General features: G+C 44.1%; 59 protein-coding genes (1 of these 59 running past the window's edge). 19 read left to right on the top strand and 40 right to left on the bottom strand.

Going from position 1 to position 57,671, the window contains the following annotated elements; translation table 11 throughout:
• On the top strand, positions 1–757 hold the 3' portion of the coding sequence (gene hemB, locus Q0203_RS04470) for a porphobilinogen synthase (RefSeq protein WP_297929853.1). It extends 266 nt beyond the left edge of the window; 757 of the gene's 1,023 nt are visible here — the last part of the coding sequence; the start codon falls outside the window, past its left edge; it ends in the stop codon at positions 755–757.
• A 176-nt stretch (positions 758–933) separates the two neighbouring features.
• On the opposite strand, the gene mog is transcribed toward hemB, so the two are convergent.
• The 6 genes from mog to ppa form a co-directional block, all read right to left on the bottom strand.
• Complete coding sequence (gene mog, locus Q0203_RS04465; RefSeq protein WP_295974828.1) at positions 934–1,515, bottom strand: molybdopterin adenylyltransferase; 582 nt, start codon at positions 1,513–1,515, stop codon at positions 934–936.
• A 77-nt stretch (positions 1,516–1,592) separates the two neighbouring features.
• The gene (locus Q0203_RS04460) at positions 1,593–2,258 is read right to left on the bottom strand and encodes a hypothetical protein (protein WP_051264475.1); all 666 of its coding nucleotides are present in this window, start codon (positions 2,256–2,258) and stop codon (positions 1,593–1,595) included.
• 193 nt (positions 2,259–2,451) lie between these two features.
• The gene (tadA, locus tag Q0203_RS04455) at positions 2,452–2,988 is read right to left on the bottom strand and encodes a tRNA adenosine(34) deaminase TadA (protein WP_297929848.1); all 537 of its coding nucleotides are present in this window, start codon (positions 2,986–2,988) and stop codon (positions 2,452–2,454) included.
• Positions 2,989–3,051: 63 nt separating this feature from the next.
• Complete coding sequence (locus Q0203_RS04450) at positions 3,052–3,903, bottom strand: thymidylate synthase (RefSeq protein WP_297929846.1); 852 nt, start codon at positions 3,901–3,903, stop codon at positions 3,052–3,054.
• Positions 3,904–3,919: 16 nt separating this feature from the next.
• Positions 3,920–4,690: a M48 family metallopeptidase gene (locus Q0203_RS04445; RefSeq protein WP_297929845.1), complete on the bottom strand. Its 771-nt coding sequence runs from the start codon at positions 4,688–4,690 to the stop codon at positions 3,920–3,922.
• Between the two features lie 69 nt (positions 4,691–4,759).
• Positions 4,760–5,287 (bottom strand): inorganic diphosphatase, encoded by a 528-nt coding sequence (gene ppa, locus Q0203_RS04440; RefSeq protein WP_006716839.1) that lies wholly within the window; start codon positions 5,285–5,287, stop codon positions 4,760–4,762.
• 154 nt (positions 5,288–5,441) lie between these two features.
• On the opposite strand from ppa, the gene mtr reads away from it, so the two are divergent.
• Positions 5,442–6,686, top strand: a complete 1,245-nt coding sequence (gene mtr, locus Q0203_RS04435) for a tryptophan permease (RefSeq protein WP_297929843.1) — start codon at positions 5,442–5,444, stop codon at positions 6,684–6,686.
• A gap of 1 nt (position 6,687) precedes the next feature.
• Positions 6,688–7,440, top strand: coding sequence for a class I SAM-dependent methyltransferase (locus tag Q0203_RS04430; RefSeq protein WP_297929841.1), 753 nt, complete (start codon positions 6,688–6,690; stop codon positions 7,438–7,440).
• Between the two features lie 96 nt (positions 7,441–7,536).
• Here Q0203_RS04430 and leuD read toward each other — a convergent pair whose 3' ends face one another.
• From leuD to Q0203_RS04405, 5 genes are all read right to left on the bottom strand, one after another.
• Positions 7,537–8,139: a 3-isopropylmalate dehydratase small subunit gene (gene leuD, locus Q0203_RS04425; RefSeq protein ID WP_021615740.1), complete on the bottom strand. Its 603-nt coding sequence runs from the start codon at positions 8,137–8,139 to the stop codon at positions 7,537–7,539.
• A gap of 10 nt (positions 8,140–8,149) precedes the next feature.
• A complete protein-coding gene (gene leuC / locus Q0203_RS04420) occupies positions 8,150–9,559 on the bottom strand; it encodes a 3-isopropylmalate dehydratase large subunit (protein ID WP_297929839.1) in 1,410 nt (469 codons plus the stop codon).
• Positions 9,560–9,756: 197 nt separating this feature from the next.
• Positions 9,757–10,833: a 3-isopropylmalate dehydrogenase gene (gene leuB, locus Q0203_RS04415; RefSeq protein ID WP_297929837.1), complete on the bottom strand. Its 1,077-nt coding sequence runs from the start codon at positions 10,831–10,833 to the stop codon at positions 9,757–9,759.
• A 179-nt stretch (positions 10,834–11,012) separates the two neighbouring features.
• Positions 11,013–12,560 carry a 2-isopropylmalate synthase gene (gene leuA, locus Q0203_RS04410; RefSeq protein ID WP_297929836.1) on the bottom strand — a complete coding sequence of 516 codons (1,548 nt, stop codon included), beginning with the start codon at positions 12,558–12,560 and terminating at the stop codon, positions 11,013–11,015.
• 513 nt (positions 12,561–13,073) lie between these two features.
• The gene (locus Q0203_RS04405) at positions 13,074–14,858 is read right to left on the bottom strand and encodes an ABC transporter ATP-binding protein/permease (RefSeq protein ID WP_297929834.1); all 1,785 of its coding nucleotides are present in this window, start codon (positions 14,856–14,858) and stop codon (positions 13,074–13,076) included.
• Between the two features lie 225 nt (positions 14,859–15,083).
• Between Q0203_RS04405 and Q0203_RS04400 the strand changes: the two genes are divergently transcribed.
• From Q0203_RS04400 to mreD, 3 genes are all read left to right on the top strand, one after another.
• Positions 15,084–16,139: a rod shape-determining protein gene (locus tag Q0203_RS04400; RefSeq protein WP_021615733.1), complete on the top strand. Its 1,056-nt coding sequence runs from the start codon at positions 15,084–15,086 to the stop codon at positions 16,137–16,139.
• A gap of 176 nt (positions 16,140–16,315) precedes the next feature.
• Positions 16,316–17,371, top strand: coding sequence for a rod shape-determining protein MreC (gene mreC / locus Q0203_RS04395; protein WP_297929832.1), 1,056 nt, complete (start codon positions 16,316–16,318; stop codon positions 17,369–17,371).
• Positions 17,371–17,859: a rod shape-determining protein MreD gene (gene mreD, locus Q0203_RS04390; protein ID WP_296027535.1), complete on the top strand. Its 489-nt coding sequence runs from the start codon at positions 17,371–17,373 to the stop codon at positions 17,857–17,859. The genes mreC and mreD overlap by 1 nt, the downstream gene beginning before the upstream one ends.
• A gap of 88 nt (positions 17,860–17,947) precedes the next feature.
• Here mreD and ycfP read toward each other — a convergent pair whose 3' ends face one another.
• Positions 17,948–18,493, bottom strand: a complete 546-nt coding sequence (gene ycfP, locus Q0203_RS04385) for an alpha/beta hydrolase YcfP (protein WP_297929830.1) — start codon at positions 18,491–18,493, stop codon at positions 17,948–17,950.
• Positions 18,490–19,407 carry a RimK family alpha-L-glutamate ligase gene (locus tag Q0203_RS04380; protein ID WP_297929828.1) on the bottom strand — a complete coding sequence of 306 codons (918 nt, stop codon included), beginning with the start codon at positions 19,405–19,407 and terminating at the stop codon, positions 18,490–18,492. The genes ycfP and Q0203_RS04380 overlap by 4 nt, the downstream gene beginning before the upstream one ends.
• A 202-nt stretch (positions 19,408–19,609) precedes the next feature.
• On the opposite strand from Q0203_RS04380, the gene Q0203_RS04375 reads away from it, so the two are divergent.
• Positions 19,610–19,870, top strand: coding sequence for a GrxA family glutaredoxin (locus Q0203_RS04375; RefSeq protein ID WP_295975287.1), 261 nt, complete (start codon positions 19,610–19,612; stop codon positions 19,868–19,870).
• 81 nt (positions 19,871–19,951) lie between these two features.
• On the opposite strand, the gene ndk is transcribed toward Q0203_RS04375, so the two are convergent.
• The 4 genes from ndk to Q0203_RS04355 all read right to left on the bottom strand — a co-directional run bounded on the left by ndk (position 19,952) and on the right by Q0203_RS04355 (position 24,389).
• Positions 19,952–20,371, bottom strand: coding sequence for a nucleoside-diphosphate kinase (ndk, locus tag Q0203_RS04370; protein WP_297929826.1), 420 nt, complete (start codon positions 20,369–20,371; stop codon positions 19,952–19,954).
• An 11-nt stretch (positions 20,372–20,382) separates the two neighbouring features.
• Complete coding sequence (gene pepB, locus Q0203_RS04365) at positions 20,383–21,690, bottom strand: aminopeptidase PepB (protein ID WP_297929824.1); 1,308 nt, start codon at positions 21,688–21,690, stop codon at positions 20,383–20,385.
• A gap of 90 nt (positions 21,691–21,780) precedes the next feature.
• Positions 21,781–23,940, bottom strand: a complete 2,160-nt coding sequence (locus Q0203_RS04360) for a heavy metal translocating P-type ATPase (RefSeq protein ID WP_297929822.1) — start codon at positions 23,938–23,940, stop codon at positions 21,781–21,783.
• Positions 23,941–24,176: 236 nt separating this feature from the next.
• On the bottom strand, positions 24,177–24,389 hold the full coding sequence (locus Q0203_RS04355) for a heavy-metal-associated domain-containing protein (protein ID WP_297929820.1): 213 nt from the start codon (positions 24,387–24,389) through the stop codon (positions 24,177–24,179).
• Between the two features lie 90 nt (positions 24,390–24,479).
• Between Q0203_RS04355 and Q0203_RS04350 the strand changes: the two genes are divergently transcribed.
• On the top strand, positions 24,480–24,866 hold the full coding sequence (locus Q0203_RS04350; protein WP_297929818.1) for a Cu(I)-responsive transcriptional regulator: 387 nt from the start codon (positions 24,480–24,482) through the stop codon (positions 24,864–24,866).
• 71 nt (positions 24,867–24,937) lie between these two features.
• On the opposite strand, the gene tsaA is transcribed toward Q0203_RS04350, so the two are convergent.
• Positions 24,938–25,675 (bottom strand): tRNA (N6-threonylcarbamoyladenosine(37)-N6)-methyltransferase TrmO, encoded by a 738-nt coding sequence (tsaA, locus tag Q0203_RS04345; protein ID WP_297929817.1) that lies wholly within the window; start codon positions 25,673–25,675, stop codon positions 24,938–24,940.
• Between the two features lie 110 nt (positions 25,676–25,785).
• Between tsaA and Q0203_RS04340 the strand changes: the two genes are divergently transcribed.
• From Q0203_RS04340 to znuA, 6 genes are all read left to right on the top strand, one after another.
• Entirely contained in the window at positions 25,786–26,691 is a 906-nt protein-coding gene (locus tag Q0203_RS04340) for a 1,4-dihydroxy-2-naphthoate polyprenyltransferase (protein ID WP_297929815.1), read from the top strand.
• A 48-nt stretch (positions 26,692–26,739) separates the two neighbouring features.
• The gene (gene rraA / locus Q0203_RS04335) at positions 26,740–27,240 is read left to right on the top strand and encodes a ribonuclease E activity regulator RraA (RefSeq protein WP_297929813.1); all 501 of its coding nucleotides are present in this window, start codon (positions 26,740–26,742) and stop codon (positions 27,238–27,240) included.
• 188 nt (positions 27,241–27,428) lie between these two features.
• Positions 27,429–28,820, top strand: coding sequence for a DASS family sodium-coupled anion symporter (locus Q0203_RS04330; RefSeq protein ID WP_297929812.1), 1,392 nt, complete (start codon positions 27,429–27,431; stop codon positions 28,818–28,820).
• 145 nt (positions 28,821–28,965) lie between these two features.
• Positions 28,966–30,084, top strand: coding sequence for a murein transglycosylase A (mltA, locus tag Q0203_RS04325; RefSeq protein ID WP_297929811.1), 1,119 nt, complete (start codon positions 28,966–28,968; stop codon positions 30,082–30,084).
• Positions 30,084–30,854 (top strand): tRNA cyclic N6-threonylcarbamoyladenosine(37) synthase TcdA, encoded by a 771-nt coding sequence (gene tcdA / locus Q0203_RS04320; RefSeq protein ID WP_297929810.1) that lies wholly within the window; start codon positions 30,084–30,086, stop codon positions 30,852–30,854. Before mltA ends, tcdA begins: the two co-directional genes overlap by 1 nt.
• A 100-nt stretch (positions 30,855–30,954) precedes the next feature.
• Complete coding sequence (gene znuA / locus Q0203_RS04315) at positions 30,955–31,992, top strand: zinc ABC transporter substrate-binding protein ZnuA (RefSeq protein ID WP_290521804.1); 1,038 nt, start codon at positions 30,955–30,957, stop codon at positions 31,990–31,992.
• Between the two features lie 98 nt (positions 31,993–32,090).
• Here znuA and rsmD read toward each other — a convergent pair whose 3' ends face one another.
• Positions 32,091–32,687, bottom strand: coding sequence for a 16S rRNA (guanine(966)-N(2))-methyltransferase RsmD (gene rsmD, locus Q0203_RS04310; RefSeq protein ID WP_297929809.1), 597 nt, complete (start codon positions 32,685–32,687; stop codon positions 32,091–32,093).
• Positions 32,688–32,766: 79 nt separating this feature from the next.
• Here rsmD and ftsY point away from each other — a divergent pair, with 79 nt between their 5' ends.
• From ftsY to ftsX, 3 genes are read left to right on the top strand one after another with little or no spacing between them, the layout of a single operon-like run.
• Entirely contained in the window at positions 32,767–34,311 is a 1,545-nt protein-coding gene (gene ftsY, locus Q0203_RS04305) for a signal recognition particle-docking protein FtsY (protein WP_297929807.1), read from the top strand.
• A 39-nt stretch (positions 34,312–34,350) separates the two neighbouring features.
• Entirely contained in the window at positions 34,351–35,001 is a 651-nt protein-coding gene (gene ftsE, locus Q0203_RS04300; RefSeq protein ID WP_021615710.1) for a cell division ATP-binding protein FtsE, read from the top strand.
• An 8-nt stretch (positions 35,002–35,009) separates the two neighbouring features.
• A complete protein-coding gene (ftsX, locus tag Q0203_RS04295) occupies positions 35,010–35,945 on the top strand; it encodes a permease-like cell division protein FtsX (protein WP_297929806.1) in 936 nt (311 codons plus the stop codon).
• A 106-nt stretch (positions 35,946–36,051) separates the two neighbouring features.
• On the opposite strand, the gene Q0203_RS04290 is transcribed toward ftsX, so the two are convergent.
• Positions 36,052–36,807, bottom strand: a complete 756-nt coding sequence (locus Q0203_RS04290) for a DeoR/GlpR family transcriptional regulator (protein ID WP_297929805.1) — start codon at positions 36,805–36,807, stop codon at positions 36,052–36,054.
• 61 nt (positions 36,808–36,868) lie between these two features.
• Entirely contained in the window at positions 36,869–37,738 is an 870-nt protein-coding gene (locus tag Q0203_RS04285) for a rhomboid family intramembrane serine protease (RefSeq protein ID WP_297929803.1), read from the bottom strand.
• A 41-nt stretch (positions 37,739–37,779) separates the two neighbouring features.
• Here Q0203_RS04285 and Q0203_RS04280 point away from each other — a divergent pair, with 41 nt between their 5' ends.
• Positions 37,780–38,097, top strand: a complete 318-nt coding sequence (locus Q0203_RS04280; RefSeq protein ID WP_297929802.1) for a DUF5389 domain-containing protein — start codon at positions 37,780–37,782, stop codon at positions 38,095–38,097.
• On the opposite strand, the gene glpE is transcribed toward Q0203_RS04280, so the two are convergent.
• The 3 genes from glpE to tpiA form a co-directional block, all read right to left on the bottom strand.
• A complete protein-coding gene (gene glpE / locus Q0203_RS04275; protein ID WP_290521584.1) occupies positions 38,067–38,417 on the bottom strand; it encodes a thiosulfate sulfurtransferase GlpE in 351 nt (116 codons plus the stop codon). The two genes, Q0203_RS04280 and glpE, sit on opposite strands and share 31 nt — an antisense overlap.
• 24 nt (positions 38,418–38,441) lie before the next feature.
• Positions 38,442–39,002, bottom strand: coding sequence for a TIGR00645 family protein (locus tag Q0203_RS04270; protein ID WP_021615704.1), 561 nt, complete (start codon positions 39,000–39,002; stop codon positions 38,442–38,444).
• 162 nt (positions 39,003–39,164) lie between these two features.
• Entirely contained in the window at positions 39,165–39,956 is a 792-nt protein-coding gene (tpiA, locus tag Q0203_RS04265; RefSeq protein ID WP_290521583.1) for a triose-phosphate isomerase, read from the bottom strand.
• A 174-nt stretch (positions 39,957–40,130) separates the two neighbouring features.
• Between tpiA and Q0203_RS04260 the strand changes: the two genes are divergently transcribed.
• Positions 40,131–40,577: a GNAT family N-acetyltransferase gene (locus Q0203_RS04260; RefSeq protein ID WP_295975599.1), complete on the top strand. Its 447-nt coding sequence runs from the start codon at positions 40,131–40,133 to the stop codon at positions 40,575–40,577.
• 117 nt (positions 40,578–40,694) lie between these two features.
• On the opposite strand, the gene rfaD is transcribed toward Q0203_RS04260, so the two are convergent.
• The 16 genes from rfaD to ispC form a co-directional block, all read right to left on the bottom strand.
• The gene (gene rfaD, locus Q0203_RS04255; RefSeq protein WP_297929799.1) at positions 40,695–41,621 is read right to left on the bottom strand and encodes an ADP-glyceromanno-heptose 6-epimerase; all 927 of its coding nucleotides are present in this window, start codon (positions 41,619–41,621) and stop codon (positions 40,695–40,697) included.
• A 316-nt stretch (positions 41,622–41,937) separates the two neighbouring features.
• A complete protein-coding gene (locus Q0203_RS04250; protein WP_297929798.1) occupies positions 41,938–42,867 on the bottom strand; it encodes a phosphatidate cytidylyltransferase in 930 nt (309 codons plus the stop codon).
• Positions 42,867–43,499 carry a lysophospholipid acyltransferase family protein gene (locus Q0203_RS04245; RefSeq protein ID WP_297929796.1) on the bottom strand — a complete coding sequence of 211 codons (633 nt, stop codon included), beginning with the start codon at positions 43,497–43,499 and terminating at the stop codon, positions 42,867–42,869. The genes Q0203_RS04250 and Q0203_RS04245 overlap by 1 nt, the downstream gene beginning before the upstream one ends.
• Before the next feature lie 10 nt (positions 43,500–43,509).
• Positions 43,510–44,118 (bottom strand): CDP-alcohol phosphatidyltransferase family protein, encoded by a 609-nt coding sequence (locus Q0203_RS04240; protein WP_297929794.1) that lies wholly within the window; start codon positions 44,116–44,118, stop codon positions 43,510–43,512.
• A 17-nt stretch (positions 44,119–44,135) separates the two neighbouring features.
• Positions 44,136–45,998: an SLC13 family permease gene (locus Q0203_RS04235; protein ID WP_297929792.1), complete on the bottom strand. Its 1,863-nt coding sequence runs from the start codon at positions 45,996–45,998 to the stop codon at positions 44,136–44,138.
• A gap of 38 nt (positions 45,999–46,036) precedes the next feature.
• The gene (rnhB, locus tag Q0203_RS04230) at positions 46,037–46,636 is read right to left on the bottom strand and encodes a ribonuclease HII (protein WP_297929789.1); all 600 of its coding nucleotides are present in this window, start codon (positions 46,634–46,636) and stop codon (positions 46,037–46,039) included.
• A complete protein-coding gene (lpxB, locus tag Q0203_RS04225) occupies positions 46,629–47,813 on the bottom strand; it encodes a lipid-A-disaccharide synthase (protein WP_295975620.1) in 1,185 nt (394 codons plus the stop codon). Before lpxB ends, rnhB begins: the two co-directional genes overlap by 8 nt.
• Positions 47,814–47,892: 79 nt before the next feature.
• A complete protein-coding gene (gene lpxA / locus Q0203_RS04220; protein WP_290521576.1) occupies positions 47,893–48,681 on the bottom strand; it encodes an acyl-ACP--UDP-N-acetylglucosamine O-acyltransferase in 789 nt (262 codons plus the stop codon).
• A gap of 19 nt (positions 48,682–48,700) precedes the next feature.
• Positions 48,701–49,111: a 3-hydroxyacyl-ACP dehydratase FabZ gene (gene fabZ / locus Q0203_RS04215; protein WP_048750176.1), complete on the bottom strand. Its 411-nt coding sequence runs from the start codon at positions 49,109–49,111 to the stop codon at positions 48,701–48,703.
• 130 nt (positions 49,112–49,241) lie between these two features.
• Positions 49,242–50,273 (bottom strand): UDP-3-O-(3-hydroxymyristoyl)glucosamine N-acyltransferase, encoded by a 1,032-nt coding sequence (lpxD, locus tag Q0203_RS04210; RefSeq protein ID WP_297929787.1) that lies wholly within the window; start codon positions 50,271–50,273, stop codon positions 49,242–49,244.
• Positions 50,273–50,860: an OmpH family outer membrane protein gene (locus Q0203_RS04205; RefSeq protein ID WP_297929785.1), complete on the bottom strand. Its 588-nt coding sequence runs from the start codon at positions 50,858–50,860 to the stop codon at positions 50,273–50,275. Before Q0203_RS04205 ends, lpxD begins: the two co-directional genes overlap by 1 nt.
• Positions 50,861–50,964: 104 nt before the next feature.
• Positions 50,965–53,370, bottom strand: coding sequence for an outer membrane protein assembly factor BamA (bamA, locus tag Q0203_RS04200; protein WP_295975632.1), 2,406 nt, complete (start codon positions 53,368–53,370; stop codon positions 50,965–50,967).
• Between the two features lie 34 nt (positions 53,371–53,404).
• A complete protein-coding gene (rseP, locus tag Q0203_RS04195; RefSeq protein WP_297929783.1) occupies positions 53,405–54,736 on the bottom strand; it encodes a sigma E protease regulator RseP in 1,332 nt (443 codons plus the stop codon).
• A 10-nt stretch (positions 54,737–54,746) separates the two neighbouring features.
• Complete coding sequence (locus Q0203_RS04190) at positions 54,747–55,616, bottom strand: phosphatidate cytidylyltransferase (protein WP_297929781.1); 870 nt, start codon at positions 55,614–55,616, stop codon at positions 54,747–54,749.
• A gap of 14 nt (positions 55,617–55,630) precedes the next feature.
• Positions 55,631–56,350 carry a polyprenyl diphosphate synthase gene (gene uppS, locus Q0203_RS04185; RefSeq protein WP_209363109.1) on the bottom strand — a complete coding sequence of 240 codons (720 nt, stop codon included), beginning with the start codon at positions 56,348–56,350 and terminating at the stop codon, positions 55,631–55,633.
• Between the two features lie 22 nt (positions 56,351–56,372).
• Positions 56,373–57,578: a 1-deoxy-D-xylulose-5-phosphate reductoisomerase gene (gene ispC, locus Q0203_RS04180; protein ID WP_297929779.1), complete on the bottom strand. Its 1,206-nt coding sequence runs from the start codon at positions 57,576–57,578 to the stop codon at positions 56,373–56,375.
• Positions 57,579–57,671: the final 93 nt, after the last annotated feature.

The raw sequence follows: 57,671 nt of genomic DNA, 5'->3' as shown, positions 1-57,671 counted from the left end.
ACAGGCGAAAAAATCCTTAATGGCGGAAGAAGCTTATAATCCGAACGGCTTGGTGCAACGCGCAGTGAAGGCACTCAAAGCCGCCTATCCTGACCTTGGCGTATTAACCGATGTGGCGCTTGACCCTTACACCCTACATGGACAAGACGGTATTATCGATGAAGAAGGCTACGTACTGAACGACATCACTACCGACATATTAATCAAACAAGCGCTGTCCCACGCAGAAGCCGGTGCAGACGTGGTCGCACCAAGCGACATGATGGACGGTCGCATCGGCAGAATCCGCAACGCCTTGGAAGAAAAAGGCTTTATTAACACCCTCATCATGGCTTACTCCGCTAAATATGCCTCCAACTATTACGGCCCGTTCCGTGACGCTGTGGGCTCTTCCGGAAACTTAAAAGGCGGCGATAAAAAGACCTATCAATTAGATCCGGCTAACAGCGACGAAGGCTTGCAAGAAGTAGCATTAGACTTGGAAGAAGGCGCCGATATGGTGATGGTAAAACCGGGTATGCCATATTTAGATTTGGTCTATCGCGTAAAACAACAATTCGGCGTACCAACCTTTGCCTATCAAGTGTCCGGTGAATATGCCATGCACATGGCGGCGATTCAAAACGGCTGGTTGAAAGAAAAAGAATGTATTATGGAATCGCTACTTTGTTTTAAACGTGCCGGCGCTGACGGCATTTTGACTTACTTCGCCAAACAAGTGGCAGAATGGTTGTATTTAGAAGGGAAAAATAAATAACGCATTACTTTGCGTTTTCATCACCTATCCATTATTGCCATGCGAATCGGGTATGCACATGGCAATTTCTCATTAACAAGAAGCCATCTGAAAAGTGCGGTCGTTTTTTCGTGCATTTTCAGATGGCTTTTTTTATCACGAAGTCTGTATTTTAGCGCAATATCGCCGCCGTAGTATTATTCACGGCGTGCTGATTTGGGTCTAAAACTGGTGATAATCGCAGGGTTGGTGTCGATGTAGATGCCATTGATTAATTGCAAACAATAAGGCACCGCACTAAAAATACCTTGGACAATCACCTTGCCTTCGCTGTCTTTAACGCCTTCTAAGGTTTCTTTGATGGCTTTCGGTTGCCCCGGTAAATTAAGAATAAGGCTATCTTTACGAATCACACCCACTTGACGGGATAAAATGGCGGTTGGAACAAAATGCAAACTGACTTGCCGCATTTGTTCGCCAAAGCCGGGCATTTCTCGATCGGCAATGGCTAACGTCGCATCCGGTGTGACATCCCGTTTTGCCGGGCCGGTGCCGCCGGTAGTTAACACAAGGTGGCAATGCTGTTCATCCACCAATTCACATAATACACGTTCGATTTCTGCTTGCTCATCGGGGATAAGACGTTCAACAACACTAAAGGGGGTAGCCATGGCTTGTTCAAGCCATTGTTTTAATTCAGGGATACCTTGGTCAGCATAAACGCCTTGAGAGGCTCTATCTGAAACGGAGACTAAACCAATTTTTAACCGCGTGTCCATAATTACTCCTTGTTATAAAAAATAATGCCGTATCATCGTTTCAAGGCAATGACACGGCATAAGGGATCTGTATTGGATTATTTCATTTTTTCTTTTAGTTCTTCTAAAAGCTCTTGATGAATTTCTTCTTGGACTTCCTCTGGAATTGGCGTATTCGTACGGTTGAGTTTAATTCTAATGATTAGCGTGAGGACTAAACTGGCGACTAACACCCACGGTGCCCAATAAAGTGCTTCATTGAACGGTGCAAAGAGGGCGTATAATATCGCCACTTCGCCAAGTAAGATTGCACGATCGACTTTATCTAACGGTCCGCCATAGGGTTCATCGTTTTCTTCTTTTTGTTTAGGGAGCAGATTTAAATCCAGTAACGCTGAAAGTAGAATGACTAAACCGATTTGTAGCGGATCAAAAGGCGCAACAAACATAAAAGGAATATATGCCGCTGTCATGGCAACAACATAGATGATTTTGGTTAAATATCGACTGCAACGAGACGTATGCTCAAAATCATAGATAAGAATATCGGCAAGATTATTCAGTAAGACAAGGTTAATAAATAGCCCAATTGGAATTAACCAAAAGAGCGATTGCCCGCCTAAAAGCACCGTGATGCCAATGACAATAGAGAGGATGCTAGAGAATACCGTAATATAGCTGGCTTTAATGCCCAAACGATCACACTGTGCGGCAATCGGGTATAAAAAATGTTGGAATTTATATTTGAGGTTATTAATACTCATAATGTTTCCTTTAGAACGCATATAAATAGATATTGACTAAGACGGAAATCATGCCAACAAAATAATGAAGGCGATAACTTGCCCAGTGTATCAAAATAAAAGGAAAAATGCCGTAATTTTCTACGATAAAAAGTAATCTTGTGGTTTTATGCTCTTATCTCTCGTACAAAAATAAGAACGATTCTTCCGCACATTAATCTCTATTCATTGTTTCGACATTGGATTTATTCGGGATGCCTGCTAATTTCGCTTCTTTCTGTTGCGCACGGCGTTTTTGAAAAAACGCACTGAGTTTTTCACTGCATTCCTGTTGCAACACGCCAGCGGTGATTTCGATGGCATGGTTCATTTTGTAATCATCAAAAAAATGAAAACGGGAACCTACCGCACCGGTTTTATAGTCCGCCGCACCGAACACAAGGCGCTTAATACGGCTGTGTAAAATTGCCCCGGCGCACATGGTGCAAGGTTCCAGCGTGACGTATAAGGTCGCGTTCAACAAGCGGTAATTTTGTAAGCGTTGACCGCCTTGGCGTAAAGCCACAATTTCGGCATGCGCCGTGGGATCCGAATCAATGATCGATAAATTCCATCCCTCGCCAAGAATTTCCCCCTCCTCGCTCACTAACACCGCGCCCACAGGAATTTCACCCGAGGCTTCGGCTTTGTCTGCCAGCGTTAAAGCGTGGCGCATAAATTGTTCATCTAATTGATGTTGCAATTCAGTCATGAGGTTCTTCAGATGAAAAGTGCGGTGGATTTTAAAAACGTTTTTAAAACCGACCGCACTTTGTTAGACGGAAAACGGATATTTAATCGGTTCGTGGCATTGATAACCCGTGACCTTGAAATCATCCATGGTGACCCAGGTTTCTAGGTCTTCTAAAGATTTAATGTCCGGATTAATTTCCAACTGCGGTGAAGGGAAAGGCTCACGTTTTAATTGCACATCACGCATAAGTGCCAACTGGTCTTCATAAATGTGCGCATTCACAATGTGGTGAAATGCCTGCCCTGCTTTTTTACCGGTGATTTGTGCCATTAACGCCAAGAAGGTAAACACTTGGATTTGGTTAAAATTCAAGCCAAGCGGCACATCGCAAGAGCGTTGGTAACTGGTGAGATATAACGTGTCGCCAAGTAAAGAAAACGTATGCGTGTGCATGCAAGGGCGCAAACAACCCAAATCAAATTCACCTGGGTTATAGAACGTCAGAATCTCACCGCGGTCATCAATGCCGTTGCTGAGGTTATTGACGATTTTGCGCAACTGATCGAGATGTTCGCCATTCGGCTTGCGCCAGCTTCTGCCCTGCACACCATATACGCGCCCCATATCATCCGTGCCTTTGCGGTGCGGATTATTGAGCCAAGCCTGATTTTCATTGGCATTGGCATCCCAGGTTTTGGTACCTAGCTTGCGGAAGTCTGCAGCATTGTCATAACCGCGAATATAGCCTAGAAATTCTGCAATCGCGGCTTTCCAATAACTTTTACGGGTGGTAATCAGCGGAAATTGGTTGTTTGCCACATCGTAAGTCAAACCGGCGTTAATCACCGTTAAACAGCGTTTTCCGGTACGTTCGTTTTCTACCCAAACGCCTTCGTTAACAATGCGTTGGCACAAATCTAAATAAGCTTTCATAGAGATGCTATGTCGACTACCCTTTATTTTGTTTATACAGTGCTAATGCTTGCGGCATTAGACGTAATAAGTTTGCTTGGCGATCTTTATCACTTGGGTGTGTTGAACTTAATTTGTCTAAAATGCCTTGTGAGCCTGTTGAGGCTTTTTGCATTTTATCCCATAAACCCGGTGCTGCTTCCGGATTATAGCCGGATTTCGCCATTAAGAATAACCCCACTTCATCCGCTTCGGTTTCTGCACTGCGGGAATAAGGTTTGTCCAAGCCCCAGTCTTTTGCTAAGCCTACAACCATAGTACTACCGTCAGAACCAATTTGTGTCGCCAACGCAGCTTGAGCAACACCGGCAATCACATTGGTAAATTGGCTAAGGTTTGCTTTCTTTTTACCATGTTCTTTTAAGGCATGAGCCATTTCATGCCCCATCACAGTCGCAATTTCATCATCCGTGAGGTTTAAAGTTTCCACTAAGCCGGTATAAAACGCCATTTTGCCGCCCGGCATTGCCCAAGCATTAAGTTCTTTGGATTTAATTACTTCAATTTGCCAGTCAAAGGCTTGCCCGGTTTGGTTTTCGCGATTTGCATACGGCACCATTTTGTTGAAAATTTTGTGTACGCGTTTCGCTGTTTTGGAGTTACTGTCAATTTGATTTTGGGATTTGGCTTCGTTAATCATATCACGATAGCCCATCGCCGCTTGTTGGTTAATTGAGGCAGAATCCGCACAAGCTGTTAAAATACCGACGATAGAGACGAGTGTTAATGTTTTAGCAAATTTGAACATAAATTTTCCCTCATAGATTTGTGTGTAAAAAAGACCGCACCTTAAAAGCGCGGTCTGTTTAGAATTTTATTATTTTTTCGCACGTTCAAATGAATCAAGGATTTCTTTACGCGCTGCGTCAACGCCTTCCCATCCTTCAACTTTCACCCATTTACCTGCTTCTAACGCTTTATAGCTTTCGAAGAAGTGTTTAATTTGTGCTTTTAATAATTCCGGTAAATCGCCCACGTCTTTAATGTGGTCGTATTCTTTGCTTAATTTCGTGTGCGGTACCGCAACGACTTTCGCATCGCCACCGGCTTCATCGGTCATTTTTAACACGCCTACCGGACGGCAACGAATAACGGAGCCAGGTTGTAACGGATACGGTGTTGGCACTAATACGTCAACCGGGTCGCCGTCAGAAGATAAGGTGTTGTTCACATAACCGTAGTTTGCCGGATAAAACATCGCGGTTGCCATGAAACGGTCCACAAATAATGTGCCGGTTTCTTTATCTACTTCGTATTTGATTGGATCGGAGTTTGCAGGGATTTCAATAACAACATAGATGTCATCTGGTAATTCTTTACCTGCCGGTACGCTTTCTAAGCCCATTTGTTATTCCTTCTTGTGAGTTAAATAAACGTTGCAATTATAGCGGTAATCGGCTTCATTTGTCGAGTTGAGGGAAAACGACATGATAAAATCCGATTGTCTTTTGTTATTGCACTATTATAATAGTCCAAATTTTTTGCGAGAGGATTTTACAATGACAGCACAAAAACGCCCTTCCTTACTCGGTGGCGCGATGATTATCGCAGGTACGGCAATCGGCGCCGGTATGCTTGCTAACCCAACATCTACTGCCGGTGTTTGGTTTTTCGGTTCAATTTTGATTCTGATTTATACCTGGTTTTGTATGACCACGTCGGGCTTAATGATTTTGGAAGCCAATTTGCATTATCCGACCGGCGCCAGTTTCGATACGATCGTAACGGATTTATTGGGCAAAGGCTGGAACGTCATTAATGGTTTATCTGTCGCCTTTGTACTTTACATTCTCACTTATGCTTACATCACTTCCGGCGGTAGCATCACGGAAAGTTTCCTGAATCAGTTAGGTGAAAACGTGGAAGTGGGGCGCACTGCAGGCTCCTTAATTTTTTGTTTTGTGTTGGCGGCGTTTGTATGGTTCTCTACCAAAGCGGTTGACCGTTTTAGTACGGTGTTAATTGCCGGGATGATCATTTCTTTCTTCCTTTCTACCTCCGGTTTGTTGAGCTCGGTGAAAGCCGATGTGTTGCTTAACACCGTGGCACAGGGTGAACAATACTATTTACCTTATATTTTGACCGCACTTCCGGTGTGTTTGGTGTCTTTCGGTTTCCACGGCAACGTCCCGAGTTTGGTGAAATACTATGATCGTGACGGCAAGCGCGTGATGAAATCCATTTTCCTTGGCACCGGTTTGGCGTTGATTATTTATATTTTGTGGCAGCTTGCCGTTCAAGGTAACTTACCGCGTGCCGAATTTGCACCGGTGATTGCCAAAGGCGGTGATGTGGCGGCCTTGCTAGAAGCCTTGAACAAATACATTCAAACGGATTACATCGGGATTATTTTGAATTTCTTTGCCTACATGGCTATCGCCAGTTCTTTCCTTGGTGTCACCTTAGGCTTATTCGATTACATCGCTGACTTATGTAAATTTGATGACAGCCGCTTAGGACGTACGAAAACGACATTAGTCACTTTCTTACCGCCGTTATTACTGAGTTTGCAATTCCCGTTCGGCTTCGTTATTGCTATCGGTTACGCGGGTTTAGCCGCCACGATTTGGGCTGCCATCGTGCCGGCATTGTTGGCAAAAGCCAGCCGCAAAAAATTCCCGAATGCCACCTATCGTGTACACGGCGGCAACTTCATGGTGTATTTCGTGATTTTATTCGGGTTACTGAATATCTTCGCACAAGTGGCATTACAGTTCGGTTGGATTGCCGACTTCAAAGGATAATATGCAAGAAAAGCAAAGCGTGTATGACAAGGACGGTTTTTTCGACCTGTACCAGAAACTGCGCAGTAACCCGAACAGCCTAAATGAAATCGTCGAAAAGCCCACCATGTTGGGCTTAGTCGGCGGTGTGTCAGGCAAGCGTATTTTAGATTTAGGCTGTGGTTGCGGAGAACATCTCAAGCTCTATTTAGAACGGGGCGCCACATTTGTTGTCGGCATCGATTTATCCCAAGCCATGTTGCAGCAGGCGGCAAAAAATCTCGCAGAATTTCGACCGCACTTTTTACTGAAACAAGCCCCTATGGAACGTTTAGAACAGTTAAATGAGGGCGATTTTGATTTAATCACCAGTTCCTTTGCTTTTCATTATGTACAGGATTTTCCTGCCTTATTAGCAAAAATTTATGCCAAACTGAAACCAAACGGACAATTGGTTTTCTCTCAAGAGCATCCCATTGTGACCTGTTATCAAGGCGGTGAGCGTTGGGAAAAAGACGCGCAAAAACGCCAACTCGCCTATCGTCTGAATTTCTATCGGGATGAAGGCGAACGCCAACGCAACTGGTTTAAACAACCTTTCACTACCTATCACCGCACCACAGCGACCATCATCAACAATTTGATTTCCGCCGGTTTTCACATTGAGCAAATGGCGGAGCCCATGCTCGCTGACCAACCGCAATGGCAGGCTGAATTTAAAGATTTACAACATCGCCCGGTGTTGTTGTTTGTTAAGGCGAGAAAAAACACATAAAGTGCGGTCGGTTTTTGACGTGTTTTTGAGAAAAGAAGGCGGACAATTTGTCCGCCTTTTAGCGCAGAAAATATCTGCTTTCCGAGTGATAAAAAGTTAGCGCAAGAATGCCGGAATTTTGCTTTCGTATTCGGCGATTTTGTCTTCGTGTTGAAGGGTTAAACCGATATTATCCAAGCCGTTTAACAAACAATGACGGCGGAATTCATCCAGTTCAAAGGTATACACTTTGTCACCTACGGTCACGGTCATGGCTTCCAAATCTACATGGATTTGTTTGCCTTCATTTGCCCACACCCATTGGAAGATTTCTTCCACTTCCTCTTCGCTTAAGCGAATCGGTAACATATGATTATTCAAGCTATTGTTATAGAAAATATCCGCAAAACTGGGTGCGATCATCACTTTGAAACCGTAATCGGCTAATGCCCAAGGGGCGTGTTCACGCGAAGAACCACAGCCGAGGTTTTTACGTGCTAATAAAATAGTCGCGCCTTGATATTGTGGGTAATTCAGCACAAATTCCGGATTTGGCTTGGTGCCTTCTACATCCAAATAACGCCATTCATGGAATAAATGTTTGCCGAAGCCCACGCGGGTAATGGCTTGTAAAAATTGTTTTGGAATAATCGCATCCGTATCCACGTTTGCCGCATCCAATGGCACTACTAAGCCTGAAAGTTGTTTAAATCCTGCCATTTTCTGCTCCTTAATTTAATGTCACGTCACGAATATCAACGAATTTACCGAACATCGCTGCTGCGGCTGCCATGGCTGGGCTCACCAAGTGGGTGCGTCCGTTACGGCCTTGACGACCTTCAAAGTTACGGTTTGAAGTGGAAGCACAACGTTCCCATTCGCCCAAGCGGTCATCGTTCATCCCTAAACACATGGAACAGCCAGGGTTACGCCATTCTGCGCCCGCTTCGATAAAGATTTTATCCAAGCCTTCTTTTTCCGCTTGTTCTTTCACTAAACCGGAACCCGGAACCACTAAAATCCGTTTTACGTTATCGGCTTTTTTACGGCCTTTCATCACCGCCGCAGCGGCGCGTAAATCTTCGATACGGGCATTCGTGCAAGAGCCAATAAACACTTGATCCACAGTAATCTCTTTTAAATCGGTATTCGCTTCTAAGCCAATATAAGTCAAGGCTTTTTCAGCAGAGGCACGAGTGACGGGATCCGTCATTTCTGCTGGATTTGGTACGCGTTGATCGATACCGATCACTTGCCCTGGGTTGGTGCCCCAAGTGACTTGTGGTGCGATATCTTTGGCATCTAATGTGATGACCGTGTCAAATTTCGCATCATCATCGGATTTTAAGGTTTTCCAATAAGCGACTGCATCATCCCAATCTTTACCTTTCGGCGCATGTGGACGGCCTTTTAAGTATTCAAAAGTCGTTTCATCCGGTGCGATTAAACCGGCTTTCGCGCCCATTTCAATCGCCATATTACAAACCGTCATACGGCCTTCCATGGAAAGATCACGAATGGCTTCCCCGCAAAATTCCACCACATGGCCTGTACCGCCTGCCATGGTGGTTTTACCGATAATGGCAAGAATGATATCTTTTGCGGTAATGCCCGGCGCCACTTTGCCACGTACTTCGATTTTCATACTTTTTGCACGGGCTTGTTTTAAGGTTTGTGTCGCTAACACGTGTTCTACTTCGGAGGTGCCGATACCAAATGCTAAAGCACCAAAGGCACCGTGAGTGGCGGTATGGGAGTCACCACAAACGATTGTCATGCCAGGCAAAGTTAAGCCTTGCTCCGGTCCCATCACATGCACGATACCTTGTTCTTTGGTGGTCATGTCGAATAATTGAATACCGGTCGCTTTTGTGTTTTTTGCGAGCTCCAATACTTGAATTTTCGCTTGGCCTTCAAGTTTGTTCACATCGCGTACTTGAGTGGAAATACTGTGATCCATAGTGCCGAAAGTTTTACTTACTTGACGTACTTGACGGCCCGCGACACGTAGCCCATCAAAGGCTTGTGGACTGGTCACTTCATGGATTAAATGACGGTTAATATACAAAATCGGCGTTTCGCCTTCCGCTTCGTACACCACGTGGGCATCGAATAATTTTTCATAAAGAGTTTTTGCCATAATGTTTCTCAATTCGTTAGAGGCTTTGTTAGGGTAAGTGCGGTCAAATTTGACTGTGTTTTTAAACCGCACTTTAATTTTTTTTGGGGCTGTACCAGATAACTAGACTCCCACATTGATGGCGCGCGTCTCCTGACGCGTGCCCTAATTTTATTTATATAAGCACGCGTCGGGAGACGCGCGCTATCGATTGCGACTTAAATTGCATCAGCAATCAATGTACCCATTTCTGCCGTTGAAACAGGGGCAGAATCATCGGCTAAATCACCCGTACGGTGACCACTTGCCAAAACTTTTTGCACAGCATTTTCAATGGCATCCGCCGCTTCGTTTAAGTTGAAGCTGTAACGCAACATCATTGCTGCAGAAAGAATTTGTGCGATCGGGTTGGCAATGCCTTTGCCTGCGATATCCGGTGCAGAACCGCCAGCAGGCTCATATAAGCCGAAACCGTCTTCGTTTAAGCTAGCAGATGGCAACATCCCCATAGAGCCGGTGATCATCGCCGCTTCATCAGAAATAATATCGCCGAAAATGTTAGAGCAGAGGAGTACATCGAAAGACTCAGGTGTTTTGATTAACTGCATGGTCGCATTGTCGATATAAATGTGATCTAAGGTGACTTCAGGGTAGTCTTTAGCGACTTCAGTCACGGTTTCACGCCATAAGATTGAAGCTTGTAATACGTTGGCTTTATCCACGGAAGTGACGTGTTTACGACGTTTCATTGCCGCATCAAAAGCCGCACGTGCAATGCGCTCGATTTCATATTTGTAATAAACTTCCGTATCGAATGCTTTGGTTTGTGCGCCTTCGCCTTCACGACCTTTAGGCTGACCGAAATAAATCCCGCCCGTTAATTCTCGCACAACCACCATATCAAACCCTTTCGCTGCGATGTCTGCTCGTAACGGACAGAATTTCTCCAATCCTTTATAAAGAGTTGCCGGGCGAAGGTTACAGAATAATTTGAAATGTTTACGCAATGGCAACAATGCACCGCGTTCCGGTTGTTGATCCGGTGGTAAGTTTGTCCATTTTGGCCCACCTACAGAACCGAATAAAATCGCATCGGCCTCTTCACAGCCTTTTAGGGTATCTGCCGGTAATGGGCAACCGCAATTATCGATTGCAGCACCACCCACATAAAACTCGTTGAAATTAAGTTTAAAACCGAATTTTTCTTGGACTTTGTTTAATACTTTAATGGCTTCCGCCATGACTTCCGGACCGATACCGTCTCCCGGTAGAACGGCGATGTTATATGATTGCATATTGTTTTTCCTATTTTTTTCACACAAAAGTGCGGTTAATTTTCTTCATATTTTCTCCCCTCTTTTGTAAAGAGGAGCTGGGGGGAGATTTTAACGATATAAAATTCACCACTGAGGTTGATGTTACTTCTGCTAAATCTCTCCTAACCCCTCTTTGCTAAAGAGGGGAACTCGATAGATTAATGATGTTTATGATTCTTAATATCTGCCACTTTATGCGCGCGATAAATGGCATTAATCGCATGCACTAACGCCAACGCAGAGGATTCAACGATATCTGTCGCCAAACCAACACCGTGGAATTTACGACCTTCGTGTTCCACTACAATATCCACTTGGCCTAAAGCTTCAGCACCTTCGCCTTTCGCGGTCAAATTATAGTGGGACATTTTGATATCCAAGCCGGTCAAGGTCAAAATGGCGTTATAAACCGCATCGACCGGGCCGTTACCGCCGATTGACGAAGTGCTTAATTTCTCACCATCTAACTGTAATTGAACAAAGGCAGTCGCCGGATATTCTTTAGTGGAATGCGCAGAAAGTTTATCTAACACTAAACGATCTTCATCCCCTTGTTGCATATCAATGAACGCCAAGGCTTCCAAGTCATAATCGAACACTTGGCCTTTTTTATCCGCCAATTTCAAGAAGGCATCGTACAATTTATCCAAATCGTAATCTTGTTCGGTGTAGCCCATGTCGGTCATGTGGCCTTTCACTGCAGCACGGCCGGAACGCGCGGTTAAGTTCAATTTCTCTTTCTTCAAACCGATAGTTTCCGGTGACATGATTTCGTAGGTATTTTTGTTTTTTAACATACCGTCTTGGTGAATACCGGATGAATGCGCAAAGGCGTTTGAGCCGACAATGGCTTTGTTCGGTTGAATCGGCATATTGCAAAGCTGACTCACCATTTGGCTGACGCGATGAATTTCTTGCGTGTTGATGCGTGTATCCACACCCATAAATTCTTGACGAACTTTCATTGCCATCACCACTTCTTCCAATGCGGTGTTGCCTGCGCGTTCGCCGATGCCATTGATAGTACATTCAATTTGGCGTGCACCATTTTGTACTGCAGTCAAAGAGTTAGCGGTCGCCATGCCTAAATCGTTGTGGCAGTGCACGGAAATCACGGCTTTGTCGATGTTTGGTACGCGGTTGCGCACTTGGGCGATGATATTGCCGTACTCCATCGGTAAGCAGTATCCCACGGTGTCGGGAATATTGACGGTGGTGGCACCGGCGTTGATTGCCGCTTCCACAATACGACAAATATTGTCGATACCGGTGCGTCCTGCATCTTCGCAAGAAAATTCCACGTCATCGGTGTAGTTACGCGCGCGTTTTACCGCGGCTACCGCCATTTCAACTACATCGTCAAAGGTGCGTTTTAATTTCGCTTCAACGTGTAATGCAGAGCTCGCGATAAAAGTGTGAATACGGAAAGCTTCCGCCACTTTTAAGGCTTCATACGCCGCATCAATGTCTTTATCTACCGCACGGGAAAGTGCCGCGACACGACTATTTTTGATATGGCGTGCGATAGTTTGCACAGATTCAAAATCGCCTTGAGAAGAAACCGGGAAACCGACCTCCATCACATCCACGCCTAAACGTTCAAGTGCTAAAGCAATCTGTAATTTCTCTTTAACGGTTAAGCTTGCTTTTAACGCTTGTTCCCCATCACGCAAGGTCGTATCAAAAATAATAACGCGATCTGTCATAACATTTTCCTTCTTTAAATCACTCAAAGTGCGGTCATTTTTTACGGCATTTTTTAAAACGAAAAAACCCGCAAAGTAGAGTGCGGGTTTAAATTTTGAGGGTTTTACATTTGACTGTTTTTCATCCACAACTTAGCCGCACAAAGCATGTGAGAGCAGCAGGTTGAGGGAGAAAGAAACAGTGTGAAACATGAAAAATCCTAGTGTATAAAAATCTGTAAACGTGCGTCACATATTACGGATTTAAGCTAGTCTGTCAAATGATAAATCAGCATATTCTCTCTGTTTTTGCCGATTTTATGAAATTTAGTTAGAGATAAACTTTGTATTAAGCATAAATCTTAGAGAAATATTCTAACTTTGCTGTTTAAAGCCAGTTTTTATTCTGATAGAAATTTATTTACTGAAAAAATCGACTTTTTTAGTTTAAATCTAAAAAAGTGCGGTGTGTTTTTTCAATGTTTTTAAAGACATCGAAAAATCACCGCACTTTAGAGGCGAACCTTGTAGCCACTAATGGGGATTAAATACCCAACTTCCATCCGTGTGCAATTCTAATTGTTGCTGATGTAGTGGCACGAGGGTAGAACGATGCCCCACGCTGATAATGGTGGTATTTGGCAATTCTTCACGAATTAAGCGATACATGGCGTGTTCCATGCCTTCGTCTAAGCTGGCGCTGGCTTCATCAAGGAAAGCAACTTTCGGTTTGTGTAGTAACAAACGGGCAAACGCCAAACGTTGTTGTTCACCAAGAGAGAGAATGCGGCTCCAGTCTTGTTCCTGTTCTAAACGATCCTGTAAATGGGCTAATTGAACCTGTTCCAATACCCGCGTGATCTTAACCAAATCCACGTTTTCAGTGGTATCCGGATAATAGAGCGCGGTGAGTAAATTGCCTTGTGGCAAATAAGGGCGTTGCGACAAGAACAGGGTATTGTGTTGCGGGCAGAATATTTTGCCTTCTGCATAAGACCATAAACCGGCAATGGTGCGTAATAAGGTAGTTTTCCCGACACCGGATTGACCTTGAATTAATAACGAATTCCCTTGTGTTAAGATGAGATTTAAATCTTTAATTAAGATTTTGCCCATAGGCGATTTCACGCTAAGGTGTTGGAAAATCACATCCGTAGGGTGATCAGTAATGTCGGTTTTACTTTGTTTTTGCGCGGCCTCGACGCTGTAGTGAAAGCCGGTTAAACGGTCTAACGTGGCTTTGTATTCGGCGAAACTGTCGTAGGTGTTACGGAAGAACGAAAGATTGGAATGCAACTTGCCAAAGACTTGCAAGGTTTGCATCAGATCGCCCAATTTAATTTGTTTTTCAAAATAGCGGCCCACTTGAATAAGTAATGGGAAGACCACGGAAATCTGACTGACCACCAAGTTGAATCCGGAGAATTTTAGGGCTCGGAAGACGATATCCCACATGTTATTGATAACGGCGCGGAATTGTTTGTATAACCGACTTTTTTCCACTTTTTCACCGGCGTAGAATGCAATGCTTTCCGCATATTCTTTAACACGGATTAAGGAATAACGGTAATTCGCGTTTAATTTTTCGTTCGCGAAGTTAAGGCGAATTAACGGTTTACCAAGCCAGAAAGCAATCAGCGTGGTGAAAATCACATAAGCGAATACTAAATAGACCATAGCGCGCGGAATTTCTATACCTAGCAAGGTCATTGGTCCGGCTAAGCCCCACAATAAAATCGTGTAAGAAATCATGGAGGTCACGGCATCAATCACACCAGTGCTGAGGGAAAGTGTGGTTTTTACATAAGATTGTATGTCTTGTTGAATCCGTTGATCCGGGTTATCGAGATTGTTGCCGATGTATTGGCTTTTATAATAAGCCCGCTTATCCATCCATTTTTCTAAGAGTTCTGTATTTAGCCATTCAATCCAGTTAATGGAAAAGCGCTGGTTTAAATAATAGCTGATAAGTGCGGCTGCCACAGAAAAGCCGGCAATAAAACAGAATAAAATCATCTGCTCCCAAAAGACGGTTTGGTTAAATTCCTGCAATGCGGTGTACATATTGTTATACCACGTGGAATGCACCAAGCTCAGACGTACACTAAAGAGGGTGAGGGTCATGATCAAGACGAAGAATAATAATGGTTTAATGCTGCGTTTTGGCGAAAGATAACCGCCGGCAAACATCCAAAATTGTTTGCCCCAATGGGTCAGGCGAACTAATAGAAAAATGCCGAGACTGAAGAAAATAACCGTGAGCGCCAGTGTGCGGGCGATCCAAAGTGAAGAGGTAATGATCTCTTGAGTATAATCCATAACGTATTCCCATAGATAAAAGTGCGGTAAGTTTACACGGTGTTTTGATCAAATCAAGAAGATGATGAAGATATGAACAACACTGCAAGCTTATTCTTTCAATGCGAAGATTTTTGTGTGATTAGGCTAAAATTTTCTGTTATCAACGCCCATTTTTTGGTAAATTTAGCCCAATTTTTTTAACGCTCAAAAGAGCCATGATTAATACAAATTAGTGGAACACATATGTTATTTAAAAAAATTCGCGGTTTATTCTCTAATGATCTTTCTATTGACCTCGGTACAGCAAATACGTTGATTTACGTCAAAGGGCAAGGCATCGTGTTGGATGAACCTTCTGTGGTGGCGATTCGCCGAGATCGCAGTGGCTCGCTGAAAAGTATTGCGGCAGTGGGTCGCGAAGCGAAACAAATGTTAGGTCGTACTCCAAAAAGCATTGAAGCGATTCGTCCGATGAAAGACGGTGTGATCGCCGATTTCTTCGTGACCGAAAAAATGCTGCAATATTTTATTAAACAGGTACATAGCGGCAATTTCATGCGTCCAAGTCCACGTGTATTGATTTGTGTGCCGGCAGGCGCAACGCAAGTAGAACGTCGTGCGATCAGAGAATCTGCCATTGGTGCCGGTGCACGTGAGGTCTATTTAATCGAAGAACCGATGGCGGCAGCGATTGGGGCGAAGTTGCCGGTTTCAACGGCAATCGGTTCGATGGTGATTGATATCGGCGGCGGTACGACCGAAGTTGCGGTGATTTCCTTGAACGGCATCGTGTATTCTTCTTCCGTGCGTATTGGGGGTGACCGCTTTGATGAAGCGATTGTGACCTATGTGCGCAAAAATTTTGGTTCGATTATCGGCGAACCGACCGCAGAACGCATTAAACAGGAAATCGGTACCGCCTACATTCAAGACGGTGACGAAATTAAAGAAATGGAAGTGCACGGCTCCAATATTGCGGAAGGTGCACCACGCTCCTTTACGTTAACGTCAAAAGATGTTTTAGAAGCTATTCAACAACCGTTAAGTGGCATTGTGGCGGCAGTACGAACTGCCTTGGAAGAATGTCAACCGGAACACGCTGCGGACATTTTTGAACGTGGCATGGTCCTAACCGGCGGTGGTGCGTTATTACGCAACATTGATGTGTTACTTTCCAAAGAATCCGGTGTGCCGACCATTGTTGCTGATGAGCCACTTACATGTGTTGCACGCGGTGGTGGTGAGGCATTAGATATGATTGATATGCACGGTGGCGACATTTTTAGTGAAGAAATCTAATCATGTTTAAAAAGTGCGGTGAATCATTTTGATGTTTTTACCCAGATAATGTTAATCACCGGGTAAATCGTTTCATACGATAAAACATAATTATCTCTTAATGCCGGCCTGTTGCTTAACTGACCGGCATTGCCGTTGATATTGACCGCACTTTTGTTTTGAGGAATGCTCTTATCATGAAGCCTATTTTTGGAAAAAACCCGCCTTTAGGACTCAAGCTTTTTCTCGCTGTCATTGCCTCATTAGGATTAATTGCCTCAGATAGACAAACGACAACGATGATTCAAGCCCGTTCATTGTTAGAAACGGCTGTTGGCGGATTGTATTATTTAGCCAATACGCCACGCACGGTGTTGGATGGGGTTTCCGATAATTTGGTCGATACCAATAAATTGCAAATCGAAAATAAAGCATTAAAAGATCAATTACGAGAAAAAAACGCGGATCTTTTATTGCTGGATCAATTAAAAGTCGAAAACCAACGTTTGCGACTGCTCCTAAATTCGCCACTACGGATTGATGAATATAAGAAAATTGCCGAAGTTCTGACGGCGGAAACCGATATTTATCGCCAACAAGTGGTGATTAATCAAGGTGAAAAAGATGGCGCTTATATTGGTCAGCCGGTAATTGATGAAAAAGGCGTGGTCGGGCAAATTATTTCAGTGGGCGAGCATACCAGCCGAGTGTTATTAATTACGGATATCGCCCATTCGATTCCAGTTCAAGTGTTGCGCAATGATGTTCGTATGATTGCCAGTGGTACCGGGCATAATGACGAATTGGTTTTAGATAACGTTCCACGATCAGTGGATATTGAAAAAGGCGATTTACTGGTAACCTCCGGGCTGGGAGGGCGTTTTTTAGAGGGCTATCCGGTTGCGATTGTCGAATCGGTATCGCGTGACGGACAAAATTATTTTGCCACCGTTACGGCAAAACCATTAGCCTTTATTGATAAATTACGCTACGTCTTATTGCTGTGGCCGACAAATGAAGATACACGAAAAGCAAGCCCAATCACACCGGCAGATGTGCGTAAAGCGGTTGAGCAACGATTAGCGACACAAGGCAATGAAGCACAAAAAGTGAAAAAAGCCCTTGTTCCTGATGTTCCACCGGCAGAACAGACACCTTCAGAAGCGACATCGGATTTGCCGACAGAGGCACCCCATGAAAATCCTGTAGAAGCCGTGCCAGTAGAGGATAAATCGCCAAGGGAGGAGGATTAATGCAAAGTCGTGTTATTTTTAAATACATTGCGTTAACCGCAATATTTCTACTTGCCTTGGTGATGGAAATCATGCCGTGGCCTAATGGTTTTCAAAGTGTTAAACCGGCGTGGGTCGTGTTGATTTTTATGTATTGGGGATTGTCGATTCCCAACCGTGTAAGTATTGGTTGGGCATTTATGATTGGTATTCTGTGGGATGTGGTATTAGGCACGATCTTGGGTGCGCACGCACTGGTGTTGTCTATCTTTGCCTACTTAATTACCAAAAATCACCTTGTCTTTCGTAATCTTTCACTTTGGATGCAAAGCTTGCTGGTGATTTTCTTTGTCTTTGCGATCCGTTTTAGCATCTTCTTAATTGAATTTTTAGTTCATCGCGCCACCTTCGATTGGCGAGAGATTTTTGGTGCCATGATTAGTGGTCTTTTATGGCCATGGTTATTTTTATTACTCCGAGGTCTTCGCCGCCGCCTTGGATTAAGCTAATTGAGCAGATTGTTTCATTAAAACCACACACATTGATCATAACTGCCTTAATCAAAAAGGGAGCGTAATTGCTCCCTTTGGTTGTCATTTATAACTCACGTTGTTTAAAGGCATTGATGGCTTGCAAATGATGCGAAATCTGCTTGAATTTGTGCGTTTCTACGGCATCCCAAATCACCTCATAATAAGGCGATAATACCTCTGTGCTACGTTGGGAATCTAAAACACCGTCTTCCACCGACAAGAACACCAAACAGCGACCTTTATTTTTCAAACGGAAATCTTCCACGCACTTGGTGGCAATGTCTTCATATTCTTCCGGGCGATCGATCTTGCCTCCCATATTTTCCTGCGGAAATAAATTCGGGTTGAAAATCGCCTGCTTAATGCCACATAAAAAACCAATGCGTTCCGCCCAATACCCGCCAAGCCCGACACCACAAATTAAGGGATTTCTGTCTTTCGATTCGGAGACCAATTTATGCACTTCATTTAAAAGAAATTGCATATCATGGCGCGGATGCAATGTGCTGTAGTTAATAAAGCGAACGTCATCATCGATGAATTTTAGTTGCAACACTTTTTCGTGATTGCCCGGACTACTGGAATCAAAACCGTGTAAATAAATAATCATTTCATTACTCCAACCTGATGACGATGCTTTTGTTCTAAATGTAAGATCATTTGCAAGGCAATATCAATGCCACTGGTTTTCTCGATCATCTCAAGCCCCGGGCTGGCATTGACTTCCAACACCAACGGACCGTTGGCGGAACGGATTAAATCCACGCCCGCCACATCTAAGCCTAGCACTTTCGTTGCGTTTAAGGCAATGTGTTTTTCCTGTTCGGTTAAGATGACTTTTTCTGCGCTGGCACCACGATGGCAATTTGCGCGAAATTCGCCACCTTGCCCAATGCGTTGCATCGCCGCGACAATGCGTTCTCCTACCACAAAACAACGTAAATCGGCGCCTTGCGCTTCTGCAATAAATTCTTGTGCTAACGTCGGTACATTTGCCTGCTTCAATGTTTCCAACATACTGACCGCACTTTGTGGTCGTTCTGCGAGCACCACGCCAATCCCTTGCGAACCACTCAAGGTTTTCAAAATAATCGGTGCGCCAATATGCTGTACGGCATCATTCGCATTGGTTTCCAGCCCACCAAGCAACGAGGTTGGCACGGCAATGCCATTCGCCAGTAATAACTGCAAACTCAACCATTTGTCACGCGCTTTCGCAAAAGCATCAGCATGATTCAAACAAGGTACATTTAACGCCTGAAAATAATGCAACACCGCACACCCCATTTGCATACTGCCGGTACCAAAGCGAGGTAATACCGCGTCATATTGAGGTAACAGATAAGGCGTGCTTTCCACATCCGGCTGATAATAAAGCGCAAAGTGCGGTGGATTTCTTTGGAGTTTTATTAAACAACGATTCGGATCAAGAATATCCATGTGATGGCCGTTTTCTTCCGCCGCCTGTTTTAAACGCCGACAGCTATACAAACGCGGCTCACGGCACAACATTAATAGTTTCATAAGTCTTGTTTTTTTACTGTATTTAATTCTCACTGGCTTTTTCTCCGATGAGGATAAAAGCCTCAATCACATAGCAAATTAGATTCATTTACCTATTGCTAAAATTAACGGCATTCTACCTTAAACACTTGGCAAACTCTTTATTCTTTTATTCATCCGCTATAAAATCAGCGCATTTATTGACAAGACAAAAGGAAACATCATGTTTGTAACTATTTATGGTCGCCTAAGCTGCCCGTACTGCGTACGCGCCAAAGCATTAGCCGAAAAGCTAAAAAATTCATTCGCGGATTTTGATTATCGTTATATCGATATTATCGAACAGGGCATGAGCAAAGAGGATATTGCAAAAATTATCGGTAAACCGGTGCAAACCGTCCCGCAAATTTTAGTGGATGAAAAACCAATTGGAGGCTGCACTGACTTTCAAGCTTTCGTGCGTGAACGATTTGGCGTGGAATAAGTGATTTTATCCACACGGATAAAAAAACGGATTAGCCCAATAAGCTAATCCGTTTTTCTTTGGGTTGACCGCCATGCAATATTAAAAAATTTCTTCCGCGGCAAAGAAATAAGCTATCTCACGTGCCGCGCTTTCCGGGCTATCGGAACCGTGCACGGAGTTTTCCCGTTGGTTTAAGGCAAAATCACGACGAATCGTGCCTTCTGCTGCCGTTTCAGGATTGGTCGTTCCCATTAAAGTGCGGTAATCTTGCACGGCATTTTCTTTTTCTAACACGCTCACGAATACCGGCGCCGAAATCATGTATTCCACTAATGGCTCGAAAAAAGGCTTGCCTTGGTGTTCGGCGTAAAAGCCTTCTGCTTGTTCTCTGTTCAACTGAACCATTTTCGCGGCAGCAATATTGAATCCCTGTTGCTCAAAGCGTGCCAAAATCGCGCCGATTAAATGACGCTTTACGGCATCCGGTTTAATAATAGATAAGGTTCGTTGTAAGCTCATTTCACATCCTCTTACTGTTGTTTTGCTTTAGCTAATAATAAATTGGCAAGGGTTTGCACACCGATACCGGTCGCGCCGGTCGCCCATAAATCGCTTGGGGTTTTGCGATAGGTGGCGGAACAATCAATGTGTAACCAATGTTTTTGATAATTTTTAACGAAATAAGATAAAAACGCGGTTGCCGTGCTCGCACCTGCGCCCACAGGAACCGTGCCGGTATTGGCAATGTCAGCGAACGCCGTTTTAATTTGTCCGCGATGTAATTCCGCAAAAGGTAAGCGCCAAAATGGCTCTTGTTCTTGCTCGGCAGCGTGGAATAAATCGGCGACCAACTGATCATCCATGGATAACACACTGTGATAATCATTACCCACCGCCACTTTTGCCGCACCGGTTAAGGTCGCACAATCCACGATAAATTGAGGCTGTTCGGCATCTGCATCAATTAAACCATCAGCCAACACCAATCGCCCTTCGGCATCCGTATTAAGAATTTCTACGCTGACACCGTTACGATATTGGATAATGTCACCCAATTTAAAGGCGCGACTACTCACCAAGTTTTCTGCGCAGCAAAGGAATAATTTCACCCGTTGATTTAAACCACGCAAAATCGCCAAGCCTAATGCCCCCGTCAATAACGCGGCGCCACCCATATCCGTACGCATGGTGCTCATGCCATCGCTCGGTTTAATGCTGTAACCACCACTGTCAAACGTAATACCTTTACCCACTAAACAGGCCAACACCGGCGCGTCCGGATTGCCTGTCGGGTTGATATCCAACTGCAACATGGCCGGCAGATTTTGAGACCCTTTCCCCACTTGCCATAAACCATGATACCCCCGTTCCAGCAATGCTTCTCGAGAAACGATGGAAAAACTGACCGCACTTTGTTTACCGGCTTGCTCTGCCGTCTGCCCGATAAACTTCGCGGCGCGTTGGGCAAGCTCTTCCGGTGTTAAAATGGCTGCCGGCAGATTAATGATTTCACGTACGAAATCGCCACATTGAATACGGTGATTCAGTTCTTGTTGTTGCTCCGCAGATAACGTCGGAAACTGCAGTTTAAACTGCTTTTTCGCATTGTAAAAACCTTGATAAAACGCCCAACAACTTTCCAATTGCCAGCCTTCCCCGCTTAACGAAACATCAGAAATCCCCTGATTTTGTAACTTGCGTGCCGCTTTTTGTATAGAAGTGCGGTCGGAAAAATCGGTTAAATGAAGGGTCGCTTTATCTTCATTAAAACTGATGAGTGCCTTTTCCCCCCAAACCGCCGAAGCCGGTTGGTTTGAAAGCAAAACCTGCATAGACATATTTTCTCCTTTCAATATTGAGAATATAACGGCTTGTAATATAGCAGTTTTTAGCGAGATTCGTTACGTTTTTATGCTAAGCCATTGTGGTTATGTCATTTTCGCCTTTTTCAAGCGTAACGCATTGCTTAACACGGAAATCGAACTCATCGCCATCGCCGCGCCGGCAATCACCGGACTGAGCAGGCCAAATGCGGCTAGCGGAATGCCCAACACATTATAAATAAAGGCAAAAAACAAATTTTGTTTAATGTTTTTCAAGGTCGCGCGGGAAATCAATAAAGCATCCACCAACTGATTGACCGAATGCTGCATCAGGGTTGCCGATGCACTGTGTTGCGCCACATCCGCGCCATCGTGCATAGCAAAACTTACATTGGCGGCTGTGAGTGCCGGTGCGTCATTCACCCCATCCCCTACCATAGCAACCACGTTGCCATTTTCTTGGAGAAGTTTTACCGCACTTGCTTTATCTCGCGGCGACATATTACCCTGCGCATGTTGAATCCCAAGCTGATTAGCAATGTATTGCACTACGTTCGGATTATCGCCACTCATGATATACACATTGATATTATGTGCCTGCAAACGCTGGATTGCCTTTTGACTGTCCGGTTTCAAGGCGTCTGCTAAGGCAAACGCGGCAACGGGCTCATCGTTTACGGCAACTGCCACAATGCTGGCGATCTGCCACACCGGATCAAGATCAGTCGGTAACGTCAAACCGCAATAGGCAGGTTTGCCCACTTTTACCGTGCCGAGATGTTCAATCTCGCCTTGAATCCCCTGCCCCACATCTGCCTGAATATGTTGCACCGCAGGCAACGCCATATTTTTTGCCATCGCGGCTTGCACAAGGGCTTTTGCCAGCGGATGTGTCGCGCTTTGTTCAATAGCGGCCGCCAACGCATAAATTTCATCTTCAGAATAGACCGCACTTTGCGACTGCCAAAAAGCAACCACTTGCGGTTTACCTTCTGTGAGCGTGCCGGTTTTATCCAACACCACCGCATTCACATGGGCGGCTTCTTCCATAGCGGCGGCATCTTTAAACCAAATGCCCTGCTTCACAGCTTTGCCCATGCCCACCATGATCGCCGCCGGTGTCGCTAAGCCCAACGCACAAGGACAGGCGATGACCAACACGGCAACCCCATGAATCAACGCCGTGACAACATCTTGCTGAAGCCACCAGGTGAGTAAAAACGTCACCAAGGAAATGCCTATTACCGTTGGCACGAACACTGCCGCCACTTTGTCGGCAAAACGGGCGATGGGCGCTTTGCTGCCTTGCGCTTCAGAAAGGGCGTTCATCATATCGCCGAGCAACGTCTGGCTACCAAGCTGTTGCGAGCGATAAACCAAACTGCCGTCCGTCACCATCGCCCCTGCCAACACTTGGCTTCCCGATTTTTTCATTTCAGGCAGAGATTCGCCGGTTAAATGGCTCTCATCACACCAGCCTGTGCCCTCTTCCACCACGCCATCTGCTGCAATGCGCTCACCTTGGTTAGCACGTAACAGTTCGCCCACTTGGATTTGATTTAACGGCACGGTTTGCCATTCGCCGTTACGTTGCACGCGCACCTGTTTTGGTGTCAGCTGTAACAATAAACCCAGGCTGTTTAGGCTGTGTTTTTTGGTGCGTTCTTCTAAGAATTTTCCCAAACTCACAAAACCCAACACCATGACGGAGGCTTCAAAATAAATATTTGCCGAACCATGATCGTGGCTCATATGCGGCAGATAAAACAGCATAAAGACGGAATAAAAATAAATGGTGAGCGTGCCAAGGCTGACCAACACATCCATATTCGCTAACCCGCCTTTAATACTGCCCCAAGCGCTTTTGTAGAAGGGAATCGCCAAACCGAATTGCACAATCGTGGCTAACACCATTTGCCACGTCGGCGGCAACATCCAATCATGTCGTCCCAGCATCATGCCGAGCATACCGATTAAAAACGGCACGTTAATCAGCCACAATAAAATCAACCGCCACGAGAGTTTACGTTCTTGCGGCAACGCTGTCTGTTCTTGCTTTAATTGGGCGGCGAAACCGGTTTTTTGAATAATTTGGATCAGTTGTTCAACGGAAGTTTGCTTTTCATCAAAAGTGATCTGCGCTTCTTCACTGGCGAAATTCACACCCGCCTGCTGCACAAAATCTTTTTTATTCAACACTTTTTCAATCCGACTGGCGCACGACTGGCACGTCATACCATCAATTTGAATGGAGACTTTTTGCATAACATCCTCTTTTTTTATGTCCTTTCCCAGAAAAGTGCGGTGGGTTTTGGAAATATTTTTTATCATCGATATTAAAGACGGCTAGCGCAAGCGTCCACGCTTGTGCTTATTCATAATCATAGCGCACGTCACAAGACCTAGAGCGCGCGTCTCCCAACGCGTACTTACAACAAAGCAACAATCAAAAGACGGTATCAGGAGACGCCGCCATCAATTAAATACGCAATAAACAAAACTCATGCCACTTCCGCATCAAACCCGGCATCTTCCACGGCTTCTACCAACGCTGCCAGTTGCACTTTATTTTCATCAAAACTCACGACCGCTTGCGCTTTTTCCAAACTGACGTCAGCTTGCGCCACACCGTCCAATTCGCTCAATACGCGGGTTACGCTTTTCACACAACCACCACAGGTCATGCCATCAATTTTTAAGGTTACGTTTTGCATCATTTGCTCCTTTGTTAAGTTAAACCTTGCCGATTTTTGTCGGTGAGATTACTATAAACCTTAACGTTAGGTTAAGGTCAAACACTTTTTATGAATATCAGTCAAGCAGCCAAACTCACCGGCTTATCAGCCAAACAAATTCGCGATTACGAAAAACGAGGCTTACTCAAAGCCGGCACACGCACCCTTTCAGGTTATCGCTACTATGAAGAAAACGATCTCGCCCGTTTGCGTTTTATCCGCCACTCACGAGACGTGGGCTTTTCCCTGCAACAAATCGCCCAATTACTTGAATTACAAGACAACCCGCATCGCAACAGCCGTGAAGTGAAACAACTTACGGCACAACATATCGAAACCCTCAACGCGCAAATTCAGGCACTACAAAAAATGGTGGCTGAACTCCAACGCTGGCATGACAGCTGCCAAGGCAACGACTGCCCGGAATGTTCAATTTTGGCGGGGTTGAGTGAATAAGAAAGCGTGAAAAGTGCGGTGAGAATTTAAAATATTTTCTCATCAGAAATACACTTCAAAAAGTCCGCTGGTTAATCTTCCTGATGATTTACTAAGGTTTCAATTTGCACGATTTCCGCCACATCCACCGTATCCGCTTTAATCCGCCATTTCACATTCAAGTCATACAACGAAATGCCGTAAAGGCGGTCGGTGATTTTGCCTTGTTGATAGGCAGGACGGGGATCTTGTTGGATCACCTCAGTAATAAAACGTTGTAAGTGCGGTCGATTTTTGCGGTGTTTTTTGACCGCACTTTCCGCTTCTGCAGTAAATTCCACGTGCAGCAACGGTTCCGGTTCGCTTTGGGCAAAACCAGAAATCACGTCAGGTTCACTGTCCGCGTAGGCAAGATAAGGTTTGATGTCGAGAATCGGTGTGCCGTCCACTAAATCTACGGCACCGAGATGTAACAACACCTTGCCGTTTTTACATTCCACGTGGCGCAATTCGACTTTGGATAAACCAAGTGGATTCGGGCGATGCGTAGAACGCGAGGCGAACACGCCAACTCGTTGATTACCGCCTAAACGTGGTGGGCGCACGGTAGGATGCCATTTGCCTTGCGGGATTTGATCAAATTGAAAAATCAGCCAAAGGTGGCTGAATTGTTCTAAACCGCGCACGGCTTCCGCTTGGTTATAGGGCGGCAACAATTCGACAATGCCTGTACCGTCCTGCACTAAATTAGGTTGACGCGGTACGGAAAACTTTTCTTTGTAAGGTGTATGAATTACCGCAATGGGCTGCAATGTGAGAGAATCGGACATATTTTCCTTAAAACAGTTAAAATCTGCAAAATAACCTTGTAGAATGGCGCCTATTTTAGCTAAAAGTGCGGTAAAAAATCGTCTTATTTTTCGTTATTCGAGTAGCCATTATGACAAAAAATACAATAAAAATGTGGATTGAAACAGCGCGTCCAAAAACCCTGCCGTTAGCCTTGGCAACCATTTTAACCGGTTCAGCGCTTGCCTATTGGGCAGGCAGTTTCCATTGGGGAATTACGGTGTTATGTTTACTCACCACGTTGTTTCTACAAATTCTCTCCAACTTCGCCAATGATTACGGTGATCATCAAAAAGGCTCCGACACGGCAGAACGTATCGGGCCATTACGTGGCATTCAACAAGGCGCCATTTCTGCTGCACAGTTGAAAAAAGGGCTTTATGTGATGATCGCCTTAAGTTTCCTTTGTGGCGCACTCTTAATCGGCATGGCTTACCAAAATATCAGTGATTTAATTGCGTTTTCCATGCTCGGCGTATTGGCCATTGTGGCAGCTATCACCTACACCGTGGGCAGCAAGCCTTACGGCTATTTGGGCTTAGGCGATATTTCCGTATTAATTTTCTTTGGGCTATTGGGCATCGGCGGAACCTATTATCTGCAAGTACATGATATCTCTGCCGTTATTTTGCTTCCTGCCATTGCCAGCGGATTACTTGCGACAGCCGTATTAAATATCAATAACTTGCGCGATATTGAACAAGATCGCACAGCAGGTAAAAACACCCTTGCCGTGCGCTTAGGTCCGCATAATGGGCGGATTTATCATTGCTTGCTGCTTTCCATTGCGGCGTTGTTTTATCTCTTGTTTGCCCTCATGAATTTGCGTCATCCGTTGAGTTTCGTCTTTTTGCTCACTTATCCGCTCTTGTTCAAACATGCTTATTTTGTTTTCTCTCATAAAGAGCCAGTGGCTTTACGCCCGATGCTGGCGCAAATGTCGCTAATTGCGTTACTGATCAATGGGCTATTTAGTTTGGGCTTGCTTCTAGGCTGAAACGGACTATACTAGCTCGCAGTATTTATCTTAAAAATAGGGTCTTTTATGTACATTGATACTTCTGAACTTTGCGATATTTATCTCGATCAAGTCGATGTTGTCGAACCTGTTTTCTCAAGTTTCGGCGGATTAAGTTCTTTTTATGGCAAAGTCACCACCGTAAAATGCTTTGAAAATAACGGGTTAATTGCTGAAATTTTAGAAGAAAACGGTGAAGGACGCGTGTTAGTCGTTGATGGCGGCGGTGCAGTACGTCGTGCATTAATTGATGCGGAACTCGCACAATTAGCGGCAGACAACCATTGGGAAGGCATCATTGTTTATGGTGCGGTTCGTCAAATTCAACAACTGGAAAATATCGACATCGGCATTCATGCGTTAGCCCCAATTCCGGTAGGTGCAGATGAAAACAACCACGGCGAAACCGATATTCCGGTCAACTTTGGTGGTGTAACTTTCTTCCCGGAAGATTATATTTATGCCGATTTAACCGGCATTATTCTGTCGCAAGAGCCGTTAGATTTAGACGATCCGGAACAAGAATAGACAGAAGCATTAAATTCTCCTCAGTGCGGTTGAAATTTTTATTATTTCAACCGCACTTTTTTTTGCGCTACTTCACAAATCCACAAAAAAGGCGTTGCTTTTTATTTATACAATGATAGTTTTCTAACATATTGTTTACATTATTAGGCAATATGTCGATCTTCTATTTTATTTAAAAGGATGAAACCATGAGCAACACAACACTAAATAAAAATGGGATCAATAAGCGCGTGATTATCTTGATTTCTGCAGTTATTCTCTTTTTTGTCTTACTCAATACACTGCCTTTTGATAAAAATGCCAATGGTGGGTTGGCATTATTGGCTTTGGTTGCCATTTTGTGGTTAACGGAAGCCTTACACGTCACGATCACGGCGTTAATTGTTCCGCTCCTTGCCATTTTCTTAGGATTAGTCAAAACCAGTACGGCACTAGCTACCTTTGCCGATCCAAATATTTTTCTATTCTTCGGAGGCTTTGCTTTAGCCACCGCACTTCACATTCAACAGTTAGATAAAATGATCGCCAACAAAATTATGGCGTTGGCAAAAGGCAATTTATTTGTTGCGGTCATGTATTTATTCTCCGTTACCGCCTTTTTGTCCATGTGGGTCAGTAACACAGCAACAGCGGCAATGATGTTACCCCTTGCCATGGGCGTACTCAGCCGTTTAGATCGTAATTCAGAACATAACACCTATGTGTTCGTGCTGTTAGGGATTGCGTATAGCGCCAGTATCGGTGGTATGGGAACCTTAGTGGGAAGCCCGCCAAACAACATCGTTGCAACACAATTACACCTCACCTTTGCTGATTGGTTATGGTATGGCTTGCCGATTATGTTAATTCTTATGCCACTGATGATTGGCACGCTTTATATTGTTTTCAAGCCAAAACTCAATATTCGTTTTGACCAACAATTTGAAGCGATTCCAATGAATAAACAACGTTGGGTTACCTTAGCGATTTTCGTCTTTATTGCATTGAGCTGGGTTTTCAGTAGCCAAATCAACCCGATTCTTGCAGGTGCATTAGGATTAGAGGGGAAAATTGCCAGCTTCGATAGCGTTATTGCTTTATCTGCCGCCGTTATCCTTTGTGTTGCCGGCGTAACAAACTGGAAGCAAATTCAAGACAACACCGATTGGGGCGTATTAATGCTCTTCGGTGGCGGCTTAACCTTAAGTGCGGTATTAAAAAATTCCGGTGCAAGCAAAATCTTGGCTGATGGAATCGTATTCCTGATTGAAGGTGGTCACTTCTATCTCATCGGTTTATTGGTTGCTGCGTTCATTATTTTTTTAACGGAATTCACCTCCAATACTGCCAGTGCGGCGTTGTTAGTGCCGATTTTCATTTCTATCGCACAATCTCTTGGTATGCCGGAAATCGGTTTAGCCTTAATCATCGGGTTAGGGGCTTCCTGTGCCTTCATGTTGCCGGTGGCAACACCGCCGAATGCCATTGTGTTCGGTACCGGTGAAGTGAAACAAAGTGAAATGGTCAGAGCCGGTATTCTTTTAAATATCGTGTGTATCTTGGTTATCGCAACCTTCGGTTACCTCTTCTGGTTGCAATAGTAAAAGGACACTTTATCGCATACGCACGTCTATTTTATCGGAAAAAATGACCGCACTTTATGCGCTTGGATGTTCCCCGTGTTCATCCAAGCGAAATTAGGGTAGAATTCGGCCTTTATTTTTCGTTTATTCTAGGATGTTGTGTATGCGATTGAATCAATCTTCTCTTTATAAACTTCTAGCGCTTTCCGTGGCGGTGATATTAGCCGGGTGTTCACCAACGGAACATCAAAATACTTCAAAACGCAGCGCTCAATCAACGAGCACGGATATTGATCCGCAAAAATTCGGCGCGATATACAAAGGACGGACCTATCAGCAAGCAATCTTTAGCCCGGTGTCTCGTGTGGAAAATCAAAGTGCGGTGGTAAATCAAGGCGATTTTTTAACCCAACTTTCCAATGTGAATACGTACTCCGGCAAACTGAGCCGCAATTTTGCGCCGACCTATGAAAAAATCACTGCGTGGGTATTAGCCGGTGCCAATGTGAGCAAACTTACTGATTTCGGCATTAATCCACAAGTGATGAAAGGCTTTGACGGCTATCAAAACGTGTTAATGACGGGCTATTATTCCCCGGTGATTCACGCTCGCCGCACACCGCAAGGCAAATATAACCAACCGATTTATGCGCTTCCGTCACAAAAACGTTTTTCCCGCGCTGAAATTTATGCCGGCGCATTGAAGGGCAAAGGATTAGAACTGGCGTATAGTGATTCCATGATCGATAACTTCCTGCTTGGCGTACAGGGCAGTGGTTACGTCGATTTTGGTGATGGCAATTTGAATTATTTTGCGTATGCCGGCCAAAATGGTTACCCGTACGCTGCCGTGGGACGTTTGTTGGTGGAAGACGGTGAGATTCCGAAAGAAAAAATGTCTATTCAGGCGATTCGTGATTGGGCGAATGCAAATCCATCTCGGGTTCAAGGTTTGCTTGAACGCAATCCGTCTTATGTCTTCTTTAAAAATGATCCGAATGGCAAAGTGAAAGGCGCAGCAGGCGTTCCGTTAGTGCCAATGGCTTCGGTGGCTTCTGACCGTGGTGTGATTCCGTTGGGGAGCGTCTTGTTAGTCGAAGTGCCACAAATTGATAATGAGGGTAATTGGACGGGCGAACATAAACTGCATTTGATGGTGGCATTAGATGTAGGCGGTGCGGTGAACGGACACCATTTCGATTTATATCGTGGCATCGGCGATCAGGCGGGGCATATTGCCGGCTTGTCAAAACATTATGGTCGCGTTTGGGTGTTACGCTAATGGCACGCGTGGATAATTACGAACAACGTTTCGGCGGTATTGGTCGTTTATATGGCACCGAGGCTTTAGCCCGTTTACGCCAAGCGCATATTTGTGTTATTGGCATTGGCGGTGTGGGTTCTTGGGCAGTGGAAGCGCTCGCTCGGTCAGGCGTGGGAAAAATCACGATGATTGATATGGATGATATTTGTGTCACGAATATCAATCGCCAAATTCATGCCTTGACAGGCAATATCGGTCAGCTCAAAACAGAGGTCATGCAACAACGGGTGAAATTGATTAACCCCGAATGCGATGTCAATGTGATTGATGATTTTATTTCTGCGGAGAATTTATCCCAATATCTTCGTGCTGAGTATGATTATGTCATTGATGCCATTGATAATGTGAAAACGAAAGCGACGTTAATTGCCTACTGTAAACGCCATAAAATCAACATTATCACCGTGGGTGGCGCCGGTGGGCAAACGGATCCAAGCCAAATTCAAATTACCGATTTAAGTCGTACCATTCAAGACCCGCTGTTAGCGAAAGTGCGGTCGGTTTTACGCAAGGATTACCATTTCACGCAAAATCCAAAACGTAAATTTTCCATCGAGGCGGTCTTTTCTACCCAACCACTGATTTTCCCTCAAATGGGGGAAAACTGCTCTACGTCCGCCACCATGAATTGCGCCAATGGGTTTGGCGCGGCAACGATGATTACGGCGACGTTTGGATTTTTTGCGGTTTCTCGTGTCATTGATAAGTTATTACAGAAAAAAGACTGACTTATTTTTTTTCATAAAAAAAGATAGTCATCCAAATAAAAAAAGAGTAACCTAATCGCGTTTTATTCAACTTATCTGTCCCATTATAAAAGGAAATACAATGACTCAATTCGTACAAGGTTTGAAAAAAACGGCGATTGCCACAGCGATTCTTTCTTTCTCCGCCGTAGCTTCTGCAACTATCGTAACTTCTGTTAAACCCTTAGGTTTTATCGCCTCCTCTATTGCCGATGGTATCACCGACACGGAAGTGTTAGTCCCAGCCGGTGCGTCACCACATGATTACAGCTTAAAACCCTCTGATGTGCAAAAACTCAAATCTGCCGAAATGGTCGTTTGGATCGGCGAAGATGTGGATGCCTTTTTAGATAAATCCATTGATGATCTTGACTATAAAAAAGTCTTAACCATCAAAGACATTGCTGCCATTGAACCGTTTTTATTAAAAGGCGAACATCATCACCATCATCATGGCGAAGGCGAAGCCCATGAGGATCATGATCATGCCCACGAAGGACATCACCACGATCACGAGAAACATGAGCATAAACACGAAGAACAGGAACACAAACATGAACATGCCGGACATGAACATCATCATGATCACGATCATGAAGACTTAGGCGTAAATTGGCACGTTTGGTACTCTCCGGACATCAGTAAATCCGTTGCGCAACGCATTGCGGCAAAACTGATCAAACAATATCCGGAGAAAAAAGAACAGATTGAAAAAAACGTGGCGGAGTTTAACCGCACTTTAGATGAGCAAAGCGCGAAAATCAAAACACAATTGGAAAGCGTAAAAGATAAAGGTTTCTATGTGTTCCACGATGCTTACGGTTATTTCAACCAAGCCTATGGTTTAAATCAAACCGGTTATTTCACCATTAATCCATTGGTGGCACCGGGTGCAAAAACCTTGGCAAAAATTAAAGAAGAAATTGCCGAACACAAAGTCAACTGCTTATTTGCTGAACCACAGTTCACGCCAAAAGTCATTGAAAGTTTAAGCAAAGGGACACAAGTAAATGTCGGTCGTCTTGATCCAATGGGCGATGCCGTTAAACTGGGCGTTAATTCTTATGCCGCGTTCCTTCAATTTACCGCAGATAGCTATGCACAATGCTTAGCAAAATAATGCGTACTTTTCTTAACTAAACGGATGCTGCCCTCACATGGTAAACCAGATTGAGGGCGGCATTTTTGTTTAGGCACGTTCTGAATAACGGCGTTTAGTCAGGCTACCGTATTTTCAACTTGATAGAGTCGATAACTCACTTGCCCGCTGTCTTTTTGTTTTAACACCATCCAGTTTTCCGGTATGTTCGGTTCCTTGCCTTTTTCCGTTTCCACATAAACCAAGGCTTGCGGGCGCAGCCAGTTGTTTTGCGCTAATAGAGTCATGGCTTGCTCGGCTAAATTAAAATGAAAGGGCGGATCGAGAAAGACCACATCAAAGTGCGGTTGATTTTGTGGGTGATTTAAAAAGTGCAGGCTGTTTTGATTGACGACTTGCGCGCGATCGGCACATTTCAAGGTTTGAATGTTTTTGTTTAATTGTTGTGCCACGGCTTTTTCCAATTCCAGAAACGTCACCTTTGCCGCTTGGCGCGAAAGCGCTTCAAAGCCAAGAGAGCCGCTACCGGCAAAACAGTCTAAGCATTCACTGTCAACAATGTAGGGCATTAGCCAGTTAAATAGCGTTTCTTTTACACGATCTCCGGTAGGGCGCAAGCCTTGGGAGGGTAGCACAGGCAATTTTCGCCCGCGCCATAAACCGGCGATAATGCGCACTTCGCCTTTCGTGCTGTGTTGTGTTGTTGCTTTTTTCATATAAATCGGCAGGAAAATGATGTGTTTTTTTGCTAGAATGAGCGGCATTTTATCAAGTTTAAACAAGAGTGGGCAATTTATGTCAGATGAAAAGAAAAAAGGCGGATTTTGGTCTTGGTTCGGATTAGGCAAAAATAAACAGGAAGCATCAACGGAACCGAAAGAACCGGAATCACAAAAACAGCTTCCTCATGAACCCGAAATACAAGACGCAGCACAAGAAACAGCGGAAAAAACAACCGCACTTTTAGATGAAACTGCGCGCGAAAATCCATCAACAGAAGAGACATTGATGGCGCAAGTGTCCACGCTTGTGCCTGAACTTCATGAAGCTCAATCTGAAATAACGCAATCGGAAGAAGATGAGGCACACGCTATGAAGCGTGCGCCATCGGTTGAACAAGCTTTTACTATGCCTGCGCCTGAAAGCCATGACGTTCAAGTAGAGACCTCTCAAGAGGAAAACCCGGCGGCACAAGCGTGGACGCTTGCGCCATCTTCTGAGCTTGCGCCATCATATGAGTCAACTCAATCTATTGAAGAAACGCTAGAAAATTCAACCGCACTTTCTGAGAGTGAAGCAGAAGTACAAATCGAAAGTACGGTGGATATTGAAGATGAATCTGTCGTGGAAACGGAAGAACACGAAGAAGAAAGCGCCGTTGCTGACATCGTAGAAACACAGGAAAAACCAAGCGAAGGTGGCTTTTTCAGTCGATTACTCAAAGGCTTGGTAAAAACCAAACAAAACATCGGGGCAGGCTTCCGCAGTTTCTTTCTTGGTAAAAAAATCGATGATGAATTGTTTGAAGAATTGGAAGAACAACTTCTCATTGCCGATATCGGTGTGCCGACCACCACAAAAATTATCAACAACTTAACGCAACATGCGACCCGTCAGCAGTTACAAAACGCAGATACCTTATACCAACAACTTAAACTGGAAATGGGCGAGATCCTAAAACCGGTGGCGCAACCATTACGCATTGATGGCAGCAAAAAGCCTTATGTGATTTTAATGGTGGGGGTGAATGGCGTAGGTAAAACCACCACTATCGGCAAACTAGCGCGTAAATTCCAAATGGAAGGCAAATCCGTCATGTTGGCGGCGGGTGATACTTTCCGAGCCGCCGCAGTAGAGCAGTTGCAAGTGTGGGGTGAACGTAATCACATTCCGGTGGTGGCGCAAAGTACGGGATCCGATTCGGCATCGGTGATTTTTGATGCGATGCAATCAGCGGCGGCACGTAATATTGATGTGCTTATTGCCGACACCGCCGGTCGTTTACAAAATAAAAATAACTTGATGGACGAGCTGAAGAAAATCGTACGCGTGATGAAAAAATACGATGAAAGTGCGCCGCATGAAATTATGCTCACCCTGGATGCGGGCACCGGTCAAAATGCCATTAGCCAAGCCAAGTTATTTAATGAAGCCGTTGGGCTTACCGGCATCAGCTTAACCAAATTGGATGGCACTGCCAAAGGCGGCGTGATTTTTGCCATTGCCGACCAATTTAATTTGCCGATCCGCTACATTGGCGTAGGCGAAAAAATTGAAGATTTACGCGAATTTAACGCAGAAGAATTTATTGACGCTTTATTTGCTCATGAAGAGGAATAAAGTGCGGTTCAAAAATGACGTGTTTTTTAGAGAAGAAAAATGATTCGATTTGCAAATGTGAGTAAAGCGTATTTGGGCGGAAAACCGGCGCTGCAAGGGTTAAGCTTTCATTTACCGGTAGGCAGTATGACCTACTTGGTGGGGCATTCCGGTGCGGGGAAAAGTACCCTGCTGAAATTAATTATGGGCATGGAACGTGCCAATGGCGGGCAAATTTGGTTTAACGGGCATGATATTACCCGCTTATCTCGTCATGAAGTGCCGTTTTTGCGCCGTCAAATCGGCATGGTGCATCAAGATTATCGTTTATTATCCGATCGTTCCGTCTTGGATAACGTGGCGCTGCCGTTGATTATTGCCGGACAACACCCGAAAGATGCCAATAGTCGTGCGTTGGCAGCATTGGATCGTGTGGGATTGCGTGATCGCGCGCATCATTCCACAGCGCATTTGTCGGGCGGCGAGCAACAACGGGTGGATATTGCCCGCGCTATCGTACATAAACCGCAATTATTGTTAGCCGATGAACCCACCGGCAATTTGGACAGCGCACTGTCTTTTGAGATTTTCAATTTATTTGAAGAGTTTAATCGTCTTGGCATGACCGTCTTAATTGCCACGCACGACATTAGCATTGTTCAACAAAAACCTAAGCCTTGCCTTGTGCTTGAGCAAGGTTATTTGCGTTAGGAGGTAACATGAATTCCCGTCGTTTTAGTTTGCCTTTTGGCGCCCAAGCCCTGTATTCCCTGCGTGCCGTGTTTGCTGATTTATATCAACGTAAATTTGCCACGCTCATCACCGTGTTAGTGATCGCTGTGTCATTAACGATTCCAACTGTAAGCTACCTGCTTTGGAAAAATATTCATGACGCCACCACGCAGTTTTATCCGGAAAGTGAACTGACCGTGTATTTACATAAAAACTTGTCAGAAGACGATGCCAATTTGGTGGTGGAAAAAATCCGTCAGCAAGAGGGCGTAGAGTCGCTCAATTACATTTCTCGTAAGGAAAGCTTAAGCGAATTTCGTCAATGGTCGGGTTTTAACGAAGAACTGGATGTGTTAGATGACAATCCATTGCCGGCGGTGGTGATGATTAAACCAACTAAAGCCTTTAACGAGTCGCAAAAACGCAATGAATTACGGGAAAGCTTGGATAAAATCAAAGGTGTTCAAGAAGTGCGTTTAGATAACGATTGGTTAGAAAAACTGACCGCACTGACGTGGTTAGTGGCGCATGTGGCGATTTTCTGTACGCTGCTGATGGCAGTTGCCGTTTTCTTGGTGATCGGCAACAGTATTCGTGCTGACGTTTACAGCAATCAAGCGAACATTGAAGTGATGAAATTGCTCGGTGCGACCGATCAATTTATCCTCCGTCCATTTCTTTATACCGGCATGATTTATGCGGTGTTAGGTGGCATTTTGGCGGCGATTTTCAGTAGCTTGGTGATTGGCTATTTCACCGGGGCGGTGAAATATGTGACTGACATTTTCGCCGTGAGCTTTCATTTAAACGGCCTCAGTTTTGCCGAATTTCTTTTCTTGCTAATTGTTTGCATGATGATGGGCTATATCGGCGCATGGCTATCAGCAACACGTTATATTCGCTTGTTAGATAAGAAAGGTTAGACGATAAAAACACAAAAGAAAAAGACCGCACTTGATAAAAAGTGCGGTCTTTTTTATGGCTATTTTCTCTGTGTCTCTCGCCGAATTTCTAGGGGAGGATGTCGCATTAACAAATCACAAGATTGACGTTTTTATTTTTTAATAATTCATCAATCCCTGCTGGCACATCCGAGTCGGTGAAAACATATTCCACATCCGTAATCGAACCCAGTTTCACCATCGCGCGGCGGCTAAATTTAGAATGGTCGGTCACTAACAACGTGTTGCGTGAATTATCAATAATGGCACGTTTCACTTGCACTTCGTGATAATCATAGTCCAATAAGGTACCGTCTAAATCAATGGCGCTAATGCCTAACACACCAAAATCTAAGCGAAATTGTGATAAAAATTCCACGGTGGATTCTCCGATAATGCCTCCGTCTTGGCGTAGGGAACCACTGGCGATGGTAATATCAAAGGAATCATTTTGCATCAGAATGTGCGCAGCATTAAGATTGTTGGTTACAATGCGTAATCGTTGATGCTCTAATAATGCAAAGGAAACGGCTTCGGAGGTAGTGCCGATGTCAATGAATAACGATGCACCGTTTGGGATGAGCTGTACAACCTGTCTTGCAATACGGTTTTTTTCTTGAGAAAAAAAGTGTTTGCGATCGTGATAATCGCTATTTTCCGCCGTAGAAGGCGAGGCTGCGCCACCGTGATGACGGCGGATAAAGTTGGTTTCCGCCAGTTCGTTTAAATCTCGCCGAATGGTTTGCGGACTCACACCAAATAAAGCCACCAATTCCTCTGTGCTTAAATAGCCTTTTTGTTTGACCAGCTCAACAATTTTCTGATGACGAAGAGATTGTTTCATAATCACTTTTCCTTCTTTCGCAAGATTTTGCGTGCCAATGTAGCGTATTTAATGGGGGAAATCACGACTTAACGCGAATTTTTCGATCCATCCAAGCGAGTCCCATGCCCACCAACAATCCTGAAATATGTGCCGTATTGCCGATTTGAATGTCGATCAACGGGCCGGCAAAGCCCAGTAAAATCCCGATGAGTAACATATTGAAAAAGCCGTCCGGCAATGCAAAAACGGTTTGTTTATGGATTTTATCCAACACAAACACATAGCCTAACACCGCATAGACAACACCGGATAAGCCGAAAAATGCCGGACCGCTGACAAGATTTTGCGCTATGCCGCTTATCACGCCGGCAAAGAAGTAAATTTGCAGCAGTTTTAAAGAACCTAATTGACGCTCAATCGCCCCACCAAAAATCCACCACCAAGTAAGATTAAACAAAATGTGCATATTGGATAAATGCACTAAGGTGTGCGTGAAATAACGCCAAACTTCACTTTCTTGCGTCGTCTCTTCGGGGAAATGCGTTGCCAATAAAATGGGTTCGGCAAAACCGAAAAGCATAAAAAGATAAATGACGACACAAAGTGCGGTGATGATCACAGTGATTTTTTGTTGTTGAAGATAAGAAAAAATAGAAGCCTTATTTAAGTGAGAGGAGGGGAGGGATGCTGCATGAACGTGAGTGTTGTCGTTGCTTTGTTGCCACGCACGGGCGTTTTGTTGCGCCAACCATGCCTGTAAGAAGCTTTCGCTTTCCGCAATGATGGCGTCAAAGTGCGGTGAATTTTGTGGGAGAAATACATCATAAACCACATTGCCTTGTGCATCTTGAGTTTCTTGAATGACGAGTTCAACGTGATATTTTTTTGCAATTTCATCACGGAAATGCTGTGCTAACGATGGGATTTCACTACCAAACAAATGCTGCATTTGCTATATTCCTGTTCCAAAATTTTACGTATGGAGAAAAAATGAGAAATCAAAATTTGCCATCAGAGTTCAGCCCCTTTACGTGGGCAATTGCGGCCTTTTGTTTCCCGATATTCTTGTGGCCGTTAGCGATGCTAATTTCACCGCACTTATTGAATAATACGCATCTCAGCGACAACCAAATCACCGCCATGTCCGTTTTTCTTTGGGTCTATCCTTTTCTCCTTGGCATCGTGGCGCGTGTTTTCTATAAACTCCATCAACGCCACCCGGCTTTTGCCCGCAGAGGTTTGGCGTTAAGTGCGGTTATTTTTTACGGCATTTTCTATTACATCGCCTCTGTTGGGTTTAACGCATAACCAGTCTCTAACGGTAGGTTCGCCTTTTCCCACGCGGCGAAACCGCCCTGCAGACTATACACCTTTTCATAGCCGTTACGCAGCAAAAAGGCTGCCACGTTACGGCTACTAATACCATGATAGCAACTGAGAATGATCGGCTGATCGTAATCATACAACGCCTCAAAGTGTGGCCAAGTGGCTTCCGTTAAATTAAACGCGCCTTTGGGATGGGCATAGCTAAAGGTTTGCGCATCACGCACATCGGCTAATACAGCCGCATCGTCATGTTGAAGCATTTCCCAAGCTTGTTGCGGCGTAATTTCAATACATTCCGTCATTCGTCTTACCATTTTTTTGATTTATTAATGTGATTTGTGGCTTGTACTATAAAGAATTTTATCCGTATATGCCATGGCAATCGCTGACGCCAAGAAACCTAAATGCAACAATAACTGCCACATCATCGTTTTTTCCGGCATATTCGTTGCGTTAACGAAGGTTTGTAACATATGAATAGATGAAATACTAATGATCGACATGGCTAATTTAACTTTCAACACGGAGGCGTTGACATGGCTCAACCATTCCGGCTGATCCGGGTGTCCGCGTGTGCGGAGCTTGGAGACAAAGATTTCATAACCGCCGATAATCACCATGACTAATAAATTCGCAATCATTACCACATCAATCAGGTTTAACACCGCCAGCATGATGGTATTGGAATCCATTTCGTTCAGGTTGACAATCAACTCCCATAACGATTTCATGAATTTATACGCATAAATCCCCTGCACGATAATTAAGCCGAGGTAAATTGGTAGTTGTAACCAACGGCTGGCAAAAATAATTTTGCTGATTGCGGTTGGCTCATAATGCGATTTGGTTTGTTGTGTATCTGTTTGTTTTATCGTGGTTTGTTGCATAATTTTTCCCCTAAAATAGAAATAAATTCAAAAGGGCGCAAAATTAACCGTTTTTTGCTAAGTTTTCAATATTTTTTGCGTTTTAAAATAAAAAAGAACCGCACTTTAAATTCAATTAACGTGCGGTTCTTTCGCGATTTTCTTTTAGTTAACGAGAATAAATTAATTCTTCGCGTTTGCTGCGGCTTTTACGATTGCGGCAAAGGCAGGGGCTTTTAAGGACGCGCCACCCACTAATGCGCCGTCAATATCCGGTTGGGTAAACAATTCTGCCGCATTCGCATCGTTTACAGATCCGCCGTATTGAATGATCACTTGATCAGCAACGGCTTGGGATTTTTTCGCAATGTGGCCACGGATGAATGCGTGCACGGCTTGTGCTTGTGCCGGAGTGGCAGATTTGCCGGTACCGATTGCCCAAATTGGTTCATACGCAATCACCGCACCGTTAAAGGCTTCTACGCCCAAGAGATTGATGACGGCATCAATTTGACGCGCACAGACTTCTTCAGTTTTACCCGCTTCGTTTTCCGCTTCGGATTCCCCGATACATAATACCGGCACTAAGCCGGCTTCTTTTAACGCACCGAATTTTTTCGCCACGAATTCATCGCTTTCTTTGTGATAAGTACGGCGCTCGGAGTGACCAATAATGATGTATTTCGCGCCAAAATCTTTCAACATTTCAGTGGAAATATCACCGGTGAAAGCACCTTTCACATTCACATCCACGTTTTGTGCGCCTAATTGGATGATATTTTGACCACCGCAACTGCAGCCACAGTTAGATAATAATTTTTCTGCTTCCGCTAAATACATGACCGGTGGGGCAATTGCCACATCACAGCCGGTTACACCGTGTAATGCTTCTTTTAAGCCGGTGATCAATTCACGAGTGAAGGCTTTGCTACCGTTTAATTTCCAGTTACCCATAACGAGAGGACGACGAGCCATTTTGTTTCTCCTTAATCTGATTGAATAAAAACTGTAGCTACTATAGCAAAAAATCCCTCTTTTTCGGTAAAAAAGAGCGTCGTTCTAAAAAATTTTCTTGGTAACAGATGATTCTTTTGCACTAAAAAGATACAATCTACTGTATAAATTTAACAAAAAATGACCGATTTTCTCATGATTAAAATTTTTAAAGCTGAACAATGGAACCTAGAAATTCTGCTACCGTTATTTGAAGAATATCGTCTTTCTCGGGGCATGGCGGAGAACCCGGAGCGCACACTCACCTTTCTTTCCAATCGTATTCGTTTTGGCGAAAGTATTTTTTTTCTCGCCCTCGATCAATCTCAACAAGCACTCGGTTTTATTCAGCTTTATCCTCGCCTTTCCTCGCTGCAATTACAACGTTATTGGCAATTAACGGATATTTTTGTTCGTCAGAGCGAGAAAACGAATGAAATTTACACCGCACTTATCGCCAAAGCCAAAGAATTCGTCAGCTACACGCAATCCACGCGCTTGGTCGTAGAACAAGATATTCAACAGCATCATTTGTTGGAAGATGAAGGGTTCAGGGCAATCCCACATAAAATGGTGTTTGAACTGGAAGTCGCGTTAGCATAAAGCATTCATTGATATTCAACGCAGTAACGCGATATTGAAAGGATGCACATCGTGCACTTTAGAAGAAAAACGATTCTCGTGCTACGTTCAACAAACGTAGCACGATTTTTTTATCTATTATCGGCGATTTAACCACGCCATATACTCCGCCACCCCTTCCGCGACGGTTTTAAACGGTTTATCGTAGCCGGTGGCGCGGAGTTTAGTTAAATCCGCTTGCGTGTATTCTTGATAGCGGGATTTTAAATGTTCTGGGAATGGAATGGTTTCCACTTCGCCTTTGCCGTGGAATTTAATCACCGCTTTTGCTACTTCAGCGAAAGATTCCGCGTTGCCGGTACCACAGTTGAAAATACCGGAAATGCCATTTTGCCAGCACCAAATGTTCACTGCGGCGACATCGCCTACATATACGAAATCACGGCGGAAGTGTTCGCTACCGGCGAAGAGTTTCGGGTTTTCACCTTTGAGAATTTGATTATTTAAGTGGAACGCCACGCTTGCCATAGAGCCTTTGTGGCCTTCACGTGGGCCGTACACGTTGAAATAACGGAAGCCGCACACCGGTGATTGGGCTTCAGGTAAAATAGCGCGTACATATTGGTCGAATAAGAATTTGGAATAGCCGTACACGTTCAACGGACCTTCAAATTCGCGTTCTTCACGGAACTCGGTTTTGTCGCCGTAAGTGGCGGCACTGGACGCGTAGAGGAACGGAATTTGGCGATCTAAGCAGTAATGCAACAACTCTTTGGAATATTCGTAGTTGTTATGCATGATGTATTTGCCATCCCATTCGGTGGTGGCAGAACATGCTCCTTCATGGAAAACGGCATCAATGTGACCTAAATCATCGCCGGCGATAATGGAGGCGATAAAGTCTTCTTTGTCGCAATAATCGGCGATGTCTAAATCCACTAAATTAATGAACTTTGTGCCGTCTTTTAAGTTATCTACCACTAAAATGTCTTTACGACCCATGTCATTTAATGCTTTGACGATATTGCTGCCGATAAAGCCTGCGCCGCCGGTTACGATAATCATAGTTGTGTCCTTTTACGAGATAAACATGGAACGAAAGGGAATCATTCCGCCCACCGAAATGAAAGTGCGGTAAAAATTTACCGTATTTTTTAACCGCACTTTTAAATTAAATATAGAAGCAATTTAGCCGACTTGCGATATCAATGGCAATACGCTGCTCACTATGTCTTCGCGTGTTCATGCCTCATACGCTGATGTACATAAAACGGTAACCTATTGTAACGAAAAAGAGAAAGGCGCTCAATGTGCCGACAACATTCGCCGATAGCCTCCCCCCAGCATACGCAACAAAGTCTAAAACATGAGGTTTAACGTGCTAAGCCCAATAATATCTCACCACATGGAAGAAAATCGGCGCAGCAAAGCAAAGGGAATCCATACGATCTAGCATACCGCCGTGGCCACTAATCATATTTCCCCAGTCTTTTACGCCCATGCTGCGTTTCATAGCGGACATCACTAAGCCGCCTAAAAAGCCCATAAGGCAGATTAATAAGCTCATTAACACCGCTTGTACCGGGTTAAACGGCGTAAGCCAATAGAGCAAGCCTCCCAGCACACTGGCGCTGACGACGCCGCCCACAAAACCTTCTATGGTTTTGGATGGCGAGAGTTTTGGCGCAATTTTGTGTTTGCCGAATAACTTGCCCCATACGTATTGCAACACATCGCTGGATTGCACCACTAAAATCAAGAAAATCATCAATAGCAGTTTTTTATCTTCAAAACCTTCAATATCCAATGTCAGGATTGCCGGGATGTGGGAAATGCAGAAGACGCTGATCATCAATGCCCATTGCACTTTGGTGGAACGATCTAAAAAATGCGCCGTGTCGCCCAACAAGGCGGAGAGGATTGGCAAAAATAGAAAGCCATACACCGGAATGAAGATGGTGAACATACTGAACCAGTCAATTGCTACTAAAAAATATTGAAGAGGCAGAATGACGTAGAAACAAGCGGCAAGTGCGAGATGATCGCCACGACGAATATAAAGCAACGATAAAAATTCACGCAATGCCATGAAGGAAATGACAAAAAATAACCCGATCACGCCATAAAAACCCAATGCCGCGGCGGCAAAGATAATTAAGATCATTACCCACCAGGCATTAATGCGTGCGTTAAGATTATCAATTACCGCATGAGGTGTAGAAAAGCCGACTTTGAATTTCAATCCATAACCGATTGATGACGCAATAATTAAGGTGATAATTAACCCACCAAACAGTTGCCATATTTCCATTATGCTTTCCCTTTTTCGGTTAAATTTAAACTTAATAGTGCCTGTTCGGCTCGGTTCAAGAAATCGGTTTTGTCTTCCGTCTCACGGTAGAAGAGCGGCGCTCCCATGTATAAATCGCACAACAGCGGAATTGGCACCACAAAACCCTTCGGCAAAACATTATGCATATTACTAATCCATACCGGCACAAGTTCTAATTGTGGGTTTTGCTTTGCGATGTAATACAAACCACTTTTGAAAGGTTGTAGCGCCACATCGTCGTCCATTTTACGGGTGCCTTCAGGGAAAATAATCAGAGAATGATGTTGCAGGGCATCGCTAATTTGTTGGGTAATGGCTTGCGGGTTATCGCCGCCCCGTTCAATCAGCAACATATTAAACACCTTGTATGCCAAAAAACGCCGAATCGGCCCTTTTGTCCAATAATCCGCACCGGCAACCGGACGGGTGTTTTTGCGCACTTGATAAGGCAAAGAGACCCACAACAAAATAAAATCACCGTGGCTGTTATGGTTGGCAAAATACAAACGATGTTTATCCGCGGATTGCTGTTCCACATTTTTTTGCGGACGAACACCGGTGATAAAGGAGGTGAAACGACATAAGAGAAAATCAATCAATTTGGCTAACATAATCACGCTCCTATTCGTTACCCACTTCGGCCAAGCCAGACTTCACGCGTTTGACACAAGTTACAATTAACAGAATGATGTCAACCCAAAGCAGACAATAGAGAAAATCCGGTAAAACCGGGACGAAAACATAAACCAAGCCCAACAAACCGAACAAAAATGCCCGATCGCTTTTGCCTAACGGGCCATCATAACGACGTGTTTTTCCTTGCACTTGCCCGAGCACACCACAAAATTCCGTCAATGCCGACAACCAAATGATCAAGCCGATTTGTAACGCATCAAAAGGATGGACAAAAGCGAAAGGCAAATATAATGCGGCGTCAGACACGACATCAGTGATTTCATTCAGGTATCCGCCCAAACGGGATTTTTGGTTAAATTCACGCGCTAACATACCATCAATGGCATTCAGTGCCATGCGCACGAACAACCAAATAGGAATCAAAATAAAAAGCCAATGATACCCGGAAAGTGCGGTCAAAATTAGCCCTAAAATAACAGAAATGGCACACGCGGTTAAGGTGACTTGATTGGCAGTCACACCACGTTGTTCGAGCTTTATCACGAGAGGACGTAATAGATTTTGGAATTTGGGTTTCAGATCATAAATACTCATCACATTCTCCTCAAACCTTAAAAAGGAAAAAGTAAAGGAATAAGAAACACGCTCACTAACATCACTAAAAGAGTGAACGGCACACCGACTTTGATAAAATCAGCAAATTTATAACCGCCGGGGCCGAAAACCATGGTATTCACCGGCGATGACACCGGCGTCATAAACGCGGCAGAAGCAGCGATGGCCACCACCATCGCAAATGGCATCGGGGATAAATTGAGTTGATGTGCCATTGTAATGGCGATTGGCGCAATCAAAATTGCAGTCGCTGTGTTAGAAATGAATAAACCGACAACGGCAGTGAGAATAAATAGGCTAATTAAAATCCAATGTTTGCCCATGCCGCCTACTAAGTTCAGCATTAACTCGACAATCACCGACACCCCGCCGGTTTTCTGTAAAGCTAACGAAAATGGCATCATCCCGACAATTAGTACAAGGCTTGACCAGTGAATGGACTCATAGGCACTTTTGCTATCTACGCAACGGAAGTAGCCTAGCATCAAGCAAGCAATGAGCGCAGCAACCACATTTGGCACGAGGCGGGTCACCATTAACAGCACCATCACTAAAATACTCAACAAGGCATAAGGGGCTTGGCTTTGCGCCGGCACGGCACGGGTGATTTCAGTCGGGTAATTCAACACAAAGAAATCTTTGCTGTGGCTACGCATTTGCTGGATGAGTTTCCAATCACCAATCACCAGCAATAAATCCCCGGCTTTATAGGGAGTTTCGACAAAATGCCCACCAAGCACTTCTCCGTCACGCTTAATGCCCACCACGTTCAAACCGTATTTGGAGCGAAAAGCAAGTTCCTCAGTCGATTTTCCGATACAGTCGGAATCCGGCACTAAAATCAATTCCGCCATGCCAATAGAACTGGCTTGTTCAGAAAAAGACTGTGCACGAATTTCCGCCCGTTCTAGATTATATTCCTGACAAAATGCTTTCAAATTGAGTTCAGGATCGCTGCTATCCATCAATAAAATGTCTTTTTCACGCACTTCTGAGGAACCAAGTGCCGAAATAAATATCGGGCGAAAACGCTTCCAACGTTCAATCGCCAACACGTTCAAACCAAATTTAGAACGTAAATGTAATTCATCCAGATTTTTACCAATAAGCGGGGAGCCTTTTCTCACCACAAAACGCTGTGTGCGTTGTTGCAAACCATATTCATGAATCAAATCAGTCATGGAACGTTTATCCATGCTGTTTGTTTCATTTTCTTTATCGGACTTTAACCAATGACGGGCAACCAGCATATAGCCGATCCCCATAAACAAAATCACTAAACCAATAGGCGTAAAATCGAAGAATTTCAAACGCATATCCGTTTTGCGTACCAACTCTGCATTCACCACGAGGTTGGGCGCTGTCGCAATCAACGTCAGCATACCGCTGATAAGCCCGGCAACGCTCAGTGGCATCATCAAACGTTTCGGAGAGATATTCATTTGGCGGCAAATCATCAGCACCACAGGAATGAAAATGGCCACGACCCCCGTGGAACTCATGAAAGCCCCCAGACCTGCCACGGCTAACATCATGAAAACTAATACACGTGCTTCACTGTTATGAGAGGCTTTTAACAGCCATTCACTCACTTGATACGCCACACCGGTGCGAACCAAGCCTTCCCCGACGATGAACAATAAGGCAATCAGAATAATATTGGGGTCACTAAAACCGGCAAACACTTCTTGTACGGTTAAAATGCCACTGAGGCTGAACGCCAACATCACCAAAATAGCGACGACGTCCATGCGAATGCGGTTATGAATGAAGAGAATCACGGAAGCAATGAGCAACAATAGCACCCATACCCAAGGTTCCGGACGGAAAGAATCAAGTAAGCTGGTGAATTGATTCATGGTGCCCTCCGTGCTCAAGTGTGCAAATACAAATTAAATTATAGCGATTCTAATAATTTTTTAACAGGCGCAAAACTGCGACGGTACTGCGGTAAAAGGCCAAACTCAGCAATTTTTTCCAAATGCAATCTCGTTGGGTAGCCTTTGTGTTGCGCAAAGGCATATTGCGGATATTGTTGATCCAATTCCAACATTTCCTGATCCCGTGCGACTTTTGCTAAAATAGACGCTGCGCTAATTTCCGCCACTAAAGCATCCCCTTTAACAACGGCTTGAGCAGGTATCGACAAATTCGGCGGAATCCGATTGCCGTCTACCAACACAAAGTGCGGTTGAATTTTCAAGTGTTTTACCGCCCGTTCCATGGCAAGCATGGAAGCATGCAAAATATTCAACTCGTCGATCTCATGTGGTTCCGCTCGCCCAAGCGCCCACGCAAAGGCTTTTTGCTTAATTTCTTCCGCCAACAATACACGTTTTTTTTCCGACAGTTTTTTAGAGTCGGCAAGTCCCTCAATAGGCTTATTCGGATCCAAAATCACCGCTGCCGTCACCACGGCACCGACTAACGGCCCGCGTCCTACTTCATCTACACCGGCAATGAGTTCATAGCCCTGTGGGTACACAAACTTATCCATGAGATGGCTCCAATAAATCAATCACCGCCTGAGCAGCTTGTTGATCGGCATTGCATTGGATCATTTGGTGCAATTCAGCAAAACGCTGTAATAAAACGTGGCGATTTTGCACCGCACTTTTGTCCTCACTTAAATAGTGGGACAATTTTTCTGCCAAATTCGTTGGATTGCAGTCTTCTTGAATTAATTCCGGCACTAACATTTCGTCTGCCAGCAAATTTGGCAAAGAAACATACTTAGTTTTTACCAAGCGTTTGGCTAAGAAATAAGTGAACGGTTTCATGCGATACCCCACTACCATCGGGGATTTACATAACATGGCCTCTAACGCAGCCGTACCGGATGCGAGCAAGGTTGCCTCGGCTGTGATCATGGCGGCGCGAGCATTGCCGTCCAATAAAATCATATCCAATTCCGGCGCAACGCATTGTTTGATTTGTTCAAATTGCTGACGACGTTTCTGATTAATTAACGGCACAAGAAATTTAACATCCGGATAGCGTTGATGTAGCAGTTGCGCAGTTTGTAAGAAAGGTTCACTCAGAAATTCCACCTCTGAACCACGACTCCCCACCAGTATCGCCACATAACGCTGCGCAGGATCTAAATTCAGTAATTGGCAGGCGTCATCACGATTGGGTTTCAACGGAATAGCATCCGCCATAGTGTGCCCAATAAAACGACAAGGCACATTGAAGCGATCATAAAAGGCTTTTTCAAAAGGCAAAAAGGCAAGCACCAAATTGGTGGCCGCGGCAATTTTATATACCCGTCTCTGACGCCAAGCCCATACCGATGGGCTTACATAATGGATGGTTTTAATGCCTTGTTGTTTGAGTTTCAGTTCTACGTTCAAGTTAAAATCCGGCGCATCAATGCCAATGAAAATATCCGGTTTTAATGCCGATAATTGCTCGATGATGCTACGGCGGATTTTGAGTAAGCGTGGTAGATGTTTCAGCACTTCCACCAATCCCATCACGGATAACTCTTCCATATCAAACAGAGTTTCAAATCCTTCGGCAATCATGCGTTCACCGCCAATACCGATAAATTTAGCATTCGGGTAACGCGCTTTCAGGGCGTGAATTAAACCCGCACCGAGAATGTCACCGGAGACTTCGCCCGCGATGATTGCAATGGTTGGAGAATGATTGAGGGATATTGAATTTGGCATAGTCAAAACTCTGAAAAAAACGACCGCTCTTTTAGTCATAGAAAAGAGCGGTCGGCAATGGATGAATTGATTAAAAGGATTAACGGATAATGCCGCGGGTAGAACGTTTAAAGAAATCCAAGAAGAAACTGATCGCCGATTCAGTTGCGGCAATTTGTTCAATTTCCGGCATCACTTCATCTAATGTTTTACCGCTACGATAAATCATTTTATAAACGTTACGAATCGCATGCATCGTCGGTTTATCAAAACCGCGACGTTTTAACCCTTCAATGTTCACGCCGAACGGTTGAGCATGGTTGCCTTGCGCCATAACATAAGGAGGCACGTCTTGGCTGACCATGGAGCCGCCACCCAACATCACATGAGCGCCTACAACAACGAATTGGTGAATCGCAGACATTCCGCCGACAATGACGAAATCGTCCAATTCCACGTGTCCGGCAAGGGTAGCGTTATTGGCTAAAATACAGCGGTTTTTAATCACACAGTCATGTGCAATATGGACGTTAATCATGAATAAGTTATCATCACCGATTTTCGTCACACCGCCACCTTGCACGGTACCACGATGAATGGTGACACTTTCACGAATACGGTTACGGTTACCGATCACAACGCGTGTCGGCTCGCCCTGATATTTAAGATCTTGGTTTACCTCACCGATGCTAGCAAATTGATAAATTTCATTATCTTCGCCGATTCGTGTATGACCATTAATCACAACATGGGAGTGGACAATGGTACCTTTGCCGATCTCAACATCTTTGCCGATGATGGTAAACGGGCCGATAACCACGTTCTCACCAATTTTTGCACCTTCTTCAACAATAGCCTGCGGATGAACTTTGGCTGTTGGGTGAATCATATTTATCCCCTTAACTGAATTATGCTGCGCGACGAGCACACATTAGTTTCGCTTCACAGGCCACTTCACCATCAACGGTTGCCGTAGCGGTAAAGGCAGTAATACCACGTCTTTCTTTAATCACTTCAACGTGTAATACCATTTGATCGCCCGGAACAATCGGACGCTTAAAGCGAGCTTCGTCAACACCGGCGAAATAGAAAATCTCACCACCGGCTAACTCATGGGTTTTGAAAGCTAAGATACCCATAGCCTGCGCCATGGCTTCAAGAATTAATACCCCCGGCAAAATCGGATTTCCCGGGAAATGGCCGGTAAAACAAGGCTCATTCACACTGATATTTTTAATCGCAGTCAACCATTTGCCTTCTTCAAAATTGATCACGCGATCCACTAACAAAAATGGATAACGATGTGGCAATAATTGCATAATTTCGTGAGATTCGATAATTCTTGAGGTTTGTTCAGTCACGGGATTACCTTTCAATATTAAATAAGAAACAAAAAATACACGTTAAATTATACGTTATTTAACTCATCAACACAAAATGAACGAAACATCACTCATCTGATTTCAATTTTTTCTCAAGGGCCTTAATGCGTTTATTTAAACCATCAATGCCAAGCGTCAATGCCGCCGTTTTGCGCCATTCTTTATTGGTTTGGAGCGGAATACCGGAAGAATACACACCCGGTTCGGTAATCGGACGCATCACCATCCCCATGCCGGTAACCGTCACTTGATCACAGATTTCCATATGCCCGTTAATCACGCTCGCGCCGCCAATTAAACAATAACGTCCCACGGTTAAACTGCCCGCCATAATCACCCCGCCCGCAACCGCGGTCCCCGTGCCAATATGCACGTTGTGAGCAATTTGACAAAGGTTGTCGATAATCACGTTATCTTCAATCACGGTTGCATCTAATGCGCCACGGTCAATACAGGTGCAAGCACCAATTTCCACGTGATTGCCGATAATCACTTGTCCTACTTGCGGGATTTTAATCCATTTACCGCGTTCATTGGCATAACCAAAGCCATCACTACCAATGACTGCGCCGGATTGAATCAAGCAATGCTGGCCAATTTCCACCTCATGATATACGGATACATTCGCCCAAAGTTGGGTGTGCGCGCCAATTTTGGTGTTCTTACCAATAAAACAATTTGCGCCAATCACCACGTTATCACCAAGCACAACGCCGGATTCAATGACACTGTTTGCACCGATAGAGACATTTTCACCTAACAAAACATCGTCAGAAATGACCGCACTTTTTGCAATTCCACTTGCCGCTTTTGGTGTGGTATCCATATATTGTGCTAATTTTGCATAGGCAACATAAGGATCTTTCACGATAAGCAAATTACTTTCCGGTGAACAAAATTCCACATCCGCTTCAGATACCACCAAAATACCGGCCTTTGACTGTGCCAGTTTTTCACGGAATTTGGCATTAGAAATAAATGTTAGTTGATGTTTTTCTGCTTTATCTAAGGGAGCGATATTACTCACAACAACATCGGCGTTACCACGAATGGTAGCGCCGATTTGTTGTGCTAATTCTGAAAGAGAATAGGATCTCATTACTTAGCCTTCGCAGCTGCTGCGGAAATCGCTTTTAGAACATCATCATTGATATTTTTACCGTCTGCCGCAAAGACAACGGAACGATCATCTAATACGATGGTGTAGTGTTTTTCTTTTGCCACGGCGTTAGTTGCGGCTTGAATGCTTTCAACCAATTTAGAGGTTTCTTGGTTTTCGCGTTTTGCATAGTTATCTTGATAGATACGAACTTGTTGATCGTGTTCTGCCACTAACTTATTGATTGTCGCTTGTTCGGTGCTGGCGAATTTATTAATTTCATCTTCACGTTTTTTGATGTCGGCAGCGCGCAATTTTGGTGCATCTTTTTGTAATGCAGCGACTTTTGCTTCTACTTTTTTCTGTACATCCGCAATTCTTGCATCGACCTTTTTCTTGTTTTCTGTCAATTTTTCCACAGTCGCTTTGAATTCTGTTTCTAATTTTGCTGCGATTGCTTTACGTTCAGGGTGATTTTGGAAGAGATAATCTGCACTCACAAATGCAATATTTTCTTCTGTCATGGCTAAACGAGAAGTGAAAATTAAAATGGCTGAAATAAGAACAAGTTTAATGACTTTTTTCATGAGTAAAATTTCCTTTTTTATAGATTAAAAAAATTAATTTGTGCCAATGCAACATTGGCACAAACAAGTGATTAGAGTTTATTAATTAACTTAAGTTCATTAAATTAGAATGAACCACCGACATTAAATTGGAATTGTTCAATGTCATCATTTTCGTATTTCTTAATCGGTTTAGCATAAGAGAAGATTAGCGGACCGATTGGTGATTGCCATTGGAAGGCAATACCGGCAGAAGAACGAATACGTGACGGATCGCCATAATCAGGTAGCTTGGTGCTTAAGTGAGCAAATTGATTTTTCTCAGCTTTCCAATGCGTATCCCATACACTTGCAGCATCAATAAATAATGATGTGCGCACGGAGTTTTGGCTTTTTTCCGAAACAAAAGGTGTTGGCATGATCAATTCTACACTGGCAGATGTCATTGCATTACCTCCAACGATATCGCCGTTAAGTAGGCTATAACACTCGGATTTGGTGGTTACACTAGCCGGGTTACAAGCGCGCGGATTGATGTAAATCGCTTGTGGACCTACTGCACCGTAAGCAAAACCACGTAAACTACCGATACCACCGGCAGTATAGGTTTGATAGAACGGTAAACGTTTACCGCTTAAGCCATTAGCATAGGATGCCCCTAAACGACCGGATAATACCCAAGTTTGATCGCGATTTAGCGGATAGAATCCTTGAACATCTGCATTGAGTTTATAGTATTTATTGTCAGCACCAGGAATGGTCACTCTTCCACCAAAGGTGGCTTTGACCCCTTCGGTCGGTAAGAAACCACGATTTAAGCTGTTGTAGTTCCAACCGAAAGAAAAATCATAGTCATGGGAGCGGAATGCCCAGTTATCATAATTCATTGAGGCTAGGTAGAGCGCGCGGCTATATTCCGGCGTAATGTTTTTCAATTTATTATAAACATAGCCTAAACCCACATAATAGGAGTTATTTTCATTCACTGGGAAACCTAAAGTGACATTGCCACCGTAAGTTGTTCTTGTATAAGCAGCGGAATTACTATTTTTTGAGTTGTCATAGTTTTCAAAGAAGATATTTCCACCCAAGCTCACACCGTCTTTCGTGAAATACGGTTCGGTATAACCTAAGTTAACACTGGTTCCGTAGTCATTGCGGGAACCGGCAAGACTTAAGGATGATCCCATACCAAGGAAGTTCTCTTGTTTGATACTAGCTTGATAGCTTAAACCGCTTTCCGTACCATAACCAACCCCGAAGTTAATGCTACCGGTGTTACGCTCTTTGACTTTGTACACCACATCCACTTCATCACTGCTGCCTTCAACCGGTTCGGTACGGCTTTCTACGGTTTCAAAAAATCCGGTACGATCTAACCGCACTTTACCGAGTTCGATTAAGTCGGTGGATAACCAACTGCCTTCTTGTTGACGCATTTCTTGGCGTAATGTGCTATCGGCAGTGACAGTATTTCCTTCAAAACGGATTTGGCGCACAGAATAACGTTTGCCGGCATCAACAACGAAACTTAAATTAACGCTTTTATCTTGATCGTCAAAATCCGGCTGTACACTCACTTGGGCACTACCATAGCCTTTTTCACCTAAAATAGATTTAATGCTGTCTTCAACAGCGTGTACATCACTGCCACGGAAATATTGATCAAGGTGAATTTGATTTAATGTTGGTGCCAACTGATCTTTCATACCGCCTAAATCACCGAGAATACGTGCGTTTTTCACCGTGTATTTATCACCTTCAGAAATATTAATGGTGACGCGGGCTTCTGTTTTCTTATCATTTAACTGCACGTCGGTGCCGGTTACTTTCGCTTTGGCATAGCCATGGTCAAAATAATAGTTTTGAATGGCTTCGAGATCTTTGTTGAATTGGCTCGGATCAAATTTATTACCGAAAAGTTTCCACCACGCATCCGGTTGCAACTCCATTTGATCTTGCAGTTTGCTTTTACTAAAAACGTGGTTGCCGACAAAATTGAGCTCTTTAAGCAATGCCACATCGTTTTCTTTAATTTGCAATTTAATTTCGGAACGATGATTCGGTAGCGGATTGACAATCGTATTTACTTGCGCATTATAACGACCAACACTGTGATAGTGATCTTCTAATGTTGCACGAAATGTTTCTAATTTTTCACGATTTAATATCTCCCCTTTTTGGAAGCCGTTAGCATCTAAATTTTGTTTTAGTGCTTCATCCGGAATGGTTTTATTTCCTTCTAAAATTACATCGGAAATAATGGATTTCGGTGTAACTGAAATGACAAGCGTATTGCCTTGTTGAGAAGCTCGAACATCATCATATTGGCCACTTAAGAAAAGCGTACGTACGACATCGGCAATATTGGCGTCGTTGATTTTTTGCCCAACCTGTACCGGTAAACTGGCGATAATACTGTTTTCAGTAGTGGACTGAACGCCATCAACACGAATATCTTGTACGACAAAGGTGCCGGCTAAAACACTCGTCGAACCAAATAAGAGGCTTGCAATTAAGAGTTTTTTCATCGTAAATTTTATCCTGTATAAGATACGTAATTAGTTATAAACGTAAAAAATCATTAATTAGTCCAAGTCCCATTAACATCAATAACAAGACAGCACCAATTCGATAACTCACATTCTGCACATGCTCGGAAACTGGTTTTCCTTTCAACGCTTCCATCACCAAAAAGACAAGATGTCCCCCATCCAGTACTGGCAATGGAAACAAATTCATAACACCCAAATTAACACTAATTAATGCCATAAAACTCAGGTAATAAATCAGGCCAATTTCAGAAGAGGCACCTGCCCCTTTGGCAATGGAAATTGGACCGCCTAAGTTATTCAAAGACAAATTGCCGGTGATTAATTTCCCGATGACTTTAATCGTTAACCAAGAGAGTTGAAAGGTCTTTTCTACCCCTTTTTGTAAGGCTTCAAGCATATCATACTTTAATTCAGTGCGATATTCATTAGCCAAGGGATAAAAAGTCGGGGAAATTCCCACAAACCAGCGTTTTTTTTCATTCAGTTCTGGTGTAAGTGTTTTATCAAACCACACACCATCACGTTCTACTTTTAGGGTTAATGGCTTGCCTTCTTGAACCTTTTCTAGAAACGTATGCCACTCAATTTTACTGTTATCCGACCAGTAGAGTTTATCGCCTTTTCGTAATCCTTCTTTTTCTGCCGGTGAATTTTCAGTAATCTTAGAGAGTATCATATCCACTTTACTTCTCACCGGTACAATACCGAGGGATCCGAATGCACTTTGTTTCTCAGGATCAAACGTCCAGTTGGATAAATCTAAAGTTTTATGCTGTTCAATGTTAGAACCAAATTCCACTAATGTCAGATCAACTTTGCTTTCCCCTAACTTGGTGGCTAACAACATATTAATGGTTTCCCAATCAGCGGTTGAAACGCCATCAATTTCCGTAATTTGGGTGTTCGGCTGTATTTGTGCCATTGCAGCAATCGATTGGGGACGAACCTCATCGATTACCGGCTTAATACTCGGAATGCCAATGGAATAAACGAGAAAATAAGCAAAAATGGCAAACAAGAAATTCGCAAGCGGACCGGCGGCAATAATAAATGCGCGCTGAGCGACCGTTTTATGATCAAAGGCCTGAGATTTTAAGGTATCAGGCACTTCTTCATTGCGTCCGTCCAGCATTTTGACATAGCCCCCAAGCGGAATGGCCGACACGGCGAATTCTGTCCCTTGTTTATCGGTACGCGACCAAATGACTTTGCCAAAACCAATAGAAAAACGATGGACTTTCACACCGCACTTTCGTGCCGCCCAGAAATGACCATATTCATGTACCGTCACTAAAACGGCAATCACAATCAGAAATGAAACGGTTGACCACAAAAATGCCATATCGCCAATCCTATAGTACAAAGAAATAGAAGTAGGCAAAGAATGGAACCGCCGCGGTTAAGCTGTCAATGCGATCCAAAATACCACCATGTCCCGGAATTAAATGACTGCTATCTTTAATACCGCTTTGGCGTTTAAACATACTTTCCGTTAAATCGCCTAAAATAGAGATGGCAACCGTTGCCACAGACAGACCAATAAAGGCTCCGGATGAGACATTCGCGGTCAAACTTTGTTGCGCCACATTCACAAAAATGGCTGCAACAATACCTGCCATCACCAAACCGCCAATCGCCCCCTGCCAAGATTTTCCCGGAGACACTTTCGGTGCCAATTTGTGTTTACCCAATTTACGACCGACAAAATATGCACCGGAATCCGCTACCCAAACCAAAATAAACACATACAACAACAGCATAATGCCGTGATAAGGCGCTGCCACATAATGATCTAAACGTAGTAATAATACGCCAATTAAAAATGGAATAAGGGTGAAGAAACAGAAAAAGAATTGTAAAACGGAATGTTTGCCCCAAACAGCACTACTTTTCGGGTAGGTCACTACAAAAAATAAGGCCGCCAGCCACCAAATAACTGCGCCTAATAAAATCGGCTGCGCATACAGTTCAAATACACGGCCGGCATCTAAATAATTGCCTTCCCCATAGATCCAGAGGAATAAAAAGGCAGCACTTAAGCCAGTGATTGCATAGCGCCAAAAAGTGGGTTGTTTGAAATTAAAGAACTGTGTCCATTCCCAAACGCCCAACACGACGACAACGCCCAAGGCGAGAGCAAAATAATAAGGTGAAAATAAAAATAATGCGGTAAAGACAAGGGCAATTAACACAATTGCCGAAATAACTCGTTGTTTAAGCACAATATATTCCTCAATTATTCGGTCCCGCCAAAACGGCGATGACGTTGTTGATAAGATAAAATCGCCTGATGAAACTCGGCTTCATTAAAATCCGGCCACAGTACATCGGAAAAATATAATTCCGCGTAGGCGGTTTGCCATAACAAGAAATTGCTAATGCGTTGTTCACCGCTGGTGCGAATTAATAAATCCACTTCAGGCTCATCTTTCGTCACCAAATGTTGCTGCAATAAAGCTTCATTAATGTCTGCGACGTTAAGCTGTTGCGCTTGAACCTGTTCTGCCAACTGCTGTGCCGCCTGAACAATATCCCAGCGCCCGCCATAATTTGCGGCAATATTTAACGTAAGTGCGGTGTTATTTTCCGTTAATTTTTCCGCTTTTTTGATTTTTTCCTGCAAGCCTGCGCTAAAACGGGAAATGTCGCCTAAAATTTTCAAACGAATGTCATTTTTATGCAGTTTTTTCACTTCAAAATCAAGCGCTTGCATAAATAAATTCATCAATGCGCTCACTTCCTGCTCGGGGCGATTCCAGTTTTCGCTGCTAAACGCATATAAGGTTAAATATTTCACCCCGATTTTGCGAGCATAAGACACGGCTTCACGTACTGCCGCCACGCCGTTTTTATGCCCAAAAACGCGCATTTTCCCTTGTTGCTTCGCCCAGCGCCCGTTGCCGTCCATGATAATCGCAACGTGTTGCGGAATATTATTCCGATCTAATTCTGTCATTATCCCTTCTCAATGCAAAATATTAGTGTGACCAATGTGCCAATTGTTGTCGTGCATATTCACGCGCAGCACGATCCACCTCCAACACATCATCAATCTGTTTGATTTGTTGCGACGGCATTTGTTCCACGACAGCCTGATTCAGTTTGGCAATATCCGTAAATTTAATTTGGCGATCTAAAAAGGCTTGTACGGCCACTTCATTCGCCGCATTCATGGCTGTAGTCGCATACTGTCCTGCCGCAAAAGCTTCTATCGCCAATTTCAAACAAGGATAACGTTGATAATCCGGCGCTAAAAAAGTCAGCCCATTTAATTGGTAAAAATCTAACGGCGCTACGCCGGAAAAAGTGCGGTGCGGATACGCCATAGTTTCCGCAATCGGTGTGCGCATATCAGGATTCCCCATTTGCGCGATAACGCTGCCATCAATGTAGCGCACCATGGAGTGAATAATGGATTGTGGGTGAATAATCACTTCCATTTCATCAGCTGTCGCATTAAACAACCAACGAGCCTCAATATACTCCAACCCCTTGTTCATCATCGTTGCGGAATCCACAGAGATCTTCTTGCCCATAGACCAGTTAGGATGTGCCACCGCCTGTTCCGGTGTAATACTGTCAAATTCGCTTAACTCCGTATAACGGAAAGGCCCACCCGAACCGGTCAGCACGATTTTACTGATACCCAAATCTGCCAACGGGCAAAATCCGATTTGTTGTTGAGCTTGTGGTGGCAGAGATTGGAAAATCGCATTATGTTCGCTATCCACCGGTAATAATTGCGCGCCATAGCGTTTTACCGCCTCAATAAAAATCTGACCGCAAGTAACCAAGGCTTCTTTATTTGCCAGCAGAACTTTTTTACCGGCTTTCACTGCTGACAACGTTGGCAATAAACCTGCCGCACCAACAATCGCCGCCATGACCATATCCGCATCAGGATGCGCGCTTAATTCACAAATCGCTTGTTGACCGGCAAATACTTGCGTCGGGAGCTGATGCGCAGCCACTTTCTCATGTAAATGTTTTGCTGCGCTTTCATCTGCCAAAGCAACAAAGTGCGGTCGAAATTTCACGCATTTTTCAAACATGGCATCCACATTGGAACCCCCAACTAAAGCAAACGCTTCATATTTTTCCGGATTGTGTTCAATCACAGAAAGGGTGCTATTACCGATGGAACCTGTCGCGCCAAGAATCACGACCTTTTGTTTTTTTTGCATAAAATTTCGACCGCACTTTGTCAATTTTTCGGGCAGTATGAAAACCTCATCCGCCCATATAAGAAAAGACGCAGTAAGGCACTGCGTCTGATG

It is taken from the genome of uncultured Aggregatibacter sp. (assembly GCF_938046485.1).
Taxonomy (GTDB): Bacteria; Pseudomonadota; Gammaproteobacteria; order Enterobacterales; family Pasteurellaceae; genus Aggregatibacter.
This window is presented reverse-complemented; position numbering and strand designations above follow the sequence as displayed.

Excerpts from the sequence above, each read along its gene's own strand:
- mog (WP_295974828.1), bottom strand. The coding sequence starts at position 1,515 with ATGGACACGCGGTTAAAAATTGGTTTAGTCTCCGTTTCAGATAGAGCC.
- Q0203_RS04460 (WP_051264475.1), bottom strand. The coding sequence starts at position 2,258 with ATGAGTATTAATAACCTCAAATATAAATTCCAACATTTTTTATACCCG.
- tadA (WP_297929848.1), bottom strand. The coding sequence starts at position 2,988 with ATGACTGAATTGCAACATCAATTAGATGAACAATTTATGCGCCACGCT.
- Q0203_RS04450 (WP_297929846.1), bottom strand. The coding sequence starts at position 3,903 with ATGAAAGCTTATTTAGATTTGTGCCAACGCATTGTTAACGAAGGCGTT.
- Q0203_RS04445 (WP_297929845.1), bottom strand. The coding sequence starts at position 4,690 with ATGTTCAAATTTGCTAAAACATTAACACTCGTCTCTATCGTCGGTATT.
- ppa (WP_006716839.1), bottom strand. The coding sequence starts at position 5,287 with ATGGGCTTAGAAAGCGTACCGGCAGGTAAAGAATTACCAGATGACATC.
- mtr (WP_297929843.1), top strand. The coding sequence starts at position 5,442 with ATGACAGCACAAAAACGCCCTTCCTTACTCGGTGGCGCGATGATTATC.
- Q0203_RS04430 (WP_297929841.1), top strand. The coding sequence starts at position 6,688 with ATGCAAGAAAAGCAAAGCGTGTATGACAAGGACGGTTTTTTCGACCTG.
- leuD (WP_021615740.1), bottom strand. The coding sequence starts at position 8,139 with ATGGCAGGATTTAAACAACTTTCAGGCTTAGTAGTGCCATTGGATGCG.
- leuC (WP_297929839.1), bottom strand. The coding sequence starts at position 9,559 with ATGGCAAAAACTCTTTATGAAAAATTATTCGATGCCCACGTGGTGTAC.
- leuB (WP_297929837.1), bottom strand. The coding sequence starts at position 10,833 with ATGCAATCATATAACATCGCCGTTCTACCGGGAGACGGTATCGGTCCG.
- leuA (WP_297929836.1), bottom strand. The coding sequence starts at position 12,560 with ATGACAGATCGCGTTATTATTTTTGATACGACCTTGCGTGATGGGGAA.
- Q0203_RS04405 (WP_297929834.1), bottom strand. The coding sequence starts at position 14,858 with ATGGATTATACTCAAGAGATCATTACCTCTTCACTTTGGATCGCCCGC.
- Q0203_RS04400 (WP_021615733.1), top strand. The coding sequence starts at position 15,084 with ATGTTATTTAAAAAAATTCGCGGTTTATTCTCTAATGATCTTTCTATT.
- mreC (WP_297929832.1), top strand. The coding sequence starts at position 16,316 with ATGAAGCCTATTTTTGGAAAAAACCCGCCTTTAGGACTCAAGCTTTTT.
- mreD (WP_296027535.1), top strand. The coding sequence starts at position 17,371 with ATGCAAAGTCGTGTTATTTTTAAATACATTGCGTTAACCGCAATATTT.
- ycfP (WP_297929830.1), bottom strand. The coding sequence starts at position 18,493 with ATGATTATTTATTTACACGGTTTTGATTCCAGTAGTCCGGGCAATCAC.
- Q0203_RS04380 (WP_297929828.1), bottom strand. The coding sequence starts at position 19,407 with ATGAAACTATTAATGTTGTGCCGTGAGCCGCGTTTGTATAGCTGTCGG.
- Q0203_RS04375 (WP_295975287.1), top strand. The coding sequence starts at position 19,610 with ATGTTTGTAACTATTTATGGTCGCCTAAGCTGCCCGTACTGCGTACGC.
- ndk (WP_297929826.1), bottom strand. The coding sequence starts at position 20,371 with ATGAGCTTACAACGAACCTTATCTATTATTAAACCGGATGCCGTAAAG.
- pepB (WP_297929824.1), bottom strand. The coding sequence starts at position 21,690 with ATGTCTATGCAGGTTTTGCTTTCAAACCAACCGGCTTCGGCGGTTTGG.
- Q0203_RS04360 (WP_297929822.1), bottom strand. The coding sequence starts at position 23,940 with ATGCAAAAAGTCTCCATTCAAATTGATGGTATGACGTGCCAGTCGTGC.
- Q0203_RS04355 (WP_297929820.1), bottom strand. The coding sequence starts at position 24,389 with ATGCAAAACGTAACCTTAAAAATTGATGGCATGACCTGTGGTGGTTGT.
- Q0203_RS04350 (WP_297929818.1), top strand. The coding sequence starts at position 24,480 with ATGAATATCAGTCAAGCAGCCAAACTCACCGGCTTATCAGCCAAACAA.
- tsaA (WP_297929817.1), bottom strand. The coding sequence starts at position 25,675 with ATGTCCGATTCTCTCACATTGCAGCCCATTGCGGTAATTCATACACCT.
- Q0203_RS04340 (WP_297929815.1), top strand. The coding sequence starts at position 25,786 with ATGACAAAAAATACAATAAAAATGTGGATTGAAACAGCGCGTCCAAAA.
- rraA (WP_297929813.1), top strand. The coding sequence starts at position 26,740 with ATGTACATTGATACTTCTGAACTTTGCGATATTTATCTCGATCAAGTC.
- Q0203_RS04330 (WP_297929812.1), top strand. The coding sequence starts at position 27,429 with ATGAGCAACACAACACTAAATAAAAATGGGATCAATAAGCGCGTGATT.
- mltA (WP_297929811.1), top strand. The coding sequence starts at position 28,966 with ATGCGATTGAATCAATCTTCTCTTTATAAACTTCTAGCGCTTTCCGTG.
- tcdA (WP_297929810.1), top strand. The coding sequence starts at position 30,084 with ATGGCACGCGTGGATAATTACGAACAACGTTTCGGCGGTATTGGTCGT.
- znuA (WP_290521804.1), top strand. The coding sequence starts at position 30,955 with ATGACTCAATTCGTACAAGGTTTGAAAAAAACGGCGATTGCCACAGCG.
- rsmD (WP_297929809.1), bottom strand. The coding sequence starts at position 32,687 with ATGAAAAAAGCAACAACACAACACAGCACGAAAGGCGAAGTGCGCATT.
- ftsY (WP_297929807.1), top strand. The coding sequence starts at position 32,767 with ATGTCAGATGAAAAGAAAAAAGGCGGATTTTGGTCTTGGTTCGGATTA.
- ftsE (WP_021615710.1), top strand. The coding sequence starts at position 34,351 with ATGATTCGATTTGCAAATGTGAGTAAAGCGTATTTGGGCGGAAAACCG.
- ftsX (WP_297929806.1), top strand. The coding sequence starts at position 35,010 with ATGAATTCCCGTCGTTTTAGTTTGCCTTTTGGCGCCCAAGCCCTGTAT.
- Q0203_RS04290 (WP_297929805.1), bottom strand. The coding sequence starts at position 36,807 with ATGAAACAATCTCTTCGTCATCAGAAAATTGTTGAGCTGGTCAAACAA.
- Q0203_RS04285 (WP_297929803.1), bottom strand. The coding sequence starts at position 37,738 with ATGCAGCATTTGTTTGGTAGTGAAATCCCATCGTTAGCACAGCATTTC.
- Q0203_RS04280 (WP_297929802.1), top strand. The coding sequence starts at position 37,780 with ATGAGAAATCAAAATTTGCCATCAGAGTTCAGCCCCTTTACGTGGGCA.
- glpE (WP_290521584.1), bottom strand. The coding sequence starts at position 38,417 with ATGACGGAATGTATTGAAATTACGCCGCAACAAGCTTGGGAAATGCTT.
- Q0203_RS04270 (WP_021615704.1), bottom strand. The coding sequence starts at position 39,002 with ATGCAACAAACCACGATAAAACAAACAGATACACAACAAACCAAATCG.
- tpiA (WP_290521583.1), bottom strand. The coding sequence starts at position 39,956 with ATGGCTCGTCGTCCTCTCGTTATGGGTAACTGGAAATTAAACGGTAGC.
- Q0203_RS04260 (WP_295975599.1), top strand. The coding sequence starts at position 40,131 with ATGATTAAAATTTTTAAAGCTGAACAATGGAACCTAGAAATTCTGCTA.
- rfaD (WP_297929799.1), bottom strand. The coding sequence starts at position 41,621 with ATGATTATCGTAACCGGCGGCGCAGGCTTTATCGGCAGCAATATCGTC.
- Q0203_RS04250 (WP_297929798.1), bottom strand. The coding sequence starts at position 42,867 with ATGGAAATATGGCAACTGTTTGGTGGGTTAATTATCACCTTAATTATT.
- Q0203_RS04245 (WP_297929796.1), bottom strand. The coding sequence starts at position 43,499 with ATGTTAGCCAAATTGATTGATTTTCTCTTATGTCGTTTCACCTCCTTT.
- Q0203_RS04240 (WP_297929794.1), bottom strand. The coding sequence starts at position 44,118 with ATGAGTATTTATGATCTGAAACCCAAATTCCAAAATCTATTACGTCCT.
- Q0203_RS04235 (WP_297929792.1), bottom strand. The coding sequence starts at position 45,998 with ATGAATCAATTCACCAGCTTACTTGATTCTTTCCGTCCGGAACCTTGG.
- rnhB (WP_297929789.1), bottom strand. The coding sequence starts at position 46,636 with ATGGATAAGTTTGTGTACCCACAGGGCTATGAACTCATTGCCGGTGTA.
- lpxB (WP_295975620.1), bottom strand. The coding sequence starts at position 47,813 with ATGCCAAATTCAATATCCCTCAATCATTCTCCAACCATTGCAATCATC.
- lpxA (WP_290521576.1), bottom strand. The coding sequence starts at position 48,681 with ATGATTCACCCAACAGCCAAAGTTCATCCGCAGGCTATTGTTGAAGAA.
- fabZ (WP_048750176.1), bottom strand. The coding sequence starts at position 49,111 with ATGCAATTATTGCCACATCGTTATCCATTTTTGTTAGTGGATCGCGTG.
- lpxD (WP_297929787.1), bottom strand. The coding sequence starts at position 50,273 with ATGAGATCCTATTCTCTTTCAGAATTAGCACAACAAATCGGCGCTACC.
- Q0203_RS04205 (WP_297929785.1), bottom strand. The coding sequence starts at position 50,860 with ATGAAAAAAGTCATTAAACTTGTTCTTATTTCAGCCATTTTAATTTTC.
- bamA (WP_295975632.1), bottom strand. The coding sequence starts at position 53,370 with ATGAAAAAACTCTTAATTGCAAGCCTCTTATTTGGTTCGACGAGTGTT.
- rseP (WP_297929783.1), bottom strand. The coding sequence starts at position 54,736 with ATGGCATTTTTGTGGTCAACCGTTTCATTTCTGATTGTGATTGCCGTT.
- uppS (WP_209363109.1), bottom strand. The coding sequence starts at position 56,350 with ATGACAGAATTAGATCGGAATAATATTCCGCAACACGTTGCGATTATC.
- ispC (WP_297929779.1), bottom strand. The coding sequence starts at position 57,578 with ATGCAAAAAAAACAAAAGGTCGTGATTCTTGGCGCGACAGGTTCCATC.